48 protein-coding genes (1 of these 48 running past the window's edge) are annotated in these 57,671 nt (G+C 42.2%); 44 read left to right on the top strand and 4 right to left on the bottom strand.

Annotated elements, in window-relative coordinates:
- Positions 1-213, top strand: the final stretch of a protein-coding gene (locus N7974_RS04910) for a YecA family protein (RefSeq protein WP_262964529.1). It extends 444 nt beyond the left edge of the window; 213 of the gene's 657 nt are visible here — the last part of the coding sequence; the start codon falls outside the window, past its left edge; its stop codon occupies positions 211-213.
- A gap of 9 nt (positions 214-222) precedes the next feature.
- The gene (locus N7974_RS04905; RefSeq protein WP_262964528.1) at positions 223-618 is read left to right on the top strand and encodes a hypothetical protein; all 396 of its coding nucleotides are present in this window, start codon (positions 223-225) and stop codon (positions 616-618) included.
- 46 nt (positions 619-664) lie between these two features.
- Here the strand turns inward: N7974_RS04905 and N7974_RS04900 are convergent, their stop codons facing one another.
- Positions 665-1,633 carry a helix-turn-helix transcriptional regulator gene (locus N7974_RS04900; RefSeq protein WP_262964527.1) on the bottom strand — a complete coding sequence of 323 codons (969 nt, stop codon included), beginning with the start codon at positions 1,631-1,633 and terminating at the stop codon, positions 665-667.
- A gap of 356 nt (positions 1,634-1,989) precedes the next feature.
- Between N7974_RS04900 and N7974_RS04895 the strand changes: the two genes are divergently transcribed.
- From N7974_RS04895 to N7974_RS04875, 5 genes are all read left to right on the top strand, one after another.
- The gene (locus tag N7974_RS04895) at positions 1,990-4,251 is read left to right on the top strand and encodes a TonB-dependent receptor family protein (protein WP_262964526.1); all 2,262 of its coding nucleotides are present in this window, start codon (positions 1,990-1,992) and stop codon (positions 4,249-4,251) included.
- Between the two features lie 444 nt (positions 4,252-4,695).
- A complete protein-coding gene (locus N7974_RS04890; protein ID WP_262964525.1) occupies positions 4,696-5,970 on the top strand; it encodes an amidohydrolase family protein in 1,275 nt (424 codons plus the stop codon).
- Positions 5,971-6,472: 502 nt separating this feature from the next.
- A complete protein-coding gene (locus N7974_RS04885; protein ID WP_262964524.1) occupies positions 6,473-8,599 on the top strand; it encodes a TonB-dependent receptor in 2,127 nt (708 codons plus the stop codon).
- An 11-nt stretch (positions 8,600-8,610) separates the two neighbouring features.
- Positions 8,611-9,813, top strand: a complete 1,203-nt coding sequence (locus N7974_RS04880) for a PepSY-associated TM helix domain-containing protein (protein ID WP_262964523.1) — start codon at positions 8,611-8,613, stop codon at positions 9,811-9,813.
- Positions 9,814-10,080: 267 nt separating this feature from the next.
- The gene (locus N7974_RS04875) at positions 10,081-10,611 is read left to right on the top strand and encodes an SRPBCC family protein (RefSeq protein WP_262964522.1); all 531 of its coding nucleotides are present in this window, start codon (positions 10,081-10,083) and stop codon (positions 10,609-10,611) included.
- Positions 10,612-10,833: 222 nt separating this feature from the next.
- Here the strand turns inward: N7974_RS04875 and N7974_RS04870 are convergent, their stop codons facing one another.
- Positions 10,834-11,490, bottom strand: coding sequence for a response regulator (locus N7974_RS04870; protein WP_262964521.1), 657 nt, complete (start codon positions 11,488-11,490; stop codon positions 10,834-10,836).
- Positions 11,491-11,810: 320 nt separating this feature from the next.
- On the opposite strand from N7974_RS04870, the gene N7974_RS04865 reads away from it, so the two are divergent.
- The 17 genes from N7974_RS04865 to N7974_RS04785 all read left to right on the top strand — a co-directional run bounded on the left by N7974_RS04865 (position 11,811) and on the right by N7974_RS04785 (position 31,553).
- Positions 11,811-13,625 carry a methanol/ethanol family PQQ-dependent dehydrogenase gene (locus N7974_RS04865; RefSeq protein WP_262964520.1) on the top strand — a complete coding sequence of 605 codons (1,815 nt, stop codon included), beginning with the start codon at positions 11,811-11,813 and terminating at the stop codon, positions 13,623-13,625.
- Between the two features lie 76 nt (positions 13,626-13,701).
- Complete coding sequence (gene moxJ / locus N7974_RS04860; protein ID WP_262964519.1) at positions 13,702-14,550, top strand: methanol oxidation system protein MoxJ; 849 nt, start codon at positions 13,702-13,704, stop codon at positions 14,548-14,550.
- A 17-nt stretch (positions 14,551-14,567) separates the two neighbouring features.
- On the top strand, positions 14,568-15,041 hold the full coding sequence (gene moxG / locus N7974_RS04855) for a cytochrome c(L), periplasmic (RefSeq protein WP_262964518.1): 474 nt from the start codon (positions 14,568-14,570) through the stop codon (positions 15,039-15,041).
- A gap of 15 nt (positions 15,042-15,056) precedes the next feature.
- Positions 15,057-15,341, top strand: a complete 285-nt coding sequence (locus N7974_RS04850) for a methanol dehydrogenase [cytochrome c] subunit (protein ID WP_243217055.1) — start codon at positions 15,057-15,059, stop codon at positions 15,339-15,341.
- 430 nt (positions 15,342-15,771) lie between these two features.
- On the top strand, positions 15,772-16,788 hold the full coding sequence (locus N7974_RS04845; protein ID WP_262964517.1) for an AAA family ATPase: 1,017 nt from the start codon (positions 15,772-15,774) through the stop codon (positions 16,786-16,788).
- Positions 16,789-16,856: 68 nt separating this feature from the next.
- Complete coding sequence (locus N7974_RS04840) at positions 16,857-17,693, top strand: DUF58 domain-containing protein (RefSeq protein WP_262964516.1); 837 nt, start codon at positions 16,857-16,859, stop codon at positions 17,691-17,693.
- Complete coding sequence (locus N7974_RS04835; protein WP_262964515.1) at positions 17,690-18,580, top strand: nonribosomal peptide synthetase MxaA; 891 nt, start codon at positions 17,690-17,692, stop codon at positions 18,578-18,580. The genes N7974_RS04840 and N7974_RS04835 overlap by 4 nt, the downstream gene beginning before the upstream one ends.
- Entirely contained in the window at positions 18,577-19,575 is a 999-nt protein-coding gene (locus N7974_RS04830; protein WP_262964514.1) for a vWA domain-containing protein, read from the top strand. The genes N7974_RS04835 and N7974_RS04830 overlap by 4 nt, the downstream gene beginning before the upstream one ends.
- Complete coding sequence (locus N7974_RS04825) at positions 19,572-20,135, top strand: YfgM family protein (RefSeq protein ID WP_243217060.1); 564 nt, start codon at positions 19,572-19,574, stop codon at positions 20,133-20,135. The genes N7974_RS04830 and N7974_RS04825 overlap by 4 nt, the downstream gene beginning before the upstream one ends.
- A gap of 27 nt (positions 20,136-20,162) precedes the next feature.
- Complete coding sequence (locus tag N7974_RS04820; protein WP_262964513.1) at positions 20,163-21,119, top strand: vWA domain-containing protein; 957 nt, start codon at positions 20,163-20,165, stop codon at positions 21,117-21,119.
- Between the two features lie 39 nt (positions 21,120-21,158).
- On the top strand, positions 21,159-21,656 hold the full coding sequence (locus tag N7974_RS04815) for a hypothetical protein (protein ID WP_262964512.1): 498 nt from the start codon (positions 21,159-21,161) through the stop codon (positions 21,654-21,656).
- Between the two features lie 87 nt (positions 21,657-21,743).
- On the top strand, positions 21,744-22,697 hold the full coding sequence (locus tag N7974_RS04810; RefSeq protein ID WP_243217063.1) for an ABC transporter substrate-binding protein: 954 nt from the start codon (positions 21,744-21,746) through the stop codon (positions 22,695-22,697).
- 335 nt (positions 22,698-23,032) lie between these two features.
- A complete protein-coding gene (locus N7974_RS04805) occupies positions 23,033-23,554 on the top strand; it encodes a PepSY domain-containing protein (RefSeq protein ID WP_262964511.1) in 522 nt (173 codons plus the stop codon).
- Between the two features lie 197 nt (positions 23,555-23,751).
- The gene (locus N7974_RS04800; protein WP_262964510.1) at positions 23,752-25,098 is read left to right on the top strand and encodes a histidine kinase; all 1,347 of its coding nucleotides are present in this window, start codon (positions 23,752-23,754) and stop codon (positions 25,096-25,098) included.
- Entirely contained in the window at positions 25,095-25,757 is a 663-nt protein-coding gene (locus N7974_RS04795) for a response regulator (protein ID WP_243217066.1), read from the top strand. The genes N7974_RS04800 and N7974_RS04795 overlap by 4 nt, the downstream gene beginning before the upstream one ends.
- A gap of 727 nt (positions 25,758-26,484) precedes the next feature.
- Positions 26,485-27,195, top strand: coding sequence for a 2'-5' RNA ligase family protein (locus tag N7974_RS04790; protein WP_262964509.1), 711 nt, complete (start codon positions 26,485-26,487; stop codon positions 27,193-27,195).
- A gap of 2,228 nt (positions 27,196-29,423) precedes the next feature.
- Positions 29,424-31,553: a putative bifunctional diguanylate cyclase/phosphodiesterase gene (locus N7974_RS04785; protein WP_394813053.1), complete on the top strand. Its 2,130-nt coding sequence runs from the start codon at positions 29,424-29,426 to the stop codon at positions 31,551-31,553.
- 16 nt (positions 31,554-31,569) lie between these two features.
- On the opposite strand, the gene N7974_RS04780 is transcribed toward N7974_RS04785, so the two are convergent.
- Both N7974_RS04780 and ygfZ read right to left on the bottom strand, forming a co-directional pair.
- Positions 31,570-32,556: a COX15/CtaA family protein gene (locus tag N7974_RS04780; protein WP_262964508.1), complete on the bottom strand. Its 987-nt coding sequence runs from the start codon at positions 32,554-32,556 to the stop codon at positions 31,570-31,572.
- Positions 32,553-33,563 (bottom strand): CAF17-like 4Fe-4S cluster assembly/insertion protein YgfZ, encoded by a 1,011-nt coding sequence (gene ygfZ, locus N7974_RS04775; protein ID WP_262964507.1) that lies wholly within the window; start codon positions 33,561-33,563, stop codon positions 32,553-32,555. Before ygfZ ends, N7974_RS04780 begins: the two co-directional genes overlap by 4 nt.
- 133 nt (positions 33,564-33,696) lie before the next feature.
- On the opposite strand from ygfZ, the gene N7974_RS04770 reads away from it, so the two are divergent.
- The 20 genes from N7974_RS04770 (at position 33,697) to N7974_RS04675 (ending at position 57,424) form a co-directional block, all read left to right on the top strand.
- On the top strand, positions 33,697-34,140 hold the full coding sequence (locus N7974_RS04770; RefSeq protein ID WP_262964506.1) for a protein YgfX: 444 nt from the start codon (positions 33,697-33,699) through the stop codon (positions 34,138-34,140).
- A gap of 138 nt (positions 34,141-34,278) precedes the next feature.
- On the top strand, positions 34,279-34,521 hold the full coding sequence (gene hfq / locus N7974_RS04765) for an RNA chaperone Hfq (RefSeq protein ID WP_262964505.1): 243 nt from the start codon (positions 34,279-34,281) through the stop codon (positions 34,519-34,521).
- Between the two features lie 191 nt (positions 34,522-34,712).
- Entirely contained in the window at positions 34,713-35,984 is a 1,272-nt protein-coding gene (gene hflX / locus N7974_RS04760; RefSeq protein ID WP_262964504.1) for a ribosome rescue GTPase HflX, read from the top strand.
- A 134-nt stretch (positions 35,985-36,118) separates the two neighbouring features.
- Positions 36,119-37,336: an FtsH protease activity modulator HflK gene (hflK, locus tag N7974_RS04755; protein WP_262964503.1), complete on the top strand. Its 1,218-nt coding sequence runs from the start codon at positions 36,119-36,121 to the stop codon at positions 37,334-37,336.
- Entirely contained in the window at positions 37,336-38,190 is an 855-nt protein-coding gene (gene hflC, locus N7974_RS04750; protein WP_262964502.1) for a protease modulator HflC, read from the top strand. The genes hflK and hflC overlap by 1 nt, the downstream gene beginning before the upstream one ends.
- A 98-nt stretch (positions 38,191-38,288) precedes the next feature.
- A complete protein-coding gene (locus N7974_RS04745) occupies positions 38,289-39,479 on the top strand; it encodes an ATP phosphoribosyltransferase regulatory subunit (protein WP_262964501.1) in 1,191 nt (396 codons plus the stop codon).
- Positions 39,480-39,492: 13 nt separating this feature from the next.
- Positions 39,493-40,785, top strand: a complete 1,293-nt coding sequence (locus N7974_RS04740) for an adenylosuccinate synthase (protein WP_394813047.1) — start codon at positions 39,493-39,495, stop codon at positions 40,783-40,785.
- 447 nt (positions 40,786-41,232) lie between these two features.
- Positions 41,233-41,718: a low molecular weight protein-tyrosine-phosphatase gene (locus tag N7974_RS04735; RefSeq protein WP_262964500.1), complete on the top strand. Its 486-nt coding sequence runs from the start codon at positions 41,233-41,235 to the stop codon at positions 41,716-41,718.
- 25 nt (positions 41,719-41,743) lie between these two features.
- Positions 41,744-42,463 (top strand): dienelactone hydrolase family protein, encoded by a 720-nt coding sequence (locus N7974_RS04730; RefSeq protein WP_262964599.1) that lies wholly within the window; start codon positions 41,744-41,746, stop codon positions 42,461-42,463.
- 520 nt (positions 42,464-42,983) lie between these two features.
- Positions 42,984-45,659: a DNA gyrase subunit A gene (gene gyrA / locus N7974_RS04725; RefSeq protein ID WP_262964499.1), complete on the top strand. Its 2,676-nt coding sequence runs from the start codon at positions 42,984-42,986 to the stop codon at positions 45,657-45,659.
- Positions 45,660-45,833: 174 nt separating this feature from the next.
- On the top strand, positions 45,834-46,913 hold the full coding sequence (serC, locus tag N7974_RS04720; RefSeq protein ID WP_262964498.1) for a 3-phosphoserine/phosphohydroxythreonine transaminase: 1,080 nt from the start codon (positions 45,834-45,836) through the stop codon (positions 46,911-46,913).
- Positions 46,914-46,945: 32 nt separating this feature from the next.
- Positions 46,946-48,031 carry a prephenate dehydratase gene (gene pheA / locus N7974_RS04715; protein WP_262964497.1) on the top strand — a complete coding sequence of 362 codons (1,086 nt, stop codon included), beginning with the start codon at positions 46,946-46,948 and terminating at the stop codon, positions 48,029-48,031.
- Between the two features lie 63 nt (positions 48,032-48,094).
- Positions 48,095-49,207, top strand: a complete 1,113-nt coding sequence (hisC, locus tag N7974_RS04710; protein ID WP_262964496.1) for a histidinol-phosphate transaminase — start codon at positions 48,095-48,097, stop codon at positions 49,205-49,207.
- Entirely contained in the window at positions 49,200-51,395 is a 2,196-nt protein-coding gene (locus N7974_RS04705) for a bifunctional prephenate dehydrogenase/3-phosphoshikimate 1-carboxyvinyltransferase (RefSeq protein ID WP_262964495.1), read from the top strand. Before hisC ends, N7974_RS04705 begins: the two co-directional genes overlap by 8 nt.
- On the top strand, positions 51,395-52,051 hold the full coding sequence (gene cmk, locus N7974_RS04700; RefSeq protein WP_262964494.1) for a (d)CMP kinase: 657 nt from the start codon (positions 51,395-51,397) through the stop codon (positions 52,049-52,051). Before N7974_RS04705 ends, cmk begins: the two co-directional genes overlap by 1 nt.
- A gap of 100 nt (positions 52,052-52,151) precedes the next feature.
- Entirely contained in the window at positions 52,152-53,813 is a 1,662-nt protein-coding gene (gene rpsA, locus N7974_RS04695) for a 30S ribosomal protein S1 (RefSeq protein WP_262964598.1), read from the top strand.
- Between the two features lie 64 nt (positions 53,814-53,877).
- Entirely contained in the window at positions 53,878-54,183 is a 306-nt protein-coding gene (locus tag N7974_RS04690) for an integration host factor subunit beta (RefSeq protein ID WP_262964493.1), read from the top strand.
- A gap of 454 nt (positions 54,184-54,637) precedes the next feature.
- Positions 54,638-54,871: a FeoA family protein gene (locus N7974_RS04685; protein ID WP_243216959.1), complete on the top strand. Its 234-nt coding sequence runs from the start codon at positions 54,638-54,640 to the stop codon at positions 54,869-54,871.
- Positions 54,871-57,213 carry a Fe(2+) transporter permease subunit FeoB gene (feoB, locus tag N7974_RS04680; protein WP_262964597.1) on the top strand — a complete coding sequence of 781 codons (2,343 nt, stop codon included), beginning with the start codon at positions 54,871-54,873 and terminating at the stop codon, positions 57,211-57,213. Before N7974_RS04685 ends, feoB begins: the two co-directional genes overlap by 1 nt.
- Positions 57,200-57,424, top strand: a complete 225-nt coding sequence (locus N7974_RS04675) for a FeoC-like transcriptional regulator (RefSeq protein ID WP_262964492.1) — start codon at positions 57,200-57,202, stop codon at positions 57,422-57,424. Before feoB ends, N7974_RS04675 begins: the two co-directional genes overlap by 14 nt.
- Positions 57,425-57,671: the final 247 nt, after the last annotated feature.

Genomic DNA, 57,671 nt, shown 5'->3' with positions numbered 1-57,671 from the left:
TTGGTTGAGGGCAATGTATCCGTTCTTAAAAACCTCGATCAGTTAAAAGCACAGTTGCAATTAGCGGGCAAAGAGCCGACAGATGAATTAATTATGGCGTCTTTACTGCAAGCTTTACCAGAAGCTTATGAATGTATTCGATTATTTGCCGCCCAGATGTCCATACGATTGCTGGCAAGACAAAAAGAGCCAAAAGTTATGGCTAAAACGTAGCGCCAAGTAATGAATGCAGTCGAGTTGTTAAGATTAATCAAGACGCAAGGCTTTGATGTTAAGCTTCAAGAGCAGGTAATTTCTTTGGCTGATGCAGAATTGGCATATCGGTTTGCGCATGATTTACTGGAGGCAGATCTGGAGCGCCTTGAATTAGTGATCGTCGCTGCACAAATACCACGTATCGCTTATGAGTTTGCCTTAATTAAGGCGGCTCGAGGTGGTAATATTAAAAAGCTACAGGATATGATTATCCATTCTGCTGATGGGGGCTTGATGCTTTTATTTGCTGCCGATGTTGAAGGTGCAGACATCGAGCTATTTGAAGAAGCCATTCGTTGTCATCCTGAAGCTAAATTCAGCCAACTTTTTGAAGCAGAAATGCGCCAAAAAGGTTTTTATTAGCACTAATCGAGTAAAGACTTATCCAAGCCGGAAAGTTCGGTAATACTCAATTTTTTTTTGAAATAGTTTTGGGTGAAATACCGAAGTGTTTTATAAAGGCATTACTAAAATTACTGGCATGGTTGTAGCCAACAAAATCTGCGGCAACACCAACCTGGCAGCCGGTAGATTCGAGTAACTGATAGGCTTTATTCATCCTGAATTCCAGTAACAAACCATAAGGCGTATTCTTAAAAAAATGGTGAAACAGCTTTTTTAATTTAAATTGATTAGTTCCTACGCGGATGGATAACATTTCTACAGAGGGTGGATTTTTAAATTCATCAAACAGAATATCGCGTGCCAACTTTGCCATTCTGTGGTCTTTTTCATTAATTATCCCACCATCTTCAGGTTGTGCTTGGCATAGCGGCGTTAATTCCGCAGCCAGTAGCGACATGGCCTGACCATGCATAAATATCGATCTGATTTCTCTTGATACGTTACACGTTAATAACTGTTGTGCCGCACACATTCCTTGATGAGATACAGGATGATAGCTGACTTGTTGAATGTTGCCTTTATTAAATAAATGCGTAAATTTATTTTCGCCAAAGTATCTATCCAACCATTTTTTTCCGATGGAAAAACGCAGTTGGGTTATCGGTTTATCGGCTTCGTACTGTCGTTCACCGATGCTTGAATTAACTGTGGTAATAGAGGTAAAGCCTTCGTTAAAAATAATCTTGTTGCCTTGGCTTCCGGAAAAACCGGAGCGTCCCTTTAAGCCAACGGTGACGATCATTCGTGGCTCCTGAAAATCTACGCGGCTTAAAATAGCCAAGTCTTTAGCGGGCGTATAGATTGTTTCAATATAGCTCAAATCTTTATCAAGCTGGAATATATTGGAGTGGCCGTATCCAGCCTCTTTGGGTAACGACTGGTGTAAACAATTATTTGTCTTTTGGAGTTGTAACGGCAAGTCACTGACATTAATACTCCACTTTCGGGCCGTTAGCTGTTGTATTTTTTTCATTACCCGGTTTTTCTTTTTTTATAAAACGTTCCAATAATTAAGCATTAAGTATGCCTTTGTTTATTAGTGGTTTATTTTCAAATGGTTAATAATTTTTTATTAAAATAAGGCAGGGTTTATTTTAATAAAAGTACGTTATATCACACACTAAACATGAAAAATTAAGGCATATAACGCAATCCTACTTTTAGCATAAGAAATACTCTTTTTTGCATATGAATTGGCGAGGAAGTCGTGGTTGTTATTGGCTATTATCATCGCCTGTTTTCGATCGTATCCAATGATGGATTTGATGACTGAATAAAAAATTCTCAGTCAATGCTGAGGTGTATTTTTTTGCTATATTGGATTTTAATATGAAACTCTTACGCTCTAATCGACCGGTTAAACTTTTAAAATTAACCCGTCCACTATTGATGTCCTTTTTATTATTTAATTCCAGTTCTGCTGTGATGGCAACAGAGCAGCCGGTAAGTGCCGCTGAAACTGCAAAGGCAACGGGTAAAAAGACCAAGCCGGCAGTTGATAAAAATGCCGCACGACCTATTACACTTAAGACGATGGAAGTGACGGAAAAAAGCGACCCACAGCTGGCGGCGGCAAGTGCTGAAGTGGCGCTTACACCCGGTGGGGTAACCTTGATTAACATTGATGAGTTACGTGATCGTAACGTCTCCAGTATTGCGGATTTTTTCCGTTATGCACCGGGTGTTTGGGCACCCAGTCAAAGTGGTAATGATGAGGTATTTATTTCCAGTCGTGGTTCAAATCTGGATTCCAATAACTATGCGGGCAGTGGTATCAAGCTTTTGCAAGATGGTTTGCCGGTTACTGCCGCTGATGGTAATAATCATAATCGCATGATTGATCCGCTGGCTTCGAGTTTTGCAACCGTTGCACGCGGAGCCAATGCTTTTAAATATGGTGCCAGTACTTTGGGTGGTGCCGTCAATTTTACTTCGCCTACGGCTCATGATAGTCCCGAGATGAGGTTGTCCCTCAGTGGCGGCAGTTTTGGTCAGTTTCTTGGACGGGGTACGGTCAGTAAGGTTTTTAATGACAGTTTTGACGGTTTGTTGACTGTCGAAGGCAAAGAATGGGATGGTTATCGTGACCATAACAAGCAAGATCGCTTTGGTCTTTATAGTAATTTTGGCTGGCAAATTTCTGACGCTGTCGTTAATCGAACTTTTGTCAGTTATATTAAAAACAATCAGCAGTTGCCGGGGCAGTTGAACCGGGCACAATTCGCGGCAGATCCTTATCAGGCGAGCACTCAGGCTATTGACGGTAATTATCAATTAAATACTGAAACAGAGCGTGTCGCCAACAAAACAACTTGGACAATTGATGATAAAAGCTCTCTGGATATTGGCTTTTCTTTTGAAAACCAACAGCTTTATCATCCGATAGTATCCAAGGTAATGTTGCCGAATGTTAAGGGCGGCCAAAATGATATGTTCAGTATGTTGGTCGATACCAATCAGCAAGACTGGGGAACTTCGGCTCGTTACAATTTACGTTTGGACAGTCATGAATTATTACTGGGCTTGAATTTTGGTACCAACTCGGATAAAGGCGGCAACTACACCAATAACGGTGGTCAGCGTGGTGCGATGACTAATGACATTACCAAGAAAGCCGATAATATCGAAATTTTTGCTCAGGATCATTGGCATCTAACGGATAAATGGACGTTAACACCGGCGTTGCAAGGCGTATTTGCACACCGTGAAGTTAATAACAAACGATTGCCTATTCCTCAAGACGGACAACCTAATTTTCTTTTTGCACCCACGCCCAATTTTTATCCCCAAGGCGGTAATCCCAGTAATGACTATGCCGGTATTAATCCCAGTTTAGGCTTAATGTATAACGTGACCCAGAGCTCCAGTTTGTATGGTAACGTCAGTCGTTTATTTGCGCCACCAACCAACTATAATATCTCGGATAACATTACTGCGGGTTCAGGTAGTACCAATCTCAAGGCAATGGAAGGAACTTCTATTGAAATAGGCACACGCGGCCTGCAAAAAATCGGTAATCTGAACAGTGTGAATTGGGATTTAGCGTTGTATTATTCCTGGCTTAATAATGAAATTCTGTCGACTACTCCTCCAGGCGGCTCACCCATAGCAACAAATTTTAATAATACCATACACGCCGGTGTTGAAGGTTTAATCGGAGGCTCCTTTGCCCTGGACAGAAATGGTACGCATACTATCAAACCGGTATTGAGCTACACCGTCAACCATTTCAATTTTGATGGTGATGCCACTTATGGTGATAATTCTTTACCGGCAGCCCCCGATTATTTCTTGAAAGGCGAGGTGATGTATAACCATGCCAACGGCTACTTTATTGGGCCGACTTTTGATGTAGTCGGTAAGCGCTGGGGAGATTATGCCAATACCTATGCTGTTGATGCTTACAGTTTGTTGGGTATGCGTACCGGTTGGTCCAACAGTCATTATAAGGTTTTTGTCGAAGGCCGGAATTTGCTTGATACTGTTTATGTTGCCAATACCAATATTTTAAATACCGCAACATCCGCTGACGCCATGTTAAACGCTGGCGCACCGTTGGCATTTTATGGTGGCGTAGAAATTACTTACTAAGGGTTTATCGCTAAATAGTTGACGGTATCAGTAAAAAATACTGATGCCGTTTTTTTGTTATAGACTTTCAGAAATTAAACTTCCATAACATGATGATTTAGTTTGGGCAGTACGCAGAAAATACCCCCCCAGAATCAGCCTGGTTCCCATGCTCCGGCGTCACTGCCATTAAGTTAAGCGTTGAAATACCTTTTACATGGAGTACAAACCTAGGTTTGTACTCCAGAAGTCACTATATGATGGGGAATCAAAAAACATGTTTTTTGATTCCTTATTTCTTAACTTAATGGCAGTGACGCTCCGGCGTGGGAACGATAGGGTGGGGGTATTTATTGCGAGTTACCTTACACGGATAACATCCCTTAAAGGGATGGTATCCGTTAGCATAGAAATTATTTATCTGAAAATCTATATATCAGTTTGCCACCATAACGTTTTTCCTTTATGAAAATACTCTTGAAATTAGTTTTAAAAATTATACTGTTACGGTTTTTATTTTTGACGGCTATTGCCTCGTTTCCGGTAATGGCAGAACAAACTCCTGTACTTATTCATGCCGCCCGGGTTTTCGATGGTACCAACATGAGAACCAATACCTCGGTATTAGTGATTAATGGAAAAATAGCGCAAATCGATTCGCGTGAAGAATTTAAGTCCAGCCCTGTTAAAGTTATTGATTTGGGCGATGCAACCCTGCTACCTGGTTTTATTGAGCTACACGCGCATCTTGCCTTTCAGCATATTCCGGCTGACGTTGTTCTACGACATGGGATTACCACGCTTCGGGATGTTGGCGGGCCTTTGCACCAACCTTATGGTGGTGACGGCAGTTTGCGTGTTTTGACGTCAGGCCCGATTATTACTGCAGTAAATGGTTATCCGATTCCCGGTATGGGAGCCGATAATATTGCTGTTCCTGTTGCTACAGAAGAGCAGGCGCGAGCAACCGTGAACAAGTTAATTGCTGGCGGCGCGGTAGTGATTAAGGTGGCTTTGGAACCGGGCGGTGAAGTCGGTGCACCGTGGGCATCAGGTCACGGGCATGGCCATGAAGATAAACCGGTTGCGGGGCATGATGATCCTCATCATCAACCTGCACATAAAACGACTGATTCAAAAATGGCATGGCCGCTATTACCCGAAAATATAGTTAAAGCGATTGTCGATGAAGCGCATAAACATCACCGTAAAGTGGCCGCACATATTGGTGAAGAAAAAGGTGCCGAGCTTGCCATCAATGCCGGTATTGATGAATGGGCGCACGTTCCTTGTGATGTTATCTCCGAGCCATTACTAAAGAAAGCCGTCGCTCAACAGGTAAAAATAGTCACTACCATAGATACCTTATCAAAATGTCCGGGTATCACTCACAACGTCAACCGGTTGGCAGCGCTAGATGCCGAGTTTTTATATGGCGCTGAAGTTGCCCATCCCGACATCCCCTGGGGTATTGATGCACAAGAGCTTATATATATGATGCACATGGCAAAAATGCAGCCTATGGAGGTTTTGCATACAGCGACACAAAAAGCCGGTCGCTATCTGAATATACCACTACTGGGAACCTTACAAAGCGGTGCGCCGGCCGATATGATTGCCGTAAAAGGTGATCTTTCTCATAGTTTTAAAACCCTGGAGTATCCCGATCTGGTTATGTCGGGTGGCAAGATTATCGTCAATAATTTTGTCAACGAACAGTCCGTTTTACGGTCATATTAGGTAGCCAAGTTTTGATGGATAATCAATCCGGTATGTCCTGCTTGATTAATTCATGGCTCTATAGATTCTCAGATAAATAATTTCGATGCTAACGGATAACATCCCTTGAAGGGATGGTATCCGTAGACTTTGCAGCGATGTGAGTTGGAAATTTAATTTCTGAAAGTCTATAGTTGTTTGAATAACAATTATTAATGCATTTAACGCCCTTCGGGGCATTTTTTTTGCCGATATTTTGGCTACCTACAAACTCTGTTGATGACACAAGTACGTGATATGACACTATTTTTGTCAAAAAATAGGGGATATGGCGCATTTATTTAATGTAATTCATAGATTACATGGCTTTTGTCTAGGATTTATTGCTGTCAGCCAGCAAGAATAGTACGCTGACCCTGTTCTGGCATGTGCTTTGCTAATAATTTATGACTTGTCTGTTTTATAGAATATGCAGGCAATAAAAGCGCATAAATTATCACTAAATTATAGACAATTGCAAAAAATGAAAACTAAACGTCAAATGGTCGCAGGGATCCTGTTAGCGGCCGGAATTATCATCACACCAATGATTGCGGAGTCTGCCGATGAGCAGAAAGCCTCATCAGCTAAGGCTCAGTCGGTTAAAGCTCTGTCAGTTAAAAAAAGCACCGAAGTACCGGATAAAAAATTGCCGACTGATAACACGGTCTTTGAATTGGGCCAAATGGTGGTGACAGCGGCATCTACACAAAAATTACAAAGTACGGATATTATTACTTCTGTGGATGTTTTGAATGCCGATAAAATCCAAAACCAAAATGTACTGACCAGTTATGATTTATTTCACCGTATGCCTGGTGTACAGGTTACCCAATTTAATCAAGGGACTACGACCGGAAAATTTTCTTTCAGGGGCTTCAACGGCGAAGGCAATATTAATGGCGTCAAGCTGTTAATCGACGGCATTCCCAGTAACAGTAATGATGGCAATATGCCTTTTATTGATGCGGTATTCCCGTTGGATATTGAATCAATTGAAGTACTTCGCGGCACTAACGATCCTCGCTACGGCCTGCATGCCATTGCGGGTAATGCCAATATATTCACAACTCAGGGCGGCAATTACCTTAAAGGTCGAGTAAGTTATGGCAGCTTTGATACCCATGATATTCAAACCGGCGCAGGTTACGAAACAGGCGGTTTTTCACAAAACTATACCGTGTCATATCGGGCAACGAATGGTTATCGCGATCATGCCTCTTCAGAAAAAAACAGTTTTTCAGGTAAATGGTTTTACACGCCTGAAAGTGAAAAACTTAAAGTAGGACTGATTGCCAGATGGAGTGAGGCCGAAGCACAAGAATCCGGATATTTGACGCTCGAACAAGCTAAAGCCAACCCAACCCAGTCCATGGCTCATAATGCCAACGATAGTGGCACCCGGCAAGTTGGCCAGCTGAGTGGCCATCTGGATGTTAATTTAACGGATGATCTGTTTTGGTCGACTAAAAGTTATGCCAATACCCTTGATGATCAGCGTTGGGTGCGCTACAGCGTTGTTGAATCGCAGCAGGAACGGGATACGAATGAAGTCCAGTATGGCGGTATTACTTCATTGACCTACCACCCTGACATTTCCTGGTTGGATGATTTCTCTCTGGAATCGGGTTTTGATGTTCAGCAACAAGATAATAAAAGCTGGCGATACAGAAACTTGAATCGTGCCAGAACATCGCAAACCCGTAATCAGGATTTTAATTTCAATGTCTATGGCGGTTATTTGACGGCGATGGTTAAACCCTTTAAATGGTTAAAATTGACGCCAGGTTTCCGTGCCGATAAGGTTAGCGGTGATTATACTAATAAGCTGGTTAATAAATCGTATGAGGTCAATGATTATGGCACCATCTGGCAACCTAAAATGGGTGCGATTATTACTCCGATAGAAGGTTACAGTCTTTATGGTAATTGGGGGCGGACGTTTCAGGTTGCCGTTGGTGCCGGTGCTTATAATACCAATCCCAATCCTGTTGATATTGCGCCGTCAATTAATGATGGCTGGGAAGTGGGTGTTAAAGTCGAGCCTGTCGATTGGGCTGAAGGACGTGTAGCGTACTGGAAGCAAACAGCGACTAATGAGTCGAGTCGGGTTCTTAACAGTGCGGGTAATGATTCCACGCTTGTTGGTGCCACTGATCGACAAGGGGTTGATGTACAGCTTAAAATTCAACCAATTAAGTTGGTTAGTGTGTGGACTGCTTTTTCCTTACAGGAAGCTATTGTTGCTACACCCAAAAGTAATCCCGCACTGGCCGGAACCCAAATTTTCAATACGCCAAATTATTTGTTTTCCGGCGGTATAGATTATCAAATAATGCCCAAGCTAAAATCGTCTTTGTGGACAACAGGACAGAGCAGCTATTATGTTGATGAGGCAAATAAAAAAGGTAAGTTTGGTGAATATGCCTTATTAAATCTGGATATCGGTTATCAGGTAAACAAGCTGGTTGATTTACAGTTTCAGGTAAAAAACCTGACAGATACCTATTGGGAATACGTTTGGTATAACACTACTGCCAATCAAACTGCTCATGCACCCGGTGATGGTCGTGCATTTTATGGCGCCATTAATGTTAAATACGATTTATAACCGATAAAAATATGCCGATAGCAACAAGTCCAGCTAATAAACTGCCATCGCGTCACAATCAATGGCGTAAGCGTTGGTTGAGCCTTCATCTTTATTTTGGATTGAGTCTGGGTCTGGTGTTTGTACTGGCAGGACTGACCGGCAGCTTACTGGTTTTTTACGTGGAGCTTGATGAAATGATCAATCCACAGTTGCAAGTCTCGGCTGCGCTGGCTGAGCAGGAACCGGAGTCTTATGAGGCTGTCTTTCAGGCTATTCGCCAAGCGCATCCGCAACGTAGTGGGGCCTGGCGATTGGAAATGCCGCGTCATAAACAAGCCATGTTAATGGCGCGTTATTACAAGCCGGTCGAAAAAGTGGGGCTGTCTTTTGCGCCCCTGATTGTTTGGGTTAATCCATATAATGCAGAAGTCGTCAGTAGCCGTTTTTGGGGCGATTTTGTAATGACCTGGCTGTTTGATCTACATTATGCGTTATTGCTGGATAGCGCCGGCAAAATAGTGATGGGTATTGTGGGTTTTTTGTTGTTGATCCCGTTACTTGGCGGGATTTATTTATGGTGGCCAACCTCAGGAAAATTGCGTCAGGCGTTGTCTATTAAGCGTGGCGCAAGCAAGCCCCGATTTATTTTTGATTTACATAAAACCAATGGCATTTATAGTTTTGTAATTTTATTACTGTTATTGCTTAGCGGCATCATTTTGGAATTACCCGCCGTGTTTAAACCAGCAATCAATTATCTGTCGCCTTTATATCAGATGGAGGCTAAGCAAATAAACTATCAATCCGGCTATTCCAGAATTACCTTGGATCAGGCGGTTGCTGTTGCTACAAATCGTTATCCGGATGCCCTGTTACGCTGGATAGAAACGCCGGATAGTAAGGCCGGTTCTTACCGAATTGTGTTGTACCAACAAGGTGAGGCCAGTGCGCGTTTTCCAAAAACAACGGTATGGGTAGATCAATATAGTGGTGCAGTACTATCAACCCGGGATCCAGTAACTGAGCAAGCCGGCGATACTTTTATGAGCTGGCTGCATCCTTTACATAATGGTGAAATAGCAGGTATGCCCGGACGGTGGCTAATTTTTGCGAGCGGTTTTATCCCTGCCATACTCTATGTTACCGGTATTATGCGCTGGCTACAAAAGCGTCGTGCACAGCATTTACATGAGTTGAAAAAAGCGGCTACCAATTTAAAGCGGGACATATAAAGCAACAAGGAAACATCCCGTTGGGATAAAACTGGCCTATTGATTCCGGGAGCGTAGAGTCCCAGCTTGGCGCAGTCATCAATAGTCAGTAATCGGTTTGACTATCCCGTGCCGAGCTGGGGCTCGGCGTTTCCGGAAAGTTATCTGTCCTATCTTAAGTTGGTAGCCAAAAAAACGAAAATTTCCCTGCCATTATCAGGAAATTTACTCAATACCTTTTGCGCTTATTTGTGAATAATAGACTATTTTATTAATGGCATTAATCACATGAAGCGTTTACCGTTACTTTTATTGAGTTTTTTATTATTCCCCGTTACTTCTATTGCCCATGGACCCACCCCACAAAAAGCCAAAGAAAGTGTCACTATTAATGCCTCTGTTGAAGCCGTCTGGGGCGTGATTAAGCAATTCGATGCCATCGCTAGTTGGCATCCTGACGTTAAAGCAGGTTTTGGTGATGGAAAAAATGCCTCTGACGGTACGAGAACGATTACTCTCCAAAATGACGGACAGTTGGTAGAAAGCCTGGATTATTACAGTGACAAAGATCATGAATATAATTACCGCCTTAAAACCGAAAACGTAACAGCATTTCCGGTCAGTTCTTACACAACTAACCTTCAGGTTACTGCGGGAAGTGACGCTAAAACCAGTGTGGTGACACTAAAAAGTAGATTTTATCGTGGCGATACCGGCAATACGCCGATTGAAAAAATGAACGATGCAGCAGCCGTTGAAGCGATGAATACCTTTTTTAAGAATGGTTTGGCCGGGCTAAAAAACAAGCTGGAAAAATAACAGCAAGCCTCAGACTGTTGATGTTAGAGCCAAGATAAAGTATAGATTTTCAGAAATTAAATTTCCATTCGCTTCGCTGTAAACTTCTACGGATACCATCCCTTCAAGGGATGTTATCCGTTAGCATCGAAATTATTTATCTGAAAATCTATAGATACCTATGATCGAAGAGAGGGAGTCGTAGTCGATTTTCTGTTTTTCCAATAGTCTCTCATGTTTCGATTAAATTTCGATTGCTTCAATAAGGCCTTGCCGGTTTGCCAGCAAGGTTAGCTCTGCGAGCGTTTTGGCACCTATCTTTTCTTTGATGACAGTGCCGTGATTACAAACCGTTTTGTAACTCAGGCATAGCTTCTCTGCGGCTTTTCGGGTGGTATAGCCATTTGCTAATAGACAGAAGACATCGAACTCTCTGGGGGACAGCAGTTTTATTTTTTCTGATTCATCCTGATCACTTGCCATGGAAATGGCCAGTTGCTGGGCAATATCGGGATCAATATAAGTTCCGCCTTGAGCTATCTTATACACTGCCGTGACCAGCATTTCAGGATCACTATTTTTGGTAATATAGCCTTTGGCACCCGCTTTAAGTATACGTGATACATAAACCAGTTCATTGTGAATACTAAATACCAGGATTTTACAGTGCGGATCACGATTAATCAGTCTTCTGATGCTCTCAAAGCCACCAATGCCGGGCATTGATAAATCCAATACGACAATATCCGGTTTATATTGGATGTACATTTGGCAAGCGGTTTCACCTCTGTCCGCTTCAAAAATCTTTCCGATTTTATCAGACAATCCCAGATAGGTTTTGTAACCCGCCCGCACTACCGCATGGTCATCGACCAATAAAACACTAATCTTACCTGCCACGACTTTACTCCCATCATTATCAAAACCGTCATCATGCCTTTTTATAAAAGGGAAATCGATAGGAGCTTTTCCTGTTCTTCCTCCTCAAAGGATACGGGAAATTTTCATGGTTTATTTCAAGTTTTGTTCCCGCTTATTTCCGGTTTTATTCTGTAACGTAGTGAGTTAAGACCCTATTACTATAAACACCTGCTTAGCCCTGTATCTCAATGAGCCATTGCAAGCGTTTTGATCAAGAAAGCAGGTTGTCATACTTTATTCTTATTGGTATGCAAGGGCTTGGCTTTTATACATATAACTAAAATAACTCAGGAGAAATCATGCGGATTTCCAAATTTACCCGCACTGCTGTCGCATCTGCTATTTGTAGCAGTGTCTTATTGACAGCTTCCATGCCGTCACTGGCCAATAAAGACCTCGACAGACTGTCAAAAGAAGATACTAACTGGGCCATGCAAACTAAAGACTACAGTGCGAGTCACTTTAGTAAAATGACGCAGATTAACACTCACAACGTTCAGCATCTTAAGCCGGTCTGGTCATTTTCTACCGGTGTATTGAACGGACATGAGGGTGGCCCGTTGGTCATTGATGGCATCATGTATGTGCATACGCCATATCCCAACAATATTTTTGCGATTGATCTGGATGAGCCGGACAAAATTTTATGGGAACACAAACCTAAACAAAGTCCGGCAGCCCGTGCCGTAGCTTGTTGTGACGTTGTTAACAGGGGCTTGGCTTACGCACCTGCAGGGGAGGGTTATCCGGCGACTATTTTCCAGAACCAACTGGACGGACATATTGTTGCGTTGAACGCCAAGACAGGTGAGTTGTTGTGGAAAATGGAGAACTCCGATATTGCCATGGGTTCTACGCTGACCATTGCACCGTTTGTTGCCAAAGACATGGTAATAGTCGGTAGCTCAGGTGCTGAATTAGGGGTAAGAGGTTACGCCACTGCCTATAACATTAAAGACGGCAAGCAAGCCTGGCGGGTTTATGCTACCGGTCCTGATGAAGATATCAAGTTGGCAAAAGATTTTAACAGCCACAACCCCCATTATGGACAGTTCGGTTTGGGCCTTAAAACCTGGGAAGGCGATGCCTGGAAAATAGGCGGCGGTACTAACTGGGGTTGGTATGCTTTTGATCCTGATTTGGACATGCTCTATTACGGATCGGGTAATCCTGCACCGTGGAACGAAACCATGCGTCCTGGTGATAATAAATGGACCATGACAATTTGGGGGCGTGACGTTAATACCGGCGAAGCAAAGTTTGGTTACCAAAAAACGCCGCATGATGAATGGGATTATGCCGGTGTTAACTACATGGGATTATCAGAACAGTTAGTTGATGGCAAGATGACCAAGCTGCTGACCCATCCCGATCGTAATGGCCTGGTTTATACCCTTAACCGTGAAAACGGGGATTTGGTTAACGCTTTTAAAATTGACGATACCGTCAATTGGGTAAAAAAAGTCGATTTAAAAACCGGCTTGCCGATTCGTGATCCCGAGTTTTCTACCCATATGGATCATGAAGCCAAAGGGATTTGTCCGTCGGCAATGGGTTATCACAATCAGGGAATAGAATCTTATGATCCCGATAAAAAGTTGTTTTTTATGGGTACCAATCATATTTGTATGGACTGGGAACCGTTCATGTTGCCGTATCGTGCCGGCCAGTTTTTTGTAGGAGCAACGCTAAATATGTATCCGGGACCTAAAGGTACCTTGGGGCAAGTTAAAGCGATGAATTCGGTAACCGGTAAATTTGAATGGGAAATTAAGGAAAAATTTGCTGTCTGGGGTGGTACCACGGCGACCGCTGGTGATTTGGTTTTCTACGGTACTTTGGATGGTCATATCAAAGCGCTGGATTCCAAAAATGGTAAAGAACTCTGGAAATTCAAACTTCCTTCCGGCGTTATTGGCCACCCCATTACTTTTGGACATAAAGGCAAGCAGTATGTGGCAATTTATTACGGCGTTGGTGGCTGGCCTGGTGTAGGTTTGGTCTTTGACTTGCAGGATCCTACTGCCGGTTTGGGTGCCGTTGGCGCGTTTAAAGAGCTGGCTCACTACACGCAACAAGGTGGTGGTGTTATGGTTTTTGCATTGGGTTATTAAAAATTGAGTGGCCGGTACGATGTTATTCGTACCGGCATCAGTATAACTTTTTAACCTGTTAATAATGAGAATAACCATGCACAGAAACAAGTTGTTAATAACAGCATTATGTTTGGGGGCCGGTTTGGCTGTAACCCAAGCCCAAGCTGAAACAAGCAAGCCGCTAAAAGTTTGTGCGGCAGAAAATGAAATGCCTTACTCCAATAAGGCAGGTGAAGGCTTTGAGAATAAATTGGCAGAGCTGGTTGGTTCTGCTTTGGGCAGAAAAATCGTCTATGTTACCTGGAGCGACCCGCGTTACTACATAAGGGATACCCTGGATAAGGGGCTGTGTGATCTGGCCATAGGTGTCGATAAAGGCGATCCCAGAGTATTGACTACCCAGGCTTATTACCGCTCTGGTTATGTCTTTATCTCGCGTGAAACCGATAAGCTGGATTTAAAAAATTGGGACAGCGAGGTCTTACGCAAGGCCAAACGCATTGCCTTTGTGCCCGAAACACCCGCAGAAGTAATGATGCGAGCTATCGGACGTTATAACGATATGTTTAATTATTCTCATGAACTGGTTGGCTTTAAATCCAGGCGCAATGAGTACATTAAATACGAACCATCAAAATTGGTTTCCGAGGTTTCTTCAGGTCATGCCGAAGTTGCGGCTCTTTGGGGACCATCTGCAGCACGTTATGTTAAAGAGTCGACAACACCGTTGGTGATGACGATCATTCCTGATGACAATGTGCGTGCGGACGGACAAAAAGTCGGTTCTCATTACAGTTCATCCATGGGCGTTCGCAAAAATGATCCGGCGCTGCTGGCCCAATTGAACAAGGTGATTGCCGACAACCAAAGTGAAATAACAGAATTGTTGGAAAAAGAAGGTATTCCACTGGTTTCTGAGTCTGATGCCGCTGATAAATCATGAAAGGGATAGGTTTTAAAATGAACAGAAAAAAACTATTGGCCATGTCGGCTATCAGTCTTGCTTTACTCAGTTCGGCGGCTGTTGCGGAAATTACTTTTCGTAATGTCATTACCGGTGATCCTCTGGATATGAGTGTTGCCAAGCAGGGTGGTAATCCTGAAGCGTTTAAGCAGTTTAAGGAAACCGGTAAAAATCCTTATAACGGCGATAAAGTCGCCATACAAAAAGGCCATGATCTTTTTATGCCGGCTTGTTCCGGCTGTCATGGCCATGAAGCGGAAGGTAAATTGGGGCCAGGACTTGCCGATGATTACTGGACGTATCCGGCTAATGCCAAAGATCAGGGCTTGTTTGAAGTGCTGTTTGGCGGTGCCAACGGCATGATGGGGCCGCAATATCTCAGTTTATCAACTGATGAGATGCTTTTGATTATGTCCTGGATTCGGGATATTTACAAAGGTGATCCTAAAAAAGCCAAGTGGTTAAAATAATAGCGAGGATAACACATGAAAAAAATGACTTTAATTAATGCAGGTGCAATGTTGGCAGTAATGTCTTTATCGGCCAATGCTTATGATGGCCAAAACTGCAGTGAACCCGGCGTTTGCTGGGAGCCCAAGCCGGGTTATCCTGAAAAAGTGGCGGGCAGCAAGTATGATCCGAAACACGATGTGAATGAACTCAATAAACAGGCGCAATCGGTTGTGGAAATGGAAGCACGCAATAAAAAACGTCAAGAAAATTTAGCCAAGACCGGTACGTTTGTTTTTGACGTTGACGATATCGAATAAGGATTATTTTTGGGCATAAATACGTTGTTCCTTATCCCCCCTTACATCCCCCTGTAAGCAGGTTGGTATCTTATGCCCTTTTTTTAGCGTTTTCACAGACTCCGATTGAACGCAGTCGGGAAAATCGTCAACAGTTATCGAGACAAGTTTTGTTCTGCCACGACAGTATCCTGATGCTTGCTACGCGTGCTCTGGTTCGTTAAGTAAGCCATGGCACAGAGGTTCTGATACCGGCAATGACGGCGCAAGAACAAAGCTTCTCTGGATAGCTCCTATAGATTTTCAGATAAATAATTTCGAGGCTAACAGATACCATCCCTTGAAGAGATGTTATCTGTCTGGACTTACAGCGGCGTAAATTGGAAATTAAATTTTTGAAAGTCTATAACTCCTTCATACCTCAAGAATACCCACGTTTTTTATAAAGCCAATGAGCACAGAGACACAACTTATCGACTGGCGTGACAAGGCGTTACAGTTTGAACAACAAATCAATCAAGTCGTTATTGGCTTGCAACCGGCGGTCAGAAATATCATTCTGGCTGTTTTTGCCAGGGGTCATGTGTTGCTGGAAGGCAATGTCGGGGTAGGTAAAACCACGCTTTTAAGAGCCGTTGCACAAGGCTTGGGTGGCGACTATCAACGGATAGAAGGAACCATTGATTTGATGCCTGCCGATTTAATTTATTACGCGTATTTAAATAGTGAAGGTCGTCCTTGTGTAGACTCCGGGCCATTACTGAAACACGGCGATACTCTCGCCACCTTTTTTTTTAACGAAATCAATCGCGCCCGTCCACAAGTCCATGCCCTGTTATTAAGAGCCATGGCAGAGCGCAGCATTAACGCTTTCAATCAGGACTATGCGCTACCACACATGCAGGTCTTTGCCGATCGTAATCGTGTTGAAAGGGAAGAAACCTTTGAGTTGCCCGCCGCCGCCAAAGACCGTTTTATGATGGAAATTAATATTGACATGCCCAACTCGGATGCGGTGTTGGACGAGTTGATGTTTAACCCGCGCTTTCATGATACCGACCAACTTATCGGTAATATGTCTAATAACAGGTTTTACTATCAGCTTAATGATTTGGCACAAACGTTACAGCAGCATATACAGACCAGTCCCAAACTCCGGGCTTATGCGCTGAGTTTATGGAAAGCCACGCATCAGCCACAGCATTATGGTGTGCAATTAAGCGATGTTGAAATGCCGCAATTATTAATGGCCGGGGCAAGTCCCCGTGGCATGAGTTATTTAATTCGCGCGGCTAAAACCCGTGCCTGGCTGGAGCATCGAAACCACGTTTTGCCGGAAGATTTACAAGGTGTTTTTTCAGTTTGCATGACCCATCGGCTATTTTTAAACCCAATGTATGCTTATAGAAAAGAGCAGTTGTTACCTGAATTAATAACCGGTATTTTGAACCAAGTCGCTGCGCCTTAAGTGCAGAGTAGCGCAACTTATATACGCACCATGCCTGACAGGCAACATCACGTCGTAAAAAATAACCCATGACTGAAACACTATTTTATCGCTTACCCTGGCGAGCAACTGCTGTTTATCCGGGCGTACACCCAGGACAAATGGTTGGGGCAGGGCACTTGTTTAAACGTCATCAACCGCTTATTGCCAGTCCTGACCCCAGACGTCTGGATTTGCGTGCCAGTGTACTGGATCCGTTTGGCGGTTATCGCGTACGCGTTTACCAACAGGAAAGCACGGTTAATGTTTATGTGCTTGCCGATATGTCGGCATCCATGGGTTATGCCGATAAACAACAAACCCTGATTCAGTTTTTACTGACAGCGGCCAATTCGGTATTGAGTTATGGCGATAAATTTGGTTTTATCGGTTGTGCTGATGGTATTGACAAGCGTTGGTTACTTCCGGCTTGCCAACAATCAGGAAGGGTCGATGAGCTGATAAAGCGACTTAAAAATCATCGTTATAGCGGAAGTTCAAACGGGCTTAAAAATGCCGCCGCCTTGATGCCGGGTAAGCGTTCATTGGTGTTTTTGTTATCCGATTGTCATTTTTCACTGACTCAGTTACGTGACTTGTTGGGCTCTCTGCAAGGCCATGATGTTATCCCGTTAATATTATGGAATCCGCATGAATATGCCAGCTTGCCTGATTGGGGCATGATGTCATTTAAAGACATGGAAAGTCGGGCGACGCGTACGCTGTTTATGCGCCCGGCTTTACGACAAAAAATAATGGTTGCCTATCAGCAGCGCCAACATGATTTGAAACATATCTTTAGGGCCTTTGGTAACGAGCCTTTGTTTATTACGGAACGTTATAGCACACAAACAATTAATTGTTATTTACAACAGAGAGCTACATGAGAATTCTGTTAATCCTGATACTGTTATTGCCGGGTTGCTCCGGCTCGATTAATACACCTGTCAGTTACTTTAACGTTGAAACACCACGTCCCTTTGGTTACGTTATTGGCGATGAAATTCCTCAGCGCATTATTATTGAAACCCGCTCAGGTATCAGTTTGCAAGCCAGTAGTTTGCCCGCTAAAGGACAAATTAATCGCTGGCTGAATCTTAATCAGGTGACCATTAAACAAAGCGGGCAGCGTTATCAAATCGACTTGCGCTATCAGGTTTTTTACGCGCCGCCGACGGTTAAAGCATTAACTTTGCCTGGTTTTACTGTGCAATTTAATCAGGGCGAAAACAAGCCTGAGGAAAAAATGCTCAGTCAAAGTATACCGGCCTGGTCTTTTACCTTGTCGCCACTAAGAGAGTTGGTGGTTCGTCAAACCGAACAGGGCGAATACCTGCGCCCCGACAGTCCACCGCAGTTATTGGAAAATACGCAGGCGTGGTATGGCTTGTCTGCCAGTCTGACGGTGACTGTGCTGACCGCCGCTTATTTAAGTTTTCTTTATGGTTTTTTCCCCAAGCTGTTACGACGTACCTTGTTTAAACAAGCTTTGCGAAAACTGGCTGGGCTGTCCAAAACGGATATGGAACAGGTCTTAAGTATTGTTCATTACGCCTTAAACACTCTTAATGGACAACCGCTGTTTTATAACCAGTTGAGTGATTTTTATCAGCGTAATCCACAGTATCGGCAAATAAGCGCCAAATTGGAGTGGTTTTTTAATTATTCCAACCGTTATTTTTTTTCGGCTGGAATGATTACGGTAACGCCGGATTTGCAACAAATTAAAGATCTCTGCGAGCAGTGCCGAAAAATTGAACGAGGCAGTTTATGAATCTGGCAGTTAGCACGCCCTGGGGTTTGGCAGGTTTATTACTCGTTTTGTTGCCGTTGTTTACTAGCGGTATGCAGGCAAGCGCTACGCCCTGGCTAGCCTTGATGCCCGCTGACAGGTTGTCGAGTTTTATCGACGCGGGTTTGCGTTTGTGCGCAATGACGGTTATTGCCGCATTAGTCTTGGGAATGGCTGGATTGCATCGTACCGAACAAAGCCTGGAACGTATCGGTCACGGTGCCCATGTCGTGTTGTTGCTGGATCGCAGCAGCAGCATGGATAACAGTTTTGCCGGGCGTGCGCCAAACGCGAATAACGATGGCAAAGATGCTGAAGAGTCAAAGTCCGGTGCAGCGAGACGATTATTGACTGATTTTGTCAAACACCGAGAAACCGGCTTAATCGGGGTGGCTGAATACAGTACGTCACCCTTATTTGTGATGCCGCTCACCGAAAACAAAACTGCAGTGCAAGCAGCGATTTCGGCAACAGCAACGCCGGCGCTGGGTTTTACCCATGTCAGTAAAGGCTTGGGAATGGCCTTGTCTTTTTTTCAACAACAGTCGGTAACCGGTTCGCGTATTGTGTTGTTGGTTTCAGACGGCGCGGCTGTGATTGATCATGACAGTGAACAAAAATTACGGGAATGGTTTAAACAGCAACAAGTTCGTCTGTACTGGATTTTTTTACGCACGGCCAATAGTCCCGGTATTTTCGATAAACCTGAAGACAGTCGTGATGACAACGCCCAAGCCATGCCCGAACTTTATCTGCATAAGTTCTTTTTAAGTTTGGGTAGTCCTTATCAGGCGTATGAAGCGGAAAGTCCTGATGCATTAAAACAGGCGATTGCCGACATTAATCAACTGGAAAATTTGCCGATGCATTATTTTGAACGTATCCCCAAACAGGATTTGTCAGCAACCTGTTATCGCGTGGCGGGTTTGTTATTGCTGGTATTACTGGCAGTTAAATTTTGTGAGGTTAAACGATGATCAGAAGAATCAGGCATATTACCCTGTGGGCGGTTTTATTGGTTGGTTTACTGACGATTTTATATAGTGTCGAGTCGTTGTACAGCACGCATCACGACAATCAATTAATTCAGCAATTGACCACAGGACAAGATGTGGTTGTTAATCAAGTCATCACTGGCAAGCCCGAGTTAAGGCTGGCAAGGGCTTTTTATTTTAAACAAAAACACCGTTACGAAGAAGCCTTATCGACGCTAAGTCTGATTATGGATAAAGGCGATAAAGCATTCCAGGCCAAAGCCCGTTATAACCTCGGCAACCTCTATCTGGAGCAAGCGTTACAGCAAGTAAAAACAATGAACATGAATGCTGCTTTGCCTTTACTGGGCTTGGCGAAACAAGCTTATCGCCAGTCATTAGCTTTGGATAGCAGTAACTGGGATAGCAAATATAACCTTGAAGTTGCCATGCGTTTATTGCCGGAAATGGATAGTATCATCATGCCGGATGACGATGGCCCGATCAATCAGAAATCACAGTTATGGACAACTGTGCCAGGCTTTCCGCGCGGCTTGCCTTGATTGGCGTTGCATGATAACGAGAAGATAATGACTCACAGATTAAAAGATTACCGACTCTGGTGTTTGCTGTTTGCGCTGATAGCCATGCTGGTGTTGTTCATAATCCCCAGTAAAAAGCAAAAAAGCCCCACTTACAACTACACCTTTATTATTGATATTACTCGCAGTATGAATGCAACCGACTACCAGCAAGATAATCAGGCTGTTAGTCGATTGTCTTTTGTTAAACAAACCTTACGTGATTTGTTGCGGGATTTGCCTTGCCAATCCAAGGTTGGAATAGGGCTGTTTACAGAAAGGCGCTCGACCTTGTTATTCGAACCGTTGGAAGTTTGTTCCGCCTACACCGAAATAGATACGGTCATTAGTAAAATAGATTGGCGCATGGCTTGGGCCGCAGACAGCAATATTGCTAAAGGGTTGCTGAGTACCCTTGACATGCTAAAAAAGAGCGATAGTTCGGTGATTTTTATTACCGACGGCCAGGAAGCACCGCCGGTTAATGTTAATTATCAGGCTGATTTTTCAGGTTTACGAGGACAGGTAAAAGGCATGATTATTGGCGTGGGTGGTTTGCAAACAGTGCCGATCCCAAAATTTAACAGCCAGGGCGAACAAACCGGTTTTTATAAGCCAGAGGATGTACCGCATCGTTCTTCATTTGGACAGTCCACGTTGGCCCCGTCGCAAATAAAAGGTTATAACGCTCGTAATGCACCGTTTGGCAATGACGTTGTTACCGGCAACGAACATTTAACGGCCTTACAAGAAACCTATTTGGAAAAATTGAGCGCAGAATCCGGTTTGGGTTATGCCCGCTTAGCGGATTTGCAAAGTCTTGCTCTGGCATTAAAAAACTCCAAGCTGGCCACTGAAAAATTGGTACAGACTGATATTCGTTGGCAATGGGCATTGCTGACATTACTGATGATCAGCCTCGTTTACTTACCTGGAATATACCAATATCATCGATTTTTCAGATAAAAAAGCTGTTATTTTTATCTATCATCTTGAGAACAGTTTATGAACAAACAAAATTTGTTATCGAAGCATAGTCTTTTTATATTGCGTTTACTTTTATCGTTACTCGGTGCCGGTATTGATTACCGGTATCAGCATAGAACCCACGATATTTGGTTGGTCATGATGTTTTTATTTAGCGGTATTGCCATCGTTCCGGGCTACTATCAATTTAAGCTCGATGGCGATAATCTGAAGAAATTTGTACGACCGTTACTGCATTGGGCAGGTGGCTTGTGTGTCGTCATTATTATTTATTGCTATCAGAGTTCTGGAAGGCTTTATCACGAAGAAGGCGATTTGGTCGTACTCTTGGTACTGGCATTAACAACTTATCTGGATGGTTTGCAAACCGACTGGCGCTGTATTTTTACCGGTATTTTTTTAGGCATTACCGCTATTTGCGTAGCTTACTTTGATAGCTATGTTTGGCAGTTGGTAGCGCTGGCGGCACCAGTGATAGTTGTCAGCTATCATTTTCGGGAAAAGGTAGTGAATTGACTTGCCGGTTTTTTTTACAGCACATTTTTTGCCTGAAGTGGGCAAAAAAGTGCTGTTTTTTAGTTGTTTTTAAGCAGGATTGTTGTGATGAAAGGTAAAGTTTTACTGTTAAGTTTATTATTGTCTGTCAGCAGTTTTGCGGCAGAAAAAACCATTATTAGACTTGGTGTCCAGGTTGGCGGAACCGTAGAGTGGGAATTGCCTGCTTTGCAAGAGGCTTTGGCCGCCAAATCGGCTGATTTTGAGTTGGATATACACCGCGTTGCCAATATTGAAGCCGGTAAGGCGGCCTTGCAATCCGGAGCAGTGGATATCATTATTTCCGACTGGATTTGGGTATCCGGCTTGCGTGAAAAAGGCACTGATTTTACTTTTTATCCTTATTCGGATATGTCAGGTGCGTTGGTGGTGCCCAGTACCAGCAACATTCGTTCCTTACTCGATCTTAACGGTAAGCGCTTGGGAATCGCCGGTGGTGAGCTGGATAAGAACTGGCTGTTACTACAAACCTTGGCCAAGCAGCAGCATAATATCGATCTTGATGCTTCAGTGGAAAAAGTCTTTGCTACGCCGCCACTGATCAATGAGCAAATCAAGCAAGGTCAGCTTGACGCTGCGCTTAATTATTGGCATTTTGCGACCAGACTTGAAGCTGAAGGTTATCGAACGTTAATTGATGGACGTAGTATTTTACAAGGCTTGGGGATTCAGGAGTCAGTCGCCAATCTGGGTTATGTTTTTAAACAAAGTTGGGCTGATCAGCATAAACCAGCAGTCAGGCAATTTATAGAGCTTGGCAAGCAAGCCCGGCAAACGTTGTGCAGTGTAGATGCAGCATGGCAAAAAATTCTCCCGTTGACCAAAGTGGTTGATGAAAAAATCCAAAAACACCTGCGCCAAAATTATTGTACCGGTAATGTTGAGCAATGGGGAGAGGCTCAGAAAAAAGCGGCGGCGAAAGTTTACGTGCTGTTGCATAAGCAGAGTAAACAGGCATTAACGGGACAATCTGCGGAGTTGCAGCCGGGTACTTTTTGGTAAAGCATGGTTGATGCCGAAGCAAACAATTGTTAGTTATCTTGCGTAAGAGTTCCGGCAATCTGTTCGTGTTGGTTTTTTGTGTTAGCTGAAAAATGGTTTGCTATAAATAGTTGACGTATAATCTTTGAAATCTCGGCATCCATAGTAGAAAATCCGGGTTTCAGAGCATTTCTTTAGTCTTTGCCGCCTAAGGTGGCCTTCAATAAATAAATGTAAAGGGTATTTTTTCGAGTTATCTTAAGAGAATAATCGATTAAAGTTGCTGCTCTTACTCCTGGCTGAGATTTCAGGATAAACTCACGCTTTATTGTCACTATTTATATTAGGAGAAAACCATGAAAAAAACTACCTTAACCTGCGTATTAGCTTTGGGTCTTGCCACATCTGCTTCCAGTTATGCTGCAGGCCAATCTATTGACAGTTGTGTTGCTGCGGTACAAAAACAAAAGGCAGGCGAACTGATTAAACTGGAAAAGCTGAATGTAGCTGGCAAGCCTTTTTACGAGCTTGAAATCAAGGATTCCAAAGGTGCCGAGTGGGAATTTATGTGCGATGCCAAAACCGGAAAAATCACTGAAACGGAAAGTGAAGTCAGTAGTGCTGATGACGAAGCCTTTAAGAAAAATGCAAAAGTAACTGAACAAGAAGCCATAGCTATCGCGTTAAAAGTGTATCCCGGTAATGTCCAGGAAGTAGAATACGAAATAGAAGACAATGGTGATGCCAGTTATGAATTGGATATAGTCAATGACAAAGGCCATGAAACCAAAGTTGAAGTGAATGCCGCTAAGGGTAAAATTATTGAAGCTTCAAAAGAAGAGTGGGAAATTGGCGAAGAAGCCAGTGCAAAAAAGTAATAGATAAACGTCCCGTTCCAGGTAATCTCTGGAACGGGAATTTTCTTTATAAATGACTAATTCTCAACAATAAAGGCCGGGTTTTTTAAAAAAATCGGCCTTGTCGAAAAAAAAGAATTTTTCCTATGGCGAATAATCGTCAGCGAATCAATAATAGAAGGTTATTGCAAGCCATCAACCAGCTATTTTAAATATCCATGAGTCTGCGTTATCAAATCAATCTACGAATTTTAATCTCATCCTTGTTTATTCTGCTGCTTGGTGGATCAATAACCATTTGGCAGGCACGTAATGCCATAGATAAGGAAGTTGATTCATCTATTAATCTGGCTGTGCAGTTAATAAGGTTTGGTTTTTCACAAACCTCACAAACGGCGTTTAATGAAGCCGACTGGTTGCCGCAGTTTAATACCTTAAATCAAACCCGGCATTTACGCATTCAACTAAAAACACCGTCAGGCGAAATAATCAGTATTGCCCATAAAAACCAGCAAACCAATAATGACGAAAAGCCGCCACAATGGTTTGTCGGCCTGGTGGAAGGTCAGCATCTTCAAGCCGAACATCCTGTCACTACCTTTGGCGGTAAACAGTTAACACTGATTATTCAGTCTAATCCGTTGGATGAAATAACCGAAGTATGGGAAGAAAGTATCGGTTTTTTTGGCTCACTTTTATTGTTGATACTGTTTACCTTTTTGGCTGTCAATGTGGCTTTTAACAAAGCTCTTAAATCTATCGCGGTGATTGTTAACGCATTAAAAGTCATTGAAACCGGAGAGTACAGTCAAAAATTACCTGATTTTAGTATTCAGGAATATGACAACATCGCTAAAGCCATCAACCACATGACTCATGAGCTAAATGCCAGTCAGCAGGAAAACCGGTCATTAACCCAGCATACATTGGAAATACAGGAAGACGAACGGCAACGGCTCTCGCAGGAATTGCATGACGAGTTGGGGCAGTCGTTGACTGCCATTAAGGTGATGGCAGTGACGGCCGGCCGCTCCCAAACTGGAGTTGGGGGAGGGAGGGATGAAATAAAGCACGCGACGGACTCCATTATCAGTATTTGTGATCATTTAATGACGGTGGTACGCTCCATGATGCATCAATTGCATCCTTTGGTACTAACCGAGTTGGGACTAAAAGCAACGATGGAAGACCTGTTACATCACTGGTCAGTTAGAAACCCCGAGTTAAAACTACTGCTGGACTGCCCGGATGAAGTAGATCATCTGGAAAAGAAAATCAGCATTCAGGTATTTAGAGTAGTTCAAGAATGCTTGACCAATATTGTTCGGCATGCACAGGCCCGGCAAGCGACCATTATCCTGGAAATTGTGACACCATCAATAGCAGCAAAAGCGCTACGTTTACGCGTGATGGATGATGGTCAAGGTTGTGCTGCTGACCGGATTAAAACAGGCTTTGGTTTATTAGGTATGAGAGAAAGAATTAACAGTCTGGGGGGCGAATTGACTATTCAAAGCCAACCACAACAAGGCATGAATATTATTGCCAGTATTCCGTTAAAATGAGCAATAAAATAAAAGTTATATTGGTCGATGATCATGCGGTGGTGCGGGCCGGTTTTCGGATGTTATTGTCTACCGATGACTCTATTAAAGTGATCGCTGAAGCCGATCGTGGCGAGGCTGCCTGCCAGTTGTACCTGGAAGAGCAACCCGATGTCATGGTGCTGGATTTATCCATGCCGGGTATAGGTGGCCTGGAAACATTAAGGCGTATTTGCAATCGTAACAATGATGCCAAAGTATTGGTTTTTAGTGTTCATGATGAAAGGGTTTATGTGGATCGGGCCATGAATGCCGGGGCAAAAGGTTATATCACCAAACAGGCGCATCCAGAAATTTTGATTGCCGCGATCAAGAAGATCGCAGACGGTGAGACATATATTGAACAGCGCTTAATCAAGCCGGATGATGTCGTTTTAAGTGAGAATTTGGAAGCCAACGAAACCGATTATAAATCCATTATTGGTTTACTGTCGGCGAGAGAATTTGATATATTCCTGCTGCTGGCAAAAGGTTTAACGGCACATAAAATCGCAGATGAATTGTGTTTGGGCTATAAAACGGTTGCCAATTACGGCACGCAAATCAGAAGCAAGCTCAATGTGTCCTCTGTTGCTGAATTAGCGCATATTGCGATTGGATCCGGGGTTATGAAAAATTAGGCTGTTTGGACGTAACAAGGTTTTTTAATAGTAAAACAACTTGTTTTTTATGCATATAAGTATTTATACGCATTGTTTATATAAAGTGAGATGTTACTCTTTTCAATAGTGGTTTAAGTCAGCGGATTTTTGTCTATTTCCGTTAATTTTGTTAGCTTGTTACCACATATTACAAATGATACACATTAAGCAATTATTTCATATTATGTAATTAAAAATCCTTGGCGGGATTTGTAGATCCAAATAATGAGTCGACCAAAGAGTCATTAAAAACTACGCCGACAGTGGTTTTTGAAAAATTTTATGAAAGTTTTTGTTGTTTGATTAAAGGTATCTTTTATTGGCAGATTAGAGTGTTTGATAAAGGTGATTTTGATGGCCATAATAATATTATTATCAATAGTAATAGCAGGATCATTGCTCTGTTTCGCTGCAAGCGGTTCTGAAACCAAAAAATGTATTGAAAATAAAATCCTGCGAAACTTTTATAGATAAAAAATTAACAATGTCTTTTAAACAAAACCATCGGTAGGTCTACTGCGCGGGTGTTAAGTGATGATTGCCGAAATAAGCCTGTTCACGTTATTGTGGGGGCAGGTTTGTTTTGGGACTACGGTGACGTATTAAGCTCAACACAATGCTCTGAAAGACGCATGCTTCTTATAAATAAGGTGATAGCCTGTTTTTTTTATGAATATAGATATTTCCTTATCGGGGTCAAGTTGACATGAATGACCATACTGATACGCGTATCAGTTTTCTTGAGAGCGGCCACACCATACCAAATATACGTCGGGACTTTCGTGAATGGCATTTGGGGCGATCTCGCTATGCATTTTGGGCAATCGATCTGGACTGCTCGATTGTCTGCCGGCAAGTAACTGCCGCTGAACAACATCTCGCTGATTTTCTGCTTGACGGCTATGACAGAAAGCCACATATCACCTTAAGTATCTGTGGTTTCTTAATCGACCAACCAAAATACACAGACGATTTTGGCACTAGCCACTTTGCAGCTCATTTATCGGCTTTACATAAGGTTCAGCTGCAACCCTTTCAAATCGAAATCGGTTCACTAGCCAGTTTTTCCTCGGCGCCTTTTTTTCATGTTAACGATCCATCGAACAGTCTCTATACGCTACGTAATTGCCTCACCTCAACCGGACAACAGAACCATCAGGGTGCTAATAATTACATTCCTCACGTAACGGTTGGTCTTTATGGTGCATCATGGCCAACAAAAGTAGTCAACGATCGACTGGATAAATTTCCACAAGCTGAGGTATCGCGCTGTTTGATAAAGCATATTAGCTTAATGAGTTACAGTGCTTTTGATATTGGCGGGCCACTGACAATCATTGCAGATTACCATTTTGATGGGGCCAGAATTCACTGGCATGAAACACCGCTCTTTGACCCACTAAAAACCAAAAGTTAATCTCCACGAAAAATAGCAAGCCCGTCAGAAATTGTGTTGATACTTCAGGCTCAGAATGATTTAACATCTAAATCCTCGCAGGATTATTTACACTAGCTTTTATCCAGCATTACCAAATAATACTTCGGACAGTATTGCTTTGATTGAAAAAATAGTCTGGAAGCTTCCAGGATATGAACATGTAGTCATCGACGATAACAGTTCAATACACCAAAAGCTTCCACGAAGTATTATTGTTAATCTGTGTGTCCGGTTTGGTGTAGTCATATCAACTATCATAACGTGTATCTTGAACTTATTTTCAATCAGTTCGTTACCGTACAGACCAAGTTCAGTCTTGTGTGTAGAATCTACATCCAGTGATCGAAAATAGTATTTTTAACCCCATTCATGACTAATTTACCAAGAGATTCTCTTGAAAATTACTTCGGACAGTTTTGATAATTGGTACCTTACGAATAACAGGGCTTTTGGGAAATCAAATCAGACTTATACAAAATATAGAGTTGTATTAAATAGTTGAAAATTAGCGAGTTATTTATCAGCAATAATTATCATATTTTTGAAATGACATATCAAATAACATATTATTGCAATAATTTAGAAATATCTTAACTATCGCTAAAGATAAACGTACGTTATTGGTGCAATAAATGAATGTAATTGCACATTTATAAAGCGTAATAATGATAGCTTTATAACGATAGATTGCTTGATTCAATATCAATTATGATACGAAATATTTATAACTTATTGTTATAGTGAATAAATAAAAAATATTTTTTTAAAAGTAAAGTATTGGCTCAACTTGTGCTTGATTATAAATTATGCACCTACAAGTTGGGTGTTAATTGATTTGTTTACGGCCATTATTGGGGTGAAATGATGAGTTTAAATAAATATATCTTGATTGGACTATTGTTTATCACTGGCATATTGGGCTTTATATCTGGCGAATTTATAGTTTCAACCGTTTTGTTCGCAGGGGTTGCTATTTTTAGCAATATCGTGAGGCATCCCGGCTAAATTTTACTTACCTTTAACAGTGTGGTGTACCCACAAGCAGAACTCGCTTATCGTCTTGAATACATAACACTTGATGTTCAAGTTTTTTTAGTTTGATTGAGACGATTTCATATAAATGAAAGTGTTCTGGTTATTATATCTGTGTGCTACACGATAGAGATTGTGATTATAAGGCATGATTTAAAATCAAGAATTAAAAATTTGAGTATCGAGTATAAGTATTTAATGTTGATCTGGAATGTAGAAACACAGAAACAGGAAAAAATTGTAAGAAATAATTTTTTGATAAATTTGAATTTTTTTAAAAAGTGGTGATTTTCATGGGCGTAATAATTTTATTATCATTAGGAGTAGCAGGAGCATTACTTTGTTTCGCTGCAAGCGGTTCCGGGATTAAACAAAAGTATGATAAATAAAAATCTGCAGCTTTTTTGTTGAATCTTGGATGATATCCAGGATTCAACATTACCAAGTGGTGCAGGATTTTTATTTATTGATAGCGACTGTAAGGGCAGATATTTACTCCTACAATACCTGTATTCACAACATCCCAGTGGATTATGGAGGCGGTGCGTAGCGATGACTCGTGAAAGGTGAAATCGAATTTTGAACTGCGCGAGGGCATTAACAATAGGTGTCTCTTAAGAGACGCAGGAGCAGTAACCGAGGCCGAGAAATAGGCACGTAGCTGGCCCATAACTATTTTGACAGCGTGGTAAATATATAATAAAGACCAGCAAGTCGGGTATATTATTAGCAATAAATCAGCTAAGTCACTTGAAAAGCAATCCTGCTGATTTTTCGAATTCATTTCAAAATTGTTAAAGTCCCATAGGCTACTTATTAAGTGGTACATTTTCCTCTAAAACTTATCGAAGTTGAAATACAAATCTTTGGCTGATCGGAATATTTCGAAGTACACTTCGTAAGTCATTATTCTAAAAGTGTCCGCTATAATAAATAAGTCGGAAATATTTGCTTTAGCTATCGTCAAACTAGCTTGTTCCTGTCACATATCTGCACCATTTTAGTCATTCATACTCATTTTATGCACTATCTTTGCGCAATGCCCTCGGCATTAGCTTTAATGATATTAATTCAATCCTTATCCGTACATAGGAGCAGGTAATATGGCTTGAAAATTGCTTGATTAAAAGTATATGAAGCTATTACTCGATAATTTTTTATTTTCTGACTCCGCAATGAAGATGCATTCATCCTTGATCACAAAAAGCTTCAGCCCTGGCCTAAGCAAATTATTGCAAGATAGGGAGCGCATGCTGGGTATGCTCATAAGCAATCTTAAAGGCATGATGTATTGCTGTTTGCTGGATGAGAATTGGACGATGGTTTTTGTCAGTGAGGGTTGTGTTGGTCTTACCGGTTATGATGCCGAGGATCTGCTTTTTAATCATCGAATTAGTTATGAGGCGCTGACGCTGGAGGATGATCGTGCTTGGGTGCGTGATAGTATTAATGATGCTCTGGGTAACAATGAAAAATTTGATTTGGAATACCGCATCCGGCATGCTGATGGCAATATTCGTTGGGTACAGGAGAGCGGATCACCACTTTTTAATGAAAATGGTGAGCTAGAGGCCCTGGAAGGGTTTATTCAAGACATTACTTGCCGCAAGCAAAGTGAACAGCAGGCACAAGAAGCAGAGCAGCGTTACCGTTCTATTTTTGAAAATGCCATAGAAGGAATCTATCAGACCACACCTTCCGGGCAGTACCTTGATTTTAATCCTGCATTGGCCAAAATCTATGGTTACGATTCGACACAGGACTTGGTACTTGGTATTTCCGATATCCAGAAGCAGCTTTATGTCGATCCCAATAAACGTGCCGAGTTTACCGAATTGATGAAAGTACATGGACAAGTACTTAATTTCGAAGCGCAGGTTTACCGCAAAAATGGTGAAGTTATATGGATTACCGAAAACTCACATGGAGTCCTTGATAATGAAGGTAAATTATTATTCTATGAAGGTACTGTCGAAGATATTTCCGAGCGTAAGAACTACGAGTACCAGCTTCAATATCAGGCAACGCACGATATATTAACCGGATTGCCGAATCGTACTTTACTGACCGACCGATTGGAACAATGTATGAGCTTTGCCGACCGCTACGGCAAAATAGTGGCGGTGGCCTTCATTGATCTTGATCAATTCAAGATCATCAACGATAGCATGGGGCATCATGTTGGCGATGAGTTGTTGGTGTCGATGGCAGGACGATTATTGGACAATGTGCGCAAATCGGATACGGTGGTGCGATTAGGTGGGGATGAGTTCGTACTCTTGTTGACCAGCATGCAGAGTGTTGATGATATTACGGAGAGTATGCAGCGTATTCTTGCGGCAGTTATGGATCCTTGTGTGATTGAGGGTTACGATTTTGTTATTTCCTGTAGTATTGGTGTCGGCATATATCCTCATGACGGGTCTACCCCCGGTACGTTGTTTAAAAATGCCGATTTGGCAATGTACAAAGCAAAGGAATTAGGTCGTAATAATTTCCAGTTTTATAGCAGTGAACTCAACGAGGTTTTGACCGAGAGGGTTGAAATTGAATATCGCCTGCGTAGTGCGATAGAAAATGAAGAGTTTCTGTTGCATTACCAACCCAAAATGGATTTTGCAACCGGCAAAGTCTGCGGTATTGAGGCACTGATCCGTTGGCAACCACCGGGTGAGGCAATAATCCCGCCGATGAGCTTTATACCAGTGGCCGAGGAAACCGGTCAGATAGAAGAAATCGGCCATTGGGTATTAATAAATGCCTGTCGCAAAGGCAGAGAGTTGCATCAGCTTTTGGGGTACCCCATTCCTGTCGCCATCAATGTGTCACCGAGGCAGTTTCGTCAATTTAATCTGGTCGAGATAGTGGAGTCAGTGCTCAAAAGTACAGAACTTGATCCGCAATTTCTGGAGCTGGAGATTACTGAAAGTTACCTGATTCACGACACCAAAAATTTCATTAAGACCCTGCATGATCTCAAAGCTCTTGGCATCACGCTGTCCATTGATGATTTCGGTACCGGCTATTCCAGCATGGCTTATCTCAAAGATTTTCCGGTAGATCGGCTTAAGATTGACAAGATTTTTGTCGGTAACCTGGAAACTGAATCAACCAACATCGGTATTCTCAATGCCATTGTCGCACTTGGACATGGCTTGGGTCTAAAAGTAGTGGCAGAAGGGGTAGAAACAGCCCATCAACATGCATTTCTACATGCTATAGGCTGTGATGAATTGCAGGGTTATTACTTCAGCAGACCTTTATCGGCTGAAGCGTTAAGGATATTTCTAACTAATAGCAAGTAGTATCAATATCACTTTTTTATACCGAGGCTGTTTGCTTTGAGATTCGGTTTTTTTCCGAGTAATTTAGGCAACTATAAAGAAAAAACTGTACCCCAAAAATCAGGCTGGCCACGACTAAATGGATGGGTTGAACAATTGCCGGCACACCCAGTCTGTCCAGACTGACACCCGCTAAAATAGCGGTAATGACTAATGTGGTAAGCGCTACGCCGGTACGAAACAGTAGTTGATGTTTATTAAAAGTGTGGTAGATTTTCCACATTAGCCATAAGTTGGTAAACAGAATAAGCGAAGAAAAAGACCGGTGTATGTAAAAAATAACGGGGAAATCATCACGCCAGTATTGACGCTCAATATGTTCGCGAGCAATAAAATCAACGGCTTCTCTTACTTGAGTACCCATTGCTACCTGCAATAAGGTCATTATCATTGCCGCGATTAAAACGCTTTTAAATCTGGCAGGTAATGCTTGCGTATCAAGCTGACCGAGAAAGTCTCGTTGCGATCGGGCAATGGTATAGATCAATAAGGCGACCAAGACTAAAGCCAAGAGCATGTGCAATGTGATCATGACCGGCTTCAGGTTACTTGCGACAACAGTTGATCCCAACCAGCCTTGAAAACCCACCAGAAAAAAGTTACCCAGGGACAAATAGAAAACATTTTTGTCGGTTTTAAGATAAACGCGTGATGACCAGGCAGTTAACAATATTAAAAAACCAATAGTTACACCGACTAATCGATTGACATATTCAGTCCAGGTTTTTACAGGATTAAACTGGGTGTTTTGATAGCCGCGCTCAGCATATATTTCATGATAATTAGCGGGTAACTGTGATTCTTCAGTGGGCGGTATCCATGATCCAAAGCAGGTTGGCCAGTCAGGGCAGCCCATTCCTGCACCTGAAGCCCTGACCACGCCGCCCATAAGAATAACGATATAAACCGCAAAAATAGTTAGAATACCGATGCGACGAAAACGTAAGGCTGCTTGATAATTCATGAGTGTGGCCATGGTAATAAAGTGATTTTATGGTGATTCTGGTCTTTTAATGTCAAGTACCGGGTATCGCTATCAGAAACCTGTAAAACGATCAGCATTTTACCTGGCGATGATTCATTTTTTGGGTCTAATTGGCTGTGTTGTGCGAGCAATATCTTACCGATATTTTGTTCGGTGCCTGAGCTGTCATCAATAATGGTTGAGTTAGGTATTGGCATCAATGGCGCATCGGATTCTGCCAAAAATAGCGCTCTTTTGGCTTTGCCCAGATAATGGGTGCGCGCGACAATTTCCTGTCCGGTATAACAGCCTTTGGTAAAGCTGATGCCACCCAATAGATCCAGATTAAGCATTTGTGGAATGAATTCCTCAGAAGTTTCAGTGGTAAGCCAGGGTATGCCGGAAAGTATATCCAGATAACGCCACTGATCTGAATTTTTTGGCTCAAAGTTTTGATGGTCAACCTGTTCTGACCACAGGGCAATAGCTTTATCGACTTCGGCAATAATCAGTCGTCGGTTGTGCGTGCTAGAAAAATTAACGCTAATGACTTCTTGTTGTGTTGTGCCAAATAAAGATTCGGTTTGTAGTTCAGGCTCTGAGAACCCTATTAAACATAACTGGTCGGAACTGTTTGTCAAGGTGACATCGGATCGTAAAATATACATTTGCAATCTTTTTTTGACGGACTCCAATAGCGCTTCAGGTAAAATTATCAAAAAAGCAGTACCGTTTTTAACCAGTAAAAAAGTGGTAATGGCTCGACCTTTGGGATTACATAAAGCGCAAAAACTGCTTTTTGTCTCGGTAATGTCGTTAATATCGCAGGTTATCTGCCCCTGTAATAGTTTGGCTGCATCTTTGCCGCTAACGGTCAAAATTGCCAAATGGGCAATTGGATAAATGGTTTTGTCGTTATCATTTGCAGCGGCTGGAAAGGTAATTTGGGTGTCACTTTTAAACGTTGCTTGGTTATTTAGTAGAAAATTTTTCCAGTTCTGATTCATAGGGGGTAAATATAGTAAACGGTAAGATTACTATTGATTATATAGTAAGTCGCCTTGAGTCGTGAAAAGGTGTAAGGGGAAAAAATAGATTACTGGTATCTTTTACTGATACATAAGCCTTAATTTTTTAAATATGCACAAAGAATATAATACAACGTTATTGTTGGCGCTTAAGCCTTCCAGACGATTTAAAAAAATACTGGTTTTTATTTACGTGCTGGCCTTGGTGTCCGGTATCGCTAATGCGTTAGATTTTGCTATCAAAATCAACCTGTGTGTATTGATTGGTTTGCATTATTGGTTAACTGTCTGGCGCTTGGGTACTGAAAATTACACCATTAAGTACACTGAAGCGTTGGCTTGGGAGCTATCAAAAGGGGAGGGTTTTGCTGCGATTGAAATTTTGAAATCAACGGTTATTACAACACAAACATTATTTTTGCACTTTAAATATCGATCTCAGCCCCCATCTATAAAGATTGCCAATAAAAAAACGTTGCTTATTTTAAGTGATGCGCTGGCTGAAGAAGATTATCGATACCTGATCGTTAAATTAAAAACGACAGCAATAAAATAGACTGTAATCAAGGTGTCTCTGATAAAATATGTCACCATAAAAGTCGGCACGTTTCAAAATGAAATAGTTTGATTTGTATTGCTTTGTAATTGCAGTTATCTTTAACGTAATATATATAGAATAATAAGGAGAAATCGGATGTCAAAAAGTCAAAATTTGCAGGATAGTTTTTTAAATACACTGAGAAAAGAACATACGCCTGTATCAATTTTTCTTGTTAACGGTATAAAGTTACAAGGAAAAGTCGATTCATTTGATCAATATGTCATTATGTTGAAAAATACCATTAGTCAGATGGTTTACAAACACGCAATTTCAACTATCGTACCCAGTAAATCCGTAAAAATTATGCGTGATGACGACGTTACCAGCGACGAGTGAAAATGCCTGGTTGTCAAGGAATGATAATTTTATAACTGGTACACCTTGCCTGGTTTTTTTATCCGTTTTCTTTGTTGCTTCTGCATTTTTGCAGTCGTTGAATAGATATAAAAATCTGAGATAAAAATGTCCAAGTTACTTTATCCCATCCCTAAATAGCTTTTTTATAGACCCCATTATGGAGTATTTTATTGTTTGATCGTCCAGATTCTGCAGGTGAGCGGGCTGTACTTGTTCATCTAACTTTTCGTTCCGGCCAGGAAGATCTTTTAGAACTAAAAGAATTAGCCAAATCAGCCGGGACTGATCCTGTTTTTGTTATCACCGGTAGTCGAAAGCGTCCTGATTCAAAATACTTTGTCGGTAAAGGCAAGCTTGAAGAGCTTAAGGCGGCGGTAGAAGAGCATTCCGCAGACGTTGTTTTATTCAATCACCCGCTTGCCCCCAGCCAGGAAAGAAATCTCGAAGGCGCTTTAGGTGTTAGGGTCGTTGACAGAAACGGACTTATTCTTGATATATTTGCTCAGCGTGCGCAATCCTTTGAAGGAAAACTTCAGGTTGAATTGGCGCAGCTAAAACATTTGTCAACACGCCTCGTCAGAGGTTGGACGCATTTGGAACGCCAAAAAGGCGGTATTGGTTTGCGTGGTCCTGGTGAAACCCAGTTAGAAACCGATAGACGGTTATTAGGTTTGCGTATTAAGCAAATTCAGCAGCGTTTGGATAAAGTTGACAAGCAGCGGCATCAAGGCCGTAGCAAAAGAAAAAAAGCCGAAGTGCCTTCTGTTTCATTGGTTGGCTACACCAATGCAGGTAAATCCACTTTGTTTAACACGCTTACCGGTGCAGATATCTATACCGCAGACAAGCTGTTTGCTACCTTGGATCCTACTTTACGTAGCTGTCAACTGCCTAATAGCAGCGAGATTGTGCTTGCTGATACGGTAGGTTTTATTCGCCATTTACCGCATGAATTGGTAGCAGCATTTAAATCGACGTTACAGGAAGCCAGTGAGGCGGATTTATTACTGCACGTTATTGATGCTAATAGCGATGACAGGGATGAGATTATTCATCAAGTTCATCAGGTTCTGGAAGATATAGGTGCTGATAAAGTCAGGCAAATTGAAATCTTTAATAAAATTGATTTACTGGATAATATTCTCCCACACATTGACAGGGATGATGCCGGTAATCCGGTTCGAGTCTGGCTATCTGCCGAAACTGGAGCAGGTATTGAGCTGCTTTATCAAGTCCTGGCGGAATTATTTTCGATTACTAAAGTTAAGCGCCGCTGCTTTTTACGACCCGACCAAGGTAATATCAGGGCAAAATTATTTACTTGCGCAAAAATAATTGACGAGCATATTGATGAGTTCGGTGCCAATGAATTAGTTGTTGAAATTGATGTAAGGTATCTAGGGTTGTTAAAAGAAGTGAAAACTGAAGAAACGAATGAGTAAACCCGTCAAGCTAAATTCGTCAGTTTTTAGTATTGAAGGATGTACTTTTTTCATTTTTTAAGAAATTTACGATAGAATATCAATAAACATCCTGCGGGATGAATTAATCAAGTTATCCAATATGGAGTGTAAATATGTCGTGGAATGAGCCTGGCAACGATAAGAAAGACCCTTGGAGTGGACGAGGTGACCAGAAAGGACCGCCTGATTTGGATGAAGCGATACGCTCATTGCAAGAGAAATTAGGTAAGTTTTTTGGTGGTGGCAACGGCGACAATGAAGGCTCCCCCAGAAATTTCTCTTCAGGTGCATCCATGAAAAGCCTGGGATTTCTTGCGGGTGGCGCAGTTATTTTATGGGGCTTAAGCGGATTTTATATCGTTGATGAAGGTAATCATGGCGTTGAAACACGATTTGGTAAATATATTGCTACCACACAGTCTGGTTTAAATTGGCACTTACCTGCACCTATTGAACGGGTTGATATTGTCAATGTAAAGCAACAACGCTTTATCGAAGTAGGCTATCGCAGTAGCGGCGGCGATCAAGTGACTGCAGTGTCCAAAGAAGCCTTGATGTTAACCAAAGACGAAAACTATGTCGATGTTCGTCTGGCTGTTCAATACCAGGTTAAAGACGCCAAAGAATTTATCTTTAATGTGGTCAATCCTGCGAGTACGTTAAAGCAGGTCACTGAAAGTGCACTGCGTGGTGTCGTTGGCAGTAGTACGATGGACTTTGTCTTAACCCAAGGTCGTAGTGAAGTTGTGACGCTAATTAGAAAAGAAATTCAGTTGGTCATGGATAGCTATCAATCAGGCGTTCAGGTTACCAGTGTCAACTTACAGGATGCTCAACCCCCAGAGCAGGTCCAAAACGCCTTTGAAGATGCCATCAAAGCACGTGAAGATCAGCAACGTTTGATTAACGAAGCAGAAGCTTATTCTAACGACGTTGTTCCTAAGGCGCGTGGTGCTGCTGCCAGAAAGTTGCAGGAAGCTGAAGGTTATAAAGAACAAGTCATTGCTCAGGCTGAAGGTGAAACCAGTCGGTTTACCAAATTACTTGCCGAGTATGTTAAAGCGCCCGATGTGACACGTAAACGTCTTTATATAGAATCAATGGAAAGCGTATTGGCTCAAACAAGCAAGGTTTTGGTTGATGTTAAAGGTGGCAATAATTTACTTTATTTACCGCTGGATAAAATGGTGCAAAATCAATCTTTATCGCAATTATCAACCACGAATTCACAGTCAGGGAGTGTCGATCAACCTCAGTCCCAACCGACTGTGGTACAAGAGCAAGCCGTTGAGCGCGCTTCAACTCGTAGCCGTGATGCAAGGGGACGCTAATGATACAGAATAAACTTTTGATAGGCTTGGCTGCATTGGTGCTGGTTGGCATGATGTGTGTGTTTTCTGTTAATCAAACTGAAAAAGCAATTAAATTTCGTTTAGGCGAGATCGTAAAAAACGATTACGAACCTGGATTACATTTTAAGTTACCTTTTATCAATAACGTCAAGAAATTTGATGCCCGCATTCAAACGATGGATGCCAAGCCTGAGCGGTTTTTAACGGCTGAAAAAAAGAATGTTATTGTTGATTCTTTTGTCAAGTGGCGTATTGGTAATGTAACCACTTTTTATACCACCGTTGCCGGTGATATAGATCAGGCCAACTTACGTTTGGATCAAATTATTAAAGATGCTTTTCGGAGTGAATTTAGTAAACGTAATATCAAGCAACTACTGTCAACTGATCGTAGTGCCATCCGCGATATATTAACGAATAACTCCAAGGCTGTTGCTGCGGCTTTAGGTATGGAGATTGTTGATGTTCAGGTAATGCGTATTGATTTGCCACCTGATGTCAGTAGTTCGGTATTCCGAAGAATGGAAGCCGAGCGTGAGCGTGTGGCTCGTGAGTTCCGTTCACAAGGCTCAGAAGCTGCCGAAAGAATTCGCGCTGATGCCGACAGACAACGTGTTGTTACGCTGGCTAATGCCTTTCGGGATTCAGAAATACTACGTGGTGAGGGTGACGCAATATCTGCGGATATTTACGCTAAGGCTTATGGCGCCGATACTGAATTTTTTACTTTTTATCGAAGTTTAAATGCTTACAAGAAAACTTTCTCCAGTTCAAGTATGATGGTGCTTGATCCTGATTCTGATTTCTTTCAGTATTTTAAGAAACAAAAGTAGCTATAAAATATTGGGTTACTTAAAGTAACCCAATCTGTATTTTGAAATATAAAAACGCTCCGCTTGCGGGGCGTTTTGTTTGAGTGGACATACAAAACATGCAACAAAAAGATTCCTGGCTTTTGCCTGATGGCATAGAAGAAATTTTGCCGGAAGAAGCCAAACATCTGGAAAACTTACGTCGTGAGTTACTGGAATTGTTCGCTTGCTGGGGCTATGGCCTGGTTATTCCTCCCTTTATTGATTTTCTGGATTCGTTACTGACTGGTTCAGGGCATGATCTGGATTTACAAACCTTTAAACTCACTGATCAAATTAGTGGTGAAATGCTGGGCGTAAGAGCTGACATGACGCCTCAAGTTGCCAGAATAGACGCGCATAACCTTAAATACGAATGGCCAACACGGTTGTGTTATGTCGGTACCATATTGCATACTCGCGGCGATCCACTGGAAAAAACGCGTAGCCCGATGCAAATAGGTGCCGAACTTTATGGACATGCAGGGAAGGAAAGTGATGTTGAAGTTATTCGACTGATGCTTGAAATGCTGGCCAGGACCGGATTGCAAAATATCCATCTTGATTTAGGACATGTTGGCATTTATCGCGCTTTAGCCAGGCAGGCGGGATTAACTGATTTACAGGAAAGTGAATTATTTGATGTCTTGCAGCGTAAAGCTAGGCCTGAGCTTCAGGAGTTGATGGACAGTTATTCTATTGATAACGATCTTAAGGTCATGCTATTGAAGTTACCCGAGTTGAATGGTGGTAAAGATATTCTTGATAAAGCGCGAATCGTATTGTTAAAAGCCAATGATGCGGTTAAAAATGCGTTGGCAGATTTGGAAGCGATTGCACAAAAGCTGGCAACGCATTTCCCTTTTTTACCGGTCAGTTTCGATTTGGCTGAGTTACGTGGCTATCATTATCATACGGGTATGGTTTTTGCGGCTTTTATACCTTCAGTCGGAAGAGAAATTGCCCGAGGTGGTCGTTATGATAATATTGGTGCCGTATTTGGGCGTGCACGTCCTGCGACTGGTTTTAGTGCCGACTTAAAATTACTGTCATCACTTAGTAAGCAATCCTGCCCGGTAGGACAAAGAGAGCTTATTTTTGCGCCATATTCAGATGATTTCGCGTTAAGTGAAATAATCAGGGATTTACGTGCCCGGCAACGAGCTGTTGTTCAGCAATTGCCAGGACAAACCGGAAGTGCAAAAGAATTAGGATGCACTTCTATTTTAGAACAAGATAATAAAAACTGGGTCGTCAGACCTTTAGTTTAAGCCTGGAATAATTATGGGAAAAAATGTCGTTATCATCGGCACTCAATGGGGTGACGAAGGAAAAGGTAAGCTGGTTGATTTATTAACCGAGCAAGTATCAGCAGTTGTGCGTTTTCAAGGCGGCCATAATGCCGGGCATACGCTGGTAATACGTGGTGAGAAAACGGTATTGCATCTTATTCCTTCCGGCATACTTAGAGACAATGTGCTGTGCATGATTGGTAATGGTGTCGTTTTATCACCGAATGCCTTAATGGAAGAAATTGAATTTTTGGAAAAAGCCGGCATTCAGGTTAGAAATCGTTTGCTTATCAGTGAAGCCTGTACCCTTATCCTGCCTGTGCATGTGGCCATCGATCAGGCGCGGGAAAGAGCGCGTGGTGGTAAAGCCATTGGTACAACCGGACGCGGAATTGGACCTGCTTATGAAGATAAGGCCGGGCGTAGGGGCTTGCGTGCAGGTGATTTACTTAATGCCGAAAGCTTTGCCGAAAAACTCAAAGAGTTGGTTGAGTATCATAATTTTATGTTGACTCACTATTATCATACTGATGCAGTGGACTATCAGCAGACATTGGATGAAGCACTTGCCTTGGGTGAGCAAATCAAGCCTATGTTAACGGATGTCAGTGAAGCGCTTTACAGCTTTCAGGGCCAAGGAAAAAACCTCTTATTTGAAGGTGCTCAAGGTGCTTTACTGGATATCGATCATGGTACCTTTCCTTATGTTACCTCATCCAGTACAACCGCAGGTGGTGCTGCGACAGGTAGCGGTTTAGGACCACTTGATCTTGATTATGTCTTGGGAATTACCAAGGCTTACTCAACGCGTGTTGGCAATGGCCCGTTTCCCTCTGAATTACATGATGAAAATGGCGAGCATTTGGGTACAAAAGGGAATGAGTTTGGTGCGACAACCGGACGTAAACGCCGTACTGGTTGGTTTGATGCCGTTGCCATGCGCAAATCAGCAAAACTAAACAGTTTGAGTGGTATTTGTTTAACCAAACTTGATGTTTTGGATGGACTAAAAAGTATTGGTATTTGTACGGCTTATCGGTTAAATGGAGAAATTACTGAAGTGGCGCCTTTAGGTGCGGATCAATATGAGCAATGCCATGCCATTATTGAAGAAATGCCGGGTTGGACCGAAAGTACTTTTGGTGTGACGGATTTTAATGCGCTGCCGGTTAATGCCAAAGCCTATATTAAACGACTGGAAGAGTTGGTTGGCGTTAAGGTGACAATTATTTCAACAGGACCCGATAGAGACGAAACCATAATTCTGGAACATCCATTTGCCTGATTGAACGGGTTTTAGTGAGCTGGTTGGTAAGTCAGTAAGACGTCGATTTACTAACCGGGCTATCAAGGACAGGCAAAATGTCGTCTATCCTTGATTCAGCAATACTTTATTTTTAGTCAAAAATAGTCATCTGAAAAATAGTAATCAAGCACTAAAATCAGATTTGTTTATCTGTTAGAAGAATTTTCACGCAGACATTTAACGCCGGATAGTCCTTCATAATTCCGGCCATAATGATCAAGCAGGAAGGGTAACTTGATACATATCTTCGTAGATTACGTGATATGGAATATGCTTTGCACGCTTAATAAGTAAATGTGTTCACCAAAGGCCCGGCGTGCTGAATTAGTTCAGAATTCCATATAAAAATTGATTGGTTTTACTAATCAAATCTTACAATTGCCAAAATTAACTTTTGGTGCGGTCATTTTTTAAGCAGGTATATTCATGGAAAAAATAAAAGTTCTCTTTGTTTGTATGGGCAATATTTGCCGATCACCGACTGCTGAAGGCGTTTTTGCAAAGCAACTTAAAGAACAAAATTTAGAAGATTATTTTGTTATCGATTCAGCGGGCACTCATGCCCATCATATTGCCGAATCGCCTGACTTTCGTGCCCAACAGGCAGCTTTGGGACGGGGTATTGAGCTTGCTCATTTACGTGCAAGAAAAGTTATTATGGGTGATTTTGAAGATTTTGATTTCTTGTTGGCCATGGATGATGATAATTATGCCACTCTGATAAATGCTTGTCCTGATGAATATAAAGGAAAAATCAGTTATTTTCTTGATTTCGCTCCGCAGTTAGGAACAAGGGAAGTGCCTGATCCTTACTTTGGCGGAAAATACGGTTTTGAGCATGTGCTGGATTTGGTAGAAGCTGCTTCTGCAGGGTTTTTAACGAAGTTACAGCAAGCCGGGCGCTTAAATTGAAAAAATTAACCAATAAGGTGGCATGATGGCAATTATATCTAATACTGTTGGGTATATGGATGGTGATGTGTTGTTGGAGGCTTTTTTTGCTTTTGATGATTCGTTTACTGGCCGTAGACCTGCTGTTTTAATAAATCATAGCTGGGTTGGCAGAGATGATTTTGTCGGTGAAAAAGCCAAAAAATTAGCTGCGTTAGGTTATGTCGGCTTTGCAGTTGATGTGTATGGTAAAGGTATCTTGGGTGCGGATGCTGAAGAAAATGCCAAGCTTATGCAGCCTTTTATGGATGATCGGCAAATGTTGGCAAAGCGGGTGCAGGCAGCGCTTTATGCCGTGAAATTATTACCTTGGGTTGATGATAGTAAGGTTGCTGCGATTGGTTTTTGTTTTGGCGGTTTGTGCTCGCTTGATTTGGCAAGAACAGGCGCAGATTTAAAAGGGGTAGTTAGTTTTCATGGCTTGTTAGGCGCCCCTGCCAATACTCAGAATAATGTTATCAAGGCAAAGGTATTAGCTTTACATGGTCATGACGACCCGATGGTGCCAATTGAGCAAGTGCTTGCTTTTGAACAGGAAATGACACGGTCGGGTGTCGACTGGCAGTTACATGCCTTTGGTAATACCATGCATGCATTTACCAATCCGGTTGCCAATAATCCTGATTTTGGCATGGTCTATCAGCCTGATGCAGACAAACGATCATGGTTAATGATGGAAAATTTCCTGACTGAAATTTTTGCTTAAGTTATCGGTATGGAAAAGCCAGTTGATTAATAAAAGCCAACAAAACCAGTTTTCAAGCGGTGTAAAAAGTACAGGTAATTACTCGGTGAAAGAAAAATGCCGCAGATGAATTTGTCCTGTCCAAGAATTTTCATGATCCGCTACGACATAGCGTCTCAAATCATAAAAAGCCATTTGATAATCTATAAATCTGTGGCATATCAACTCGTCTTCTTCAATAACCGGGTAGTTACCAGCAGGAAAAGATTTGCACAGATGCCCTGTTGTAAATAGTTATCCAAAAAAGTACTGACTGCACAATATAATATATTGATTTATTTCGTATTTTCCGTGGAAATAGCATCCTTTTCAGGATAAAGCGTCAACACCTTCGACTCACTATCGAGTATTTGGTATAATCTTGACTTTATTTAAAGTCATATAGCCGCGCTTAACGAAAGGAATCGGGAATGGTGCGGTTGTTGTAGTCAAGAAACCATACCGATACCTTGTTATCGGTACATTGTTTATATAGGGATCAATGTCAAACTTCGCTAAAGAAATTATTCCGGTCAATCTCGAAGACGAGATGAAACAGTCCTATCTCGATTACGCCATGAGCGTTATCGTTGGTCGCGCACTCCCCGATGTCAGAGATGGCCTTAAACCGGTGCATCGTCGTGTGTTATATGCAATGAGTGAGTTAGGTAACGATTGGAACAAGCCTTACAAAAAATCAGCTCGTATTGTCGGTGATGTTATTGGTAAATATCACCCCCATGGCGATACGGCAGTTTATGACACTATGGTTCGTATGGCTCAGTCTTTTTCAATGCGCTATATGTTGGTTGACGGGCAGGGCAATTTTGGCTCGGTTGATGGCGATCCACCCGCAGCTATGCGTTATACGGAAGTACGTATGGCAAAAATCGCTCATGAGTTGCTGGCAGATCTTGATAAAGAGACGGTTAATTTTATCCCTAACTATGATGAGTCAGAGATACAGCCCGAAGTATTGCCCACTCGTGTACCAAACTTATTGGTTAATGGCTCATCAGGTATTGCTGTCGGTATGGCGACCAATATACCGCCGCATAATATGAATGAAGTGGTTAGTGCCTGTTTGGCAATGATTGACCAGCCGGATGTCACTATTGATGATTTAATGACTTATATTCCCGGCCCTGATTTTCCTACTGCCGGATTTATTAATGGTGCTGCCGGTATTTATAATGCTTATACCACCGGACGCGGTAAGATTTATTTACGCGCACGTTGTCATTTTGAGAATATAGGCGATAGTAGTCGACAAGCCATTATCACGACAGAATTACCTTATCAGGTTAATAAGGCGCGGTTACTTGAGAAAATTGCCGAGTTGGTTAAAGACGGGAAGCTTGAAGGTATTTCCGGTTTACGCGATGAGTCCGACAAGGACGGTATGCGTATGGTTGTCGAGTTGCGTCGTGGTGAAGTACCGGAAGTCGTGTTAAACAACCTGTATAAACAGACACAGTTCCAGACAGTTTTTGGTATTAATATGGTGGCCTTGCTGGACGGTCGCCCGCACTGTATGAATCTTAGGGAAATTATTAGTGCCTTTATTAATCACCGCCGCGAAATTGTTACTCGCAGAACAATCTTTAATCTGCGTCGTGCTCGCGAAAGAGCTCACATCCTGGAAGGTCTTGCCGTTGCTTTGGCTAATATTGATGTGATGATCGAACTGATCAAAACCTCCAGTAATCGCGAAGAAGCCAAGGTTGGACTGCTGTCAAGAACTTGGGATGCAGGACTGGTTTCTACTTTGTTGGAACGAGCCGATGCAACACGCTCCAGACCGGAAGATCTGTCTGAAGAGTTTGGTATATTCGAAGGCGTTTACCGTCTGTCCGAAACGCAGGCTCAGGCTATTCTTGACTTGCGTTTACATCGTTTAACCGGACTGGAACAGGACAAGATAGTCCAGGAATACAAGCTTTTGCTTGAGCAAATTGATGAGTACTTATTCATTTTGGGTAACGACACTCGTTTGATGGAGATTATCAGGGAAGAACTGGTCGCGATTAAAGACCAATATTCCGATCCACGGCGTACAGAAATTATCCAGAATCAACTGGATTTATCAGAGCAGGATTTAATTACCGAAGAAGATATGGTCGTTACCATGTCCCATGAAGGTTATGTCAAGTCTCAGCCTTTGAGTGATTACAAGGCGCAGCGGCGTGGCGGACGAGGCAAATCAGCAACTGCTACCAAAGAGCTTGATTATGTTGACAAGTTGATTGTTGCCAATACTCACGATATTATTTTATGTTTCTCTTCGTTGGGTAAAGTTTATTGGCTGAAAGTTTATCAATTGCCTGTTGCCAGTCGTGCGGCGAGAGGCAAGCCATTTGTTAATTTATTGCCGCTGGGACAGGATGAGAAAATTAATGCTATCCTGCCTATCCGCGAATTTACGGATAACAAATTTATCTTTATGGCAACTTCAGCGGGAACCGTTAAAAAAACTCCGTTAAAGGAGTTTGAGCGTCAACGCGCTACCGGCAAGATTGCTATTGATTTAAGGGAAGGCGATACTCTGGTTGGTGTTGCGGTAACTGACGGCCAGCAAAATGTTTTATTGTTTGGTAGTACCGGTAAAGCGGTCTGTTTTAATGAAGCAGATGTGCGCTCCATGGGCAGAACAGCCTCTGGAGTACGTGGAATGCGCTTGCACGAAGGGCAGAAAATTATTTCGTTGATTATCGCCACTGAAGGCACGGTGCTGAATATTACCGAGAATGGTTATGGCAAGCGTACTAAGTTGGAAGAATTTACTTGCCATAAACGCGGAGGGCAGGGCTTGATTGCCATACAAACATCGGAACGTAATGGTTCGGTAGTTGGTGCCGTATTGGTTAATGATAATGACGAGTTGATGTTGATTACCGATGGCGGCACTTTGGTCCGTACCCGTGTTGACGGTATTTCAGTGGTTGGCAGAAATACCCAAGGCGTTACGATTATTCGTTTGGATAAAAAAGAAAAAGTCATTGGCGTTGACCGTATCGAAGGCTTGGCTGGCGAAGAAGAAGATGATGACAGTGAAGTTGATGACGATAGTGCATTGGTGGTCGGTGCAGTGTTGAATGATGACATGGATTCAGATGATGATACCGATTCAGAAGATGATATCCAGTCAGATGATAGTGTCGATGACGAAGCGGAATAAATTCTGGTCGTAGCTAATATCCAGTTTCGCGATTACAACTACAAGGTGGGCAGTATTTTTTGCCCGCCTTTTTTATCGATTATTCAGGCTGTAAACAGTGAGTAAAAAAGTGTTGTTCTTACGCCTGCGCGGCCAAACTATTTATATTTTATAAATTTAACCAAGAGAAAAATCATGTCCAGAGTTTATAATTTTAGTGCAGGGCCATCAATATTCCCTGAATCGGTATTACAGCAAGCTCAGCAAGAGTTATTGGAATGGCGTGATAGCGGCATGTCCGTGATGGAAATGAGTCATCGAGGCAAGCATTTCTCGATTATTGCCGAAGAGTTGGAAAGTGATTTAAGAAGTTTGATGGCTGTTCCCGAGAATTATAAAGCGTTGTTTCTCCAAGGTGGTGCATCAGCACAGTTTTCATTGATACCACAAAATATTTTGAATGGTAAAGCCAAAGCCTGTTACCTGAATACCGGTGCATGGTCTGAAAAAGCCATTAAAGATGCCAAAAATTACTGTGATGTCGTCGTGAGTGCCAGTTCCGAAGATACCCGATTTACCAGTATTCCTGATGCCTCAACCTGGCTTCTGGATGACCAGGCGGCTTATTTACACTATACCTCTAATGAAACCATTCATGGCGTAGAATTTCAAACCACTCCCAATGCCCATGGCTTGCCACTGATAGCGGATATGTCATCCAATATTTTATCGCGTAAAATTGATGTCAGTCAGTATGGTTTGATTTATGCGGGAACTCAAAAAAATATGGGGCCTGCGGGTGTTACCGTGGTTATTGTCAGGGATGATTTAATCGGATATGCGGATAAAACCACTCCTTCGGTATTTGACTATGCCGAGCAAGCTAAAAACCAATCCATGTTAAATACGCCGGCAACCTACAATTGGTATCTGGTTGGTCTGGTGCTCAAATGGGTAAAAGCCCAAGGTGGCGTTGAAGCTATCGAGCAACTAAATATTGCCAAAGCGGCAAAATTGTATCAAGCCATTGATCAATCGGTTTTGTATTCAAATCCCGTAGACGTTCCCTGCCGTTCACGTATGAATGTGCCGTTTATTCTCGCTGATGAAAGCCTGGATAAGCCTTTTATTGTCTCGGCAGAAGCCAACGGATTATTCGAATTAAAAGGCCACCGTTCAGTGGGTGGCATGCGGGCAAGTATTTACAACGCCATGCCGGAGTCTGGTGTACTGGCTTTAATTGATTTTATGGCTGAATTTGAACGTACTCACTAAACGAAACCTTACAACATAGAGCAGTAGTAAAAATGACATCAATCATCCCCCTTTCTGAATTAAGAAAAAAAATTGATGCAATCGATGAGCAGATTCTGCAATTAGTTAATCAACGTGCCGCTTGTGCAGTTGACGTTGCAAAAACTAAAATTGCTCAAGGTGAGCAAGGTACTTTTTATCGTCCGGATCGAGAGTCATTGGTTTTAAGGCGAATTATGGACTTAAATCAAGGGCCGTTATCCAATCATACTGCTGCACATTTTTTCAGAGAACTGATGTCAGCATGCTTGGCGCTGGAACAGCCAATGGACATTGCTTTTTTAGGGCCTGAAGGAACATTTACCCAGCAAGCAGCCTATAAACACTTTGGGCATGCCGTTAAAACGATTCCGGTTACCACCATAAACGAGATATTTAATGCCGTGGAGTGCGGTAATTGTCAGTTTGGTGTGGTGCCTGTTGAGAATTCAACAGAGGGTGTTATTAGTCATACTTTAGACCGGTTTTTGACTTCACCTTTGAAAATATGTGGTGAAGTTGAAATTAGGGTACATCAAAATTTGATGGGACAAGCAACCAGTCTGGCTGAAATTACCGAGGTTTTTTCGCATCAGCAGTCACTGGCCCAATGTCGGCAGTGGCTGGATAATCATTTACCTCATGCGAGGCTTACTGCCGTTAACAGTAATGCCGAAGCAGCACGCTTGGCGTCGGTTAATAAACAAAGCGTAGCGATTGCTGGCATGGTTGCGGCGGAAATATATAATCTCAATATTATTGAAAAAAATATTGAAGATGAGTCCAATAATACCACCCGTTTTATTATTATCGGACAACAAACGCCGTCCCCTACCGGTAATGATAAAACTTCATTGGTGGTTTCTACCGGAAATCAGCCGGGAGCATTACATAAAATTCTTGAGCCTTTTGCAAAATTTAATATTGGCATGGTCAACATTGAATCCCGGCCATCGCGTCAGGGTTTATGGGATTATGTTTTCTTTATTGATATAGAAGGTCATAGCGAGGATAAAGATATTGCCCAAGCTTTGGCTATGGTAAGAGACAACGCTAAGATGTTCAAATTATTGGGATCTTATCCTAAAGCCGTGTTGTAAGGGGCTTTGTATGCTAATCAATATTTGCTGCGGCAATAGTAAAATATTCTTAATTTAAATGTCATGAATACTACCGATAAAATTTACCATCTGGCAGCAATAGGTGTGCAACAGCTTATCCCTTATAAGGCGGGCAAACCGATTGATGAGCTTGAGCGCGAATTGGGGCTTACCCAAATCATAAAGCTGGCATCCAATGAAAATCCTTTAGGGCCGGGAAAAAAAGCCCTGTCAGCCATTCAGGCAGCTTTACCGGCTTTGGCACTATATCCCGATGGTAACGGCTTTGCGTTAAAGCAGGCTTTAGCCGAGAAATATGCCGTTGATATGAGCCAGATAACGTTGGGTAATGGCTCTAATGAAATTCTTGAGTTGGTAGCCAGGGCATTTTTAACGCCGGCGTATGAAGTGGTTTTTTCACAGCATGCTTTTGCGGTGTATCCTCTGGTAACGCAAGCGGTTGGAGCTACTGCGGTAGTTGTGCCGGCATTGAATTATGGTCACGATTTGGATGCCATGTTGCAAGCGGTCACCGAAAAAACGCGTCTGGTATTTATTGCTAATCCTAATAATCCAACGGGTACTTTGCTAAGTCAGGCGAGTTTGGAGCAATTTATTGGTGCATTGCCGGATACTTGTGTGTGTGTACTGGATGAAGCCTATTTTGAATTTGTTAGTCGTGTTGAGTTGGTTAATTCGATTGATTGGTTAAAAAAGTTTCCTAATTTATTGATTACCCGGACTTTTTCTAAAGCTTATGGCCTGGCTGGATTACGCATTGGTTATGGTTTATCCAGTCCATCGCTTGCTGATATTCTAAATCGGGTACGTCAGCCTTTTAATAATAATACTTTGGCATTAGTTGCAGCAGAAGCGGCATTGACTGATAACGAACATTTACAACAGACTATTTCCGTGAATGCGCAAGGTATGCAACAATTGACAGACGGCTTTAAAAGTTTGGATCTGGAATGGATTCCGTCAGCAGGAAATTTTGTTTTGGTAGACTTAAAGCAGGCAGGACAGCCTGTTTATGAGGCTTTGTTACGCAAAGGCGTTATTGTCAGGCCGGTGGGTAATTATGAATTACCTGAACATTTACGCATTAGCGTAGGAACGAAGACAGAAAATCAAATATTTTTACAGGCGTTAGCTGACACGTTGGCTAATGTTTAATCGGCTCTGCATTGTCGGTGTTGGTTTAATTGGCGGCTCTATTGCTCGTGCCGCCAGAAAATACGGGTTAAGCAAAAGCATTGTTGGCTACGGTCGCCCAGAGGATTTGCAAAACCTTGAAGCTGCAAAACAGTTAGGCGTTATTGATGACTATTATTTACAGATAGGGCAAGCTGTAAAAGGCGCTGATTGTGTTGTTATTGCCACACCGGTTGCGGCTATTGAAAATATTTTTGCCTCGCTTAAGCCGTTTTGGTCAGAACACACGATTTATACCGATGTAGGTAGCACCAAAGGTAGTGTGGTTTCAGCGGCGCAGCGGGCTTTTGGAATGGTGCCTGATAATTTGGTTCCTGCACATCCCATCGCGGGAGCAGAGCAAAGTGGTGTCGGCGCCTCTGTCGATGATTTGTTTTTGAATAAACGCCTCATTATTACTCCTTTACAGCATACCAACACAGAAGCCCTGCATAAAATTCAATGTTTCTGGGAAGGCTGCGGTTCTGTGGTGTCGGTTATGGATGTCAACCATCATGATGCAGTATTGGCCGCCACCAGCCATTTACCGCATATTTTGGCCTTTGCTTTAGTAGATATGTTGGGTCATAAAGATGAGCAAAGTGAAATTTTTAACTATGCGGCGGGTGGTTTTAGGGATTTTACGCGGATTGCATCCAGTGATCCGGTTATGTGGCGGGATATTTGTTCAGCCAATAAAAATGAAATAATCCCCTTGCTTGAACAGACAAGGGAACAACTGGATAAAATACAGCACTTGTTGGAAAACGATGATAACCAGCAGCTTTTAACCATCTTTGCGTATGCCAACACTGCAAGGCAGCGCTTTCTTAATCAGTTTGAAGGGAATATGTCAAAATCAATCACATTTAAAGTGCAACCCGGTGGTGTGTTACAAGGTGAGGCCCGAGTGCCGGGTGATAAATCCATGTCACATCGATCTATTATGCTAGGCTCGTTGGCTGATGGCGTGACACATGTTAAGGGTTTTCTTGAAGCTGAAGATGCTTTGGCAACCTTGCAGGCATTTCGTGATATGGGTGTGGAAATTGAAGGGCCGGTTAATGGTTGTTTAACGATCCATGGTGTTGGCAAGCAGGGCTTAAAAGAGCCTAAAAATGAGTTGTATTTGGGTAATTCCGGCACCTCCATGCGCTTGTTGAGTGGGTTGTTGGCCGGGCAAGCATTTAATTCAGTATTGACTGGTGATAAATCCTTGTCCGGTAGGCCCATGAAACGGGTCACAGAACCATTGGCAATGATGGGCGCTGATATAAAAGCGACTGAAAAAGGTACTGCTCCGCTATACATTACCGGCAAAGCCGGGCAATTAAAGGGCATAGATTACTTGATGCCAATGGCAAGTGCGCAAGTAAAATCCTGTTTGTTGCTGGCAGGCATGTATGCTGAAGGCGAAACCAGTGTTACTGAGCCTGCGCCCACACGCGATCATACTGAGCGGATGTTGTCGGGTTTTTCCTATCCCGTCAAGCAACAAGGCAGTAAGGTCACTATTAATGCACAGGGGCGTTTAACAGCAGCAGATATTGATGTGCCCAGTGATATCTCCTCGGCAGCATTCTTTTTGGTCGGTGCATCCATTGCACCTGGATCTGATCTATTGTTAAAGCATGTTGGTATTAATCCTACCCGTACCGGTGTTATTGATATTCTCAGATTGATGGGTGCCAACATTGAGGTACTTAATGAGCGGGTCGTCGGTGGTGAGCCGGTTGCTGATTTACATGTGGTTTACAGTCCTCTTAAGGGTATCGATATCCCTGAAGAATTAGTGCCATTGGCTATTGATGAGTTTCCGGTATTATTTATTGCCGCTGCCTGCGCGACAGGACAAACCCGATTAAGTGGCGCCGAAGAGCTTAGGGTTAAAGAATCTGACCGTATCCAGGTAATGGCGGATGGTTTGCAGTTATTGGGTGTTGATGCTCAGTCGACTGAGGATGGCATGATTATTAAAGGTGGTTCGATAGGCGGTGGCGTAGTGACATCGCATGGTGATCATCGAATTGCCATGGCTTTTTCGATTGCCGGATTGCGGGCCAATGCACCGATTACTATTCTGGATTGCGCTAATGTGAATACTTCTTTTCCCGAGTTTAAGGATTTGGTAAAGCGTCTGGGATTAGCTTTGGTTTGTATGGAATCCTGATGCAAGTCCCTGTTTTAACGATTGATGGTCCTAGTGGTGCTGGTAAAGGCACTGTTAGTCGGTTGGTAGCGAAAAAACTGGGTTGGAATTATCTGGATAGTGGTTCTATTTATCGATCATTGGCTATTGCATTGCAAAAAACTTCCGTTGACTTGGAAAACAGTAGTGAGATTGTTAAAGTAGCGCAAGCTATGACGTTAGAGTTTGACTGTGGTGATGAATTAATCGTTAAGCTCAATGGTGAGGATATCACCGGTCAATTGGGGCTTGAAAGTACGGGCAATATCGCTTCGCAGATTGCTGCGTTGCCGGAAGTAAGGGAGGTATTGTTAAAAAAGCAGCAAGATTTCAGGCGGCCGCCGGGACTGGTCGCTGATGGCCGTGATATGGGTACTGTGGTTTTCCCGGATGCTGAAAACAAAGTATTTTTAACGGCCAGTGCCCTGAAAAGAGCGCAAAGACGATATAAACAGTTGATAGAGAAAGAAATTGATGCTAACATTGCAACGATAATAAATGAAATAGAAGTACGTGACCGACGTGATATGGAGCGTAAAGCCTCTCCATTAACAATGGCCAGCGATGCGCTATACATTGATTCTTCTGACATGGCTATAACGGCGGTGGTTGAAGAAGTTTTGAATTTAATCCGTTAAGGATTTTTTGTCTGGCCCCACTTAATGGTAAGTGCGGTTTTTTTTAACTTTGATAAAGAAAAGGTTTGTTCGAGTTTCGACAAGCTTGGGAAATAATAAAATGAGCGAAAGCTTTGCTGCACTACTTGAAGAAAGTTTAACCAAGACCAAAATGAGTCCTGGTGCCATGTTGATGGGTACTGTAATCGATATCGAAAATGATATGGTTATCGTCAGTACACATTCTAAATCAGAAGGCGTCATTCCTAAATGGCAGTTTTTAAATAACGATGGTGAATTAGAAGTTGCCATTGGCGATGAAGTTGAAGTTGCCCTGGATTTATTTGAAGATGGCTTGGGTGCTACCCTTCTTTCCCGAGATAAAGCGAAGAAAAACAAAGCTTGGTCAGAACTTGAAACAGCCTTTGAAAAAGAAGCCACTATTATCGGTAGAATTACCGGTAAAGTTCGCGGTGGATTCACGGTGTCGGTTGGTGCTTTACGTGCTTTCTTACCTGGGTCATTGGTTGATGTTCGTCCAATCAGAGATACGACTTTCCTTGAAAATCGTGATCTGGAATTTAAAGTTATCAAGATTGATCAAAAACGTAATAACGTTGTTCTGTCTCGTCGCGCCGTAGTTGAAAAAGAATACAGTGCAGAAAGAGAAGAATTACTGAAAACACTGGAAGAAGGCGCAGTGGTTACCGGTGTTGTTAAAAATCTGACTGATTATGGCGCATTTATTGATTTAGGTGGTATCGACGGTCTGTTGCATATTACTGATATGGCATGGCGTCGTGTTCGTCACCCATCTGAGTGTGTAGAAATCGGTCAAGAAATTAAAGTTAAAGTCCTGAAATACGATAAAGAAAAAAATCGGGTTTCTTTGGGTATGAAACAAATGGGTGAAGATCCATGGCAAAACATTGCCCGTCGTTACCCAGCAGGAACACGCGTATTTGGTAAAGTTAACAATCTAACTGATTACGGTTGTTTTGTTGAAATTGAAGAAGGCGTTGAAGGTTTGGTTCACGTTTCTGAAATGGATTGGACCAACAAAAACGTCAATCCTTCCAAACTTGTTCAATTAGGCGATGAAGTTGAAGTAATGGTTCTGGAAATCGATGAAGAACGTCGTCGTATTTCTTTAGGCATGAAACAGTGCAAAACTAATCCTTGGGATGAGTTTGCAGCAACCCACAATAAAGGTGACAAGATTTCTGGAAAAATCAAATCAATTACTGATTTTGGTATTTTCATTGGCCTTGATGGTGGTATTGATGGTCTGGTTCATATGTCTGATATTTCTTGGGCAGATGATGGCGAAGCATCCGTTCGCGAATTCAAAAAAGGTGATGAACTGGAAACTGTTATCTTGGCGGTTGATTCCGAACGTGAACGTATTTCATTAGGTATCAAACAACTTGAGCAAGATCCATTCCAAAACTTTTTAGCGACCCATGAAAAAGGTAGCTTGGTAAAAGGAGTTATTAAGGAAGTTGACGCCAAAGGTGCCATTATTACTTTAGAGGATAATGTTGAAGGTTATTTACGTGCTTCCGAAATTCAGCGTGATCGCGTTGAGGATGCCCGCACATTACTGAAAGAAGGCGACACTCTTGAAGCCAAGTTTATTGGTGTAGATAAGAAAAGCAAGTCAATTTCTCTGTCAATTAAAGCGAAAGATCAAGACGAAGAAACTCATTCTATTAAAGATCATTCCCAACAATCAGTTGGAACGCCTACATTCGCTGATATATTCAAGCAAATGGAAAAATAAAGACCATGACGAGGGCAGGTAGTAATACTTGCCCTCTGATTTTTTCTTTTTCACAGGATAGAATGTGACAAAATCAGAACTAATTGAAGCGCTTGCTAAAAAACAACCACATCTGGCGCTGAAAGATGTAGAGTTGGCAGTAAAATGCATCATTGAGAAAATGAATCAAGCATTATCTTCCGGTAAAAGAATTGAGATTAGAGGTTTTGGCAGTTTTTCGTTACACAAGCGCCCTCCACGTATGGGGCGAAATCCAAAAACTGGTGAATCTGTAGCCTTGGCTGAAAAGCATGTTCCACATTTTAAACCTGGTAAAGAGTTACGCGATCGAGTTGATAGCGCTAGTCATCAGTTTGAAATAACGGACTAAAGATTAATTTAACGCAGCAACAAGTTGATAGATAAGTAAGGTTCATCACTTCCTATAATTCTTGTTATTGCGTTGATTTTTAAAATATTTTGTTTGAATACATCCGCCTGTTTTAACGTCAATTTTCTACTTGACCCTCCCATCAAAATCCTACACATATTGCTGTTACTTGAATTAACGCAATGAAGTCTAACTTGGCCATTGCCAAGTAAAAAATATTTCAATCGAATAAATCTTGGTAATATCTCAATACTCCTTCTTCTTTAATTACTCTGTTCCATTCGTTGTTCTTTAATCAAATTCAGTATGCAGTTATTTTTGAAAATCAACTGTTTGTAATTTTTAATGCTACTTGTTTTGATTGTATGCTATATTTGTTGGTAATGAGAATGATTGTTGATTAATCATTGTTCTTTTAGATTATTCAATAAATTTTATTATCGGGGTTGCATTCATGTCAATAAGCTTAAAAAACCTTAATGTCGGTGACTTGGGAAAGATAGTAGGCTTTGAGCAATCCGGTAAGGCTTATCGAAAACGCTTACTGGCCATGGGCTTGACTCCCGGTACTGAATTTCGTATTACCCGGTTTGCACCTATGGGTGACCCCGTTGAAATTAAATTGCGTGGGTTTTCATTAACCTTACGTAAAGATGAAGCGGCAATATTACTGATAGAGAAACTATGATGAAAACTGATTTTACAGTAGGTGTTGTTGGTAATCCTAATTGTGGTAAAACAACCCTTTTTAATGTACTGACTGGTTCCAAACAGCATGTCGGTAACTGGCCCGGCGTAACCGTTGAAAAAAAGACGGGTGAATATTCTCATGCTAATAAACTGATTGAATTAGTTGATTTACCTGGTACTTATTCATTAGAAGCAGCGGATGATCAGGTTTCTTTGGATGAAAAAGTGGCCCGGGATTATGTTGCGTCGCGGGATGCAGACTTAATCATTAATATTGTTGATGCCTCTAATATAGAACGAAATTTGTATTTAACGTCGCAACTTATCGAAATGCGCGTACCAATGATTTTGGTGCTCAATATGATGGATGCAGTTAAAAAAAATGGTATTAAAATAGATTGTGACTTTCTGGCTGCGCAGTTGGGTTGTCCTGTTATTCCTATTTCTGCATCTAGCAAGGAAGGTATCAGTACATTAAAATCAGTGATTAATAGTGCTGCGATTACCAAGCCGGTGCCATCGGTAAGTATCAGTTATACAGCAGCTTTAGAGCAAGCCATTGCTGATATTTCACCCGAGTTAGTTGAAATTGCCAATAAACGCCAGTGTGATTTGCGCTGGCTGGCTGTCAGGTTATTAGAAGATGATACTCTCGCCAGACAGTTTGCCGGTAAAGCACTGATGCCGACAGTTATCGGTTTGCAGCGCAGAGTAGAAGCTGAAACAGACGATGAGATCGATATTCTTGCCGCGGATGCCCGTTATGGATTTGTTAACACACTGATTCAGGGTGCTGTATGCCGGCTTAATGAAGTTAGTCGACATGCCACAGAAAAAATTGATGCCATTGTTCTAAACCGGTTTTTAGGTATCCCGGTATTTTTATTGGTCATGTACGCCATGTTCATGTTTACAATTAATATTGGTAGTGCTTTTGTTGATTTTTTTGATCAATCAGTCGGTGCTTTATTGGTGGATGGCTTAAGTCTGGTATTGGCAGAAATAAACTTACCACAATGGCTGATTGTCTTAATTACCAAGGGAGCCGGCGGTGGCATTCAGGTGGTGGCTACTTTTATACCGATTATCGGCTTTTTGTTTATGTTTTTATCCGCCCTGGAAGATTCAGGGTATATGGCCAGAGCGGCCTTTGTGATGGATAGATTCATGCGTATGATTGGCCTGCCTGGTAAGTCGTTTGTACCGATGATAGTTGGTTTTGGTTGTAATGTGCCAGCTATTATGGCGACCAGAACGCTTGAAAATCAACGCGACAGGATTCTTACCAACCTGATGAATCCCTTTATGTCTTGCGGAGCCAGATTACCTGTTTATGCTTTATTTGCGGCAGCTTTTTTCCCGGTTGGCGGGCAGAATCTGGTTTTTGGTTTGTATTTGTTGGGCATTGCCGTTGCAGTTTTAACCGGGCTAATCATGCGGCACACCCTATTTAAAGGGGAGTCAGCACCCTTTATTATGGAGTTGCCCGCCTACCATTTGCCAACATTACGCGGGGTTTTTATTAGGACCTGGGATCGGCTAAAATCATTCTTGTTTAATGCGGGCAAGGTGATTATACCCATGGTGTTGGTATTAAACTTTCTTAATGCGCTGGGTACGGATGGCAGCTTTGGTCAGGAAAACAGTAATAAATCGGTATTAAGTGAAATTGGGCGAGCGTTAACCCCGGCGTTTAAGCCTATGGGTATTGAAAAAGACAACTGGCCGGCAACCGTCGGTATTTTTACCGGTGTGTTGGCTAAAGAGGCGGTTGTGGGTACTCTCGATGCCTTATATAGTCAGCTTGCAGCAACTTCTGACGTATCGTCTGATGATAAGTCAGTATTTAATCTTAAAGAGGCATTACTGGCAGCGTGTGCAACCGTACCTGAAAATCTAAGTGCTATTGCCGATAATATTTTAGATCCTCTGGGATTAAATATTGGTACGCTCAATGATATAGGTTCTGCTGCTACTGAGCAGGAAGTCAAGATGGATACTTTTGCAGCCATGCAGCATAGTTTTGACGGTAAAGCGGGGGCGTTTGCATACCTGTTATTTATTTTGCTTTATGCCCCGTGTGTTGCGGCAACAGCAGCTATTTATAGAGAAACCAATGCCGGTTGGACAGTATTTGTCGTGTTCTGGACTACTGGTATTGCTTATATGTCAGCGACTATTTTTTATCAGGCCATGACTTATAGCCAACATCCTGATTATTCATTAGTGTGGATTGGTGGGCTAATCAGCGCTTTTTTATTGGTTTTACTGGGGTTATGGCTAACCGGAAAAAATACTTTTACAAAACACCCTCAGGAGTCAATAAGTGATTTTATCTGATTTGCGTAGTTATTTAAAACAACAGCACAGAGTTGCTTTGGCTGATTTGGTCAATCACTTTAGCATGGATGCAGATGCCTTGCGCGGTATGCTGGGTAAATGGATGAGCAAGGGTAGCGTACGGAAATTGTCAAAAGAGACTTCCTGTGGCACCAGTTGTTGCAAATGTGATCCGGCTTTGACAGAGTTTTACGAATGGGTAGACAAGTAAGCAAGCTGACTTTCTGTGTTGCCCTTGATCACTTGTTCCATAAGCGATTCTACTTTCTGCATAATCCACAGGGATGTGGTGAATGCAGAGTTTGCAGGAGCAAATATCTGTTCTTGTAGTCATTAGACATCTTTCCTAAATAATCGACATAGAATTTGGCCTTTATAAGGTTAAAATAGTGATCTACCTCTGAAAACACGGATAGCCATGACTCCTTATGCTCAATTACCAAGACACAAGCCTGAAG

Source organism: Methylobacter psychrophilus (assembly GCF_025583945.1).
GTDB lineage: Bacteria > Pseudomonadota > Gammaproteobacteria > Methylococcales > Methylomonadaceae > Methylobacter_C > Methylobacter_C psychrophilus.
The sequence above is the reverse complement of the archived record's forward strand: the minus strand, read 5'-3'. Positions and strand labels throughout refer to the sequence as shown.

What these genes read in the sequence shown, in the direction of transcription:
- N7974_RS04905 (WP_262964528.1), top strand. Translation starts at nt 223, where the DNA reads ATGAATGCAGTCGAGTTGTTAAGATTAATCAAGACGCAAGGCTTTGAT.
- N7974_RS04900 (WP_262964527.1), bottom strand. Translation starts at nt 1,633, where the DNA reads ATGAAAAAAATACAACAGCTAACGGCCCGAAAGTGGAGTATTAATGTC.
- N7974_RS04895 (WP_262964526.1), top strand. Translation starts at nt 1,990, where the DNA reads ATGAAACTCTTACGCTCTAATCGACCGGTTAAACTTTTAAAATTAACC.
- N7974_RS04890 (WP_262964525.1), top strand. Translation starts at nt 4,696, where the DNA reads ATGAAAATACTCTTGAAATTAGTTTTAAAAATTATACTGTTACGGTTT.
- N7974_RS04885 (WP_262964524.1), top strand. Translation starts at nt 6,473, where the DNA reads ATGAAAACTAAACGTCAAATGGTCGCAGGGATCCTGTTAGCGGCCGGA.
- N7974_RS04880 (WP_262964523.1), top strand. Translation starts at nt 8,611, where the DNA reads ATGCCGATAGCAACAAGTCCAGCTAATAAACTGCCATCGCGTCACAAT.
- N7974_RS04875 (WP_262964522.1), top strand. Translation starts at nt 10,081, where the DNA reads ATGAAGCGTTTACCGTTACTTTTATTGAGTTTTTTATTATTCCCCGTT.
- N7974_RS04865 (WP_262964520.1), top strand. Translation starts at nt 11,811, where the DNA reads ATGCGGATTTCCAAATTTACCCGCACTGCTGTCGCATCTGCTATTTGT.
- moxJ (WP_262964519.1), top strand. Translation starts at nt 13,702, where the DNA reads ATGCACAGAAACAAGTTGTTAATAACAGCATTATGTTTGGGGGCCGGT.
- moxG (WP_262964518.1), top strand. Translation starts at nt 14,568, where the DNA reads ATGAACAGAAAAAAACTATTGGCCATGTCGGCTATCAGTCTTGCTTTA.
- N7974_RS04850 (WP_243217055.1), top strand. Translation starts at nt 15,057, where the DNA reads ATGAAAAAAATGACTTTAATTAATGCAGGTGCAATGTTGGCAGTAATG.
- N7974_RS04845 (WP_262964517.1), top strand. Translation starts at nt 15,772, where the DNA reads ATGAGCACAGAGACACAACTTATCGACTGGCGTGACAAGGCGTTACAG.
- N7974_RS04840 (WP_262964516.1), top strand. Translation starts at nt 16,857, where the DNA reads ATGACTGAAACACTATTTTATCGCTTACCCTGGCGAGCAACTGCTGTT.
- N7974_RS04835 (WP_262964515.1), top strand. Translation starts at nt 17,690, where the DNA reads ATGAGAATTCTGTTAATCCTGATACTGTTATTGCCGGGTTGCTCCGGC.
- N7974_RS04830 (WP_262964514.1), top strand. Translation starts at nt 18,577, where the DNA reads ATGAATCTGGCAGTTAGCACGCCCTGGGGTTTGGCAGGTTTATTACTC.
- N7974_RS04825 (WP_243217060.1), top strand. Translation starts at nt 19,572, where the DNA reads ATGATCAGAAGAATCAGGCATATTACCCTGTGGGCGGTTTTATTGGTT.
- N7974_RS04820 (WP_262964513.1), top strand. Translation starts at nt 20,163, where the DNA reads ATGACTCACAGATTAAAAGATTACCGACTCTGGTGTTTGCTGTTTGCG.
- N7974_RS04815 (WP_262964512.1), top strand. Translation starts at nt 21,159, where the DNA reads ATGAACAAACAAAATTTGTTATCGAAGCATAGTCTTTTTATATTGCGT.
- N7974_RS04810 (WP_243217063.1), top strand. Translation starts at nt 21,744, where the DNA reads ATGAAAGGTAAAGTTTTACTGTTAAGTTTATTATTGTCTGTCAGCAGT.
- N7974_RS04805 (WP_262964511.1), top strand. Translation starts at nt 23,033, where the DNA reads ATGAAAAAAACTACCTTAACCTGCGTATTAGCTTTGGGTCTTGCCACA.
- N7974_RS04800 (WP_262964510.1), top strand. Translation starts at nt 23,752, where the DNA reads ATGAGTCTGCGTTATCAAATCAATCTACGAATTTTAATCTCATCCTTG.
- N7974_RS04795 (WP_243217066.1), top strand. Translation starts at nt 25,095, where the DNA reads ATGAGCAATAAAATAAAAGTTATATTGGTCGATGATCATGCGGTGGTG.
- N7974_RS04790 (WP_262964509.1), top strand. Translation starts at nt 26,485, where the DNA reads ATGAATGACCATACTGATACGCGTATCAGTTTTCTTGAGAGCGGCCAC.
- N7974_RS04785 (WP_394813053.1), top strand. Translation starts at nt 29,424, where the DNA reads ATGAAGATGCATTCATCCTTGATCACAAAAAGCTTCAGCCCTGGCCTA.
- N7974_RS04780 (WP_262964508.1), bottom strand. Translation starts at nt 32,556, where the DNA reads ATGAATTATCAAGCAGCCTTACGTTTTCGTCGCATCGGTATTCTAACT.
- ygfZ (WP_262964507.1), bottom strand. Translation starts at nt 33,563, where the DNA reads ATGAATCAGAACTGGAAAAATTTTCTACTAAATAACCAAGCAACGTTT.
- N7974_RS04770 (WP_262964506.1), top strand. Translation starts at nt 33,697, where the DNA reads ATGCACAAAGAATATAATACAACGTTATTGTTGGCGCTTAAGCCTTCC.
- hfq (WP_262964505.1), top strand. Translation starts at nt 34,279, where the DNA reads ATGTCAAAAAGTCAAAATTTGCAGGATAGTTTTTTAAATACACTGAGA.
- hflK (WP_262964503.1), top strand. Translation starts at nt 36,119, where the DNA reads ATGTCGTGGAATGAGCCTGGCAACGATAAGAAAGACCCTTGGAGTGGA.
- hflC (WP_262964502.1), top strand. Translation starts at nt 37,336, where the DNA reads ATGATACAGAATAAACTTTTGATAGGCTTGGCTGCATTGGTGCTGGTT.
- N7974_RS04745 (WP_262964501.1), top strand. Translation starts at nt 38,289, where the DNA reads ATGCAACAAAAAGATTCCTGGCTTTTGCCTGATGGCATAGAAGAAATT.
- N7974_RS04740 (WP_394813047.1), top strand. Translation starts at nt 39,493, where the DNA reads ATGGGAAAAAATGTCGTTATCATCGGCACTCAATGGGGTGACGAAGGA.
- N7974_RS04735 (WP_262964500.1), top strand. Translation starts at nt 41,233, where the DNA reads ATGGAAAAAATAAAAGTTCTCTTTGTTTGTATGGGCAATATTTGCCGA.
- N7974_RS04730 (WP_262964599.1), top strand. Translation starts at nt 41,744, where the DNA reads ATGGCAATTATATCTAATACTGTTGGGTATATGGATGGTGATGTGTTG.
- gyrA (WP_262964499.1), top strand. Translation starts at nt 42,984, where the DNA reads ATGTCAAACTTCGCTAAAGAAATTATTCCGGTCAATCTCGAAGACGAG.
- serC (WP_262964498.1), top strand. Translation starts at nt 45,834, where the DNA reads ATGTCCAGAGTTTATAATTTTAGTGCAGGGCCATCAATATTCCCTGAA.
- pheA (WP_262964497.1), top strand. Translation starts at nt 46,946, where the DNA reads ATGACATCAATCATCCCCCTTTCTGAATTAAGAAAAAAAATTGATGCA.
- hisC (WP_262964496.1), top strand. Translation starts at nt 48,095, where the DNA reads ATGAATACTACCGATAAAATTTACCATCTGGCAGCAATAGGTGTGCAA.
- N7974_RS04705 (WP_262964495.1), top strand. Translation starts at nt 49,200, where the DNA reads ATGTTTAATCGGCTCTGCATTGTCGGTGTTGGTTTAATTGGCGGCTCT.
- cmk (WP_262964494.1), top strand. Translation starts at nt 51,395, where the DNA reads ATGCAAGTCCCTGTTTTAACGATTGATGGTCCTAGTGGTGCTGGTAAA.
- rpsA (WP_262964598.1), top strand. Translation starts at nt 52,152, where the DNA reads ATGAGCGAAAGCTTTGCTGCACTACTTGAAGAAAGTTTAACCAAGACC.
- N7974_RS04685 (WP_243216959.1), top strand. Translation starts at nt 54,638, where the DNA reads ATGTCAATAAGCTTAAAAAACCTTAATGTCGGTGACTTGGGAAAGATA.
- feoB (WP_262964597.1), top strand. Translation starts at nt 54,871, where the DNA reads ATGAAAACTGATTTTACAGTAGGTGTTGTTGGTAATCCTAATTGTGGT.